The sequence below is a fragment of the Geodermatophilus pulveris genome, assembly GCF_900188375.1.
GTDB lineage: Bacteria > Actinomycetota > Actinomycetes > Mycobacteriales > Geodermatophilaceae > Geodermatophilus > Geodermatophilus pulveris.
Window position 1 is genome coordinate 1 of record NZ_FZOO01000014.1, and the last position, 57,088, is coordinate 57,088.

Consider the following 57,088-nt stretch of genomic DNA (forward strand, 5'->3'; position numbering starts at 1 on the left):
CCCACCGGCCGACCACCCGGCCCCACCCGGAAGTGACGGACGCCCGAACCCACGGAACGTGGGTCCGGGCGTCCAGGATGTCTTGCGACATCACACTGGTGGGCCCCGTGGGGATCGAACCCACAACCCGCGGATTAAAAGTCCGCTGCTCTGCCAGTTGAGCTAGAGGCCCGGTGGGTGCCGAGAACTCTCCAGACAACCCACGAGACGACGCGGAGGCCATCCGGAGGGCCGCTCGCTGCGCCCCGCAGCGAGGCTACCGCCCGTTCCCCGTGCCGGTCGGCGCCGGATGTCACGATGCGCGCGGGTGACATCACTGATCATGCGGTCCTCACCGACCGGCGAGTCGACGCAGCGCATCGACCGGGCGGCATCGGCGGTGCGTCGTCCGGTGCCACGACGGCCTTGATCAATCGAGCCAGGCGGTCAGCAGCGTTGGCGCAGCTGCCCTCGGCGTCGAGCGCACCAGGCAACGGGCTCCGGCTGTGCGAAGCCCAGCGGGTCCGGACCGGTCATCGCGTGGTGGCTGGCCTCCGACAGGAGGGCGCCGGTGCCGACCTGCACCGCGGTCGTGGCCATGTCCCCGATGGTCGCCGTCTGGTTCGCGCCGATCGGCGTGCCCGTGCTCGGAGCCGAGGGTGTGGAGGACCGGTCTGCGACAGAGGTGGTCGCAGCATCACCGGAACCGGCATGGGGGGACCCGTGCGCGATCGGGGTGCGCCAGGAGTCCCCGCCCACGGGTGAGGGAGCGGCTGCTGGTGGGAGTCCGGGCGCCGCCGGTCGCAGCGACCGCGAGCACTTCCCGGGGCGGGGCGGCCGCTGCCGCCGGGCGGCTGCGCGCCGGCCGGTTCGCCAGTGCGCACGCGGTGGTCGGCGATGTCGCGGACCCTGCGGATGATCCGCCTGGGTGCCGGCGCCCTGCGCCCGTGTCACGAGCTCGGGGGCTAGCTGACCGCGTGCAGGGTGGGCCGGGTGGCCGTACCCCGGGTGGCCAGCCAGCCGGCGAACTCGGCGACCGGCATCGCGCGGCCCAGGTGCCAGCCCTGCACCACGTCGCAGCCCATCGTCGACAGCAGCTCCCAGACGGCGGCATCCTCCACGCCCTCGGCGACGACCTCGAGTCCGAGGTGTCCGCCGAGGTCGATGATGGCGCGCACGATGGCGGCGTCCTCGCCCCCGGCCTGGAGGCTGGTCACGAAGCTCCGGTCGATCTTGACCTCCTGCACCGGCAGCCGCTTGAGGTAGGACAGCGACGAGTACCCGGTCCCGAAGTCGTCGACGCTCAGGCGCACCCCGAGGTCGCGCAGCTGGTGCAGCAGCGCGGTGGCGCGGGCCGGGTCGGCCATGACCGAGCTCTCGGTGACCTCCAGGGTGAGCGCGGAGGCGGGCACGTCGTGCCGGCGCAGCAACCGGGACACCTCCTCGACCAGGTCGGCGTCGTGCAGGCTGCGGGTCGAGAGGTTGACCGAGATCCCCAGTGGGTGGCCGGCGGCGCGCCAGGCCGCGACCGCGGCCAGCGAGGCGTCGAGCACCCGGGTGGTCAGCGGGCCGATCAGGCCGCTGCGCTCGGCGACGGGGATGAACTCGTCGGGCGGCACGACCCCCAGCTCGGGGTGGTGCCAGCGGACCAGCGCCTCGGCGCCGACGACGGCGCCGCTGTCCAGCCGGGCCTGCGGCTGGACGTGGACGGAGATCTCGTCGCGGGCCAGCGCGCCCCGCAGCTCGGCGACCAGGGTGAGCCGGCGCGGGTTCTTGCTGTCCAGGTCCGACTCGTACACCCGCAGCCCCTTGCCGCCCCCCTTCGCGTCGTACATGGCCATGTCGGCGCGCTTGAGCAGCACGGCCGCGTCGGTCGCGTGCGCCGGCGCCAGGGCGACGCCGAGCGAGCCGCCGACCTCGACCTCCATGTCGTCGAGGGCGATCGGGTGCTCCAGGGAGCGCAGCACGCGGCGGGCGACGTGCACGGCCCGCTCCTCGTCGCCGGTCCCGCTGAGCAGGACGGCGAACTCGTCACCGCCGAGGCGGGCGACCATGCCGGCGGTGCCGACCGCGGTGGTGAGCCGGGCGGCGACCTCCACCAGCAGCTTGTCCCCCTGCTGGTGGCCCAGGGTGTCGTTGACCTCCTTGAACCCGTCGAGGTCGAGGATCATCGCCACCGCGCCCGCGCTGCGACCGTCGGCGACCTCCTCCAGAGCAGTGGTCATCCTGCGCTGCAGCAGCGCCCGGTTGGGCAGGCCGGTGAGCGCGTCGTGCATCGCCTCGTGGCGCAGCTTGTCGATGAGCTCGCCGTTCTGCAGCGCGACGCTCGCGTGGTTGGCCACGGTCTCCAGCAGCAGGACGTCGTCCTTGTCGTAGGTGCGCACGTCGCCGAGCCGGTCGAGCACGAAGAGAACGCCGAGGACGCCGGCGCCGCCGCGCAGGGGGACGACGACCGCCTCGCGGGCGGCCTGGGCGTCGAGCCAGCGGCGCTGTACGGCGTCCTTGGTGGTGCGGGGCAGGAGGAGGGCGGTGGCGTCCTCGACGACCTGGTCGAGCAGCCACCGGTCCTCGGCCGACTTCGGTTCCTCGGACCGCGTGAGCCGCCCGCTGACCCCGAGCCGGACGTGGGCGACCTGGCTCTGCGGCGACGCGACGAAGGCGATCTCCGCCCGCTCGGAGCGCAGCAGCTCCTTGGCCTCGGCGAGCACGCTCCCCAGCACCTCGTCCACCTCGGGGGAGGTGCTGACCGCCTGGGTGAAGCGGTAGATCCGCTCGAGGTTCAGGTGCCGGTCGGACAGCGACGCGTAGGCGCGGTAGCCGAGCAGCAGCCCGACGCCGGTCAGGACGAGCAGCCAGACGCTGTGGGGGGAGACCGTGAGGCTCGTGACGGCGACCAGCGCCAGGGTGATGACGACCGGGGCGGCCGGCTCTCCGTTGACCACGTCCCGCAGCAGCTCACCAGGCCGCATGCTGCCCTCGTAGACCGCGATCACGAGGGCCAGCGCAACGGCGCCGACGCAGTTGGCCGCCATCGGGCCGGCGTACGCGCCGATCCAGGACAGCGGGCTGGTGCTGTCCGCCAGGTCGCTCAGCGCGTGGAAGACGGCGACGGCCACGGCCGTCTGCACGCTGACCATGGCGAGGTTCCACGAGGTCTTGAGCAGCGACGACCGCCGGTGGAACACGAAGATGGCGCCCGATCCGACCAGCCGGCCCGCGAGCAGCTCGAGAGGGGCGGCGAAGAAGAGGCCGAGGACGAGCGGCAGCTCGCTGACCGACACGGTCCGCGCCTCGCGCCTGGTCTGCACGTGGAAGACGCACGCCTCCGTGGCCGCGAACCCCATGCTCAGCACCCACCAGGGCAGGTGCAGCTCGGGCTGGGAGGCCGGGACGCCGACGAACGGAGCGCCCACCAGCACAGCGAGGACGCCGAGCGCGATGGTCTGCAGCACGACGAGCGCGCTGCGCCGGTCGAAGCGGGACCTGCGCCGGGGGGCCGACGCCTCGTCGCCGCCCACGGGTCCGGTGTCGTCCGGTCCCGCATCCGTCTGCTGGGTGTCCATGCGCCACCTCCTCACCCTCGTGTACGACCGCCTGCGCCCGTCGGTTGAGGCCGGACGCCCCTGCTCTCACCCGACGGGGCGGGAGCCCGGCTCCGGACGCGACGGAGCGGGGTGGGCGGACCCACCCCGCTCCGCGGTGTGCACCGGCCGGTCAGGCCCAGCTCGAGGCGGCCCAGGTGCGGGTCGCCCAGGTGGAGGCCGCCCAGGTGCGAGCGGACCACTCCTCGCCGGCCCAGGTGCGGGCCGCCCAGGTGCGGGCGGACCACTCGTCGCCGGCCCAGGTGCGGGCCGCCCAGGTGCGGGCGGACCACTCCTCGCCGGCCCAGGTGCGGGCCGAGAAGCGACCGTCGGCGTCGGGCAGCCATGGCACGGCGACCCACGCGGTGCCGTCCCAGGTCTGTCCGGCGAAGTGGTCGGCGTTCCAGCCGTGGCCGAACCAGGGCCGCTTGAGCCACGAACCGCCCGTGAACCGGTCGCCCGACCACGAGCCGTCCGTGAACGCGGTGCCGGCCGCGGAGGACGTGGCCCACACGTGGCCACTCCAGGCCGTGCCGAACACGTCCCTCTCCCCGGTCAGCTCGGCACCGCCGACCGAGACGTGCGCGGTGCCCCGCGAGGCCTCGAGCGAGCCGCTGCCGGTGGACCGCGGCCACGTCTGGGCTGCCTGCTTCGGGGGCTGCTTCCTCATCGCGGCCGCCAGGCCGATCAGGCCGCGGCCCTGCCCCTGCGCGTCAGCGGAGGGGATCCGCCGCGCCGTGTCCAGGAGGAGGGCCTTGACCTGGTCGGGCGTGAGCGTCGGCCGCTGCTGGAGCATCAGCGCGACGCCACCCGAGACGACCGCGGCCGCCTGGGAGGTCCCGCTGCCTCGGAAGAACCGGGTGCCGACGCGGCCCTCCGGGAAGCCGGTGTCCAGCAGCGAGCCGGGGCTGCGCAGGCCGACCACCCGCGAGCCCGGCGCGACCACGTCCGGGTTGCGGATCCCGTCGCCCTTGCTCGACCACTCCGGGATGACGTCGTCGGACATCGCGAAGGTGCCCCGGTCGTCGACGGCCCCGACGGCCAGCACGTACGGGTCGTACGCCGGGTTGGTCAGCTTCTCGTCCGCCGAGCCGCGGTTGCCCGCGGAGACGACGACCACGATGCCGGCCCGCCAGGCGGCCTCGGCGGCGTGGGCGAGCGGGTCGAGCGTGTAGTCCTGCACGCCGTCGGTGCCGAAGGCCAGGTTGAGCACCCGGATGTCCAGCCCGTTGGCGCGCCTGTTGGCCACGACCCAGTCGATGCCGGCGATGACCTGCGAGACGTCGGACTGCCCGGCGGAGTCGGCGACCTTGACACTGACGACGCGGGCGTCGGGTGCCATCCCGAGGAAGTCCACGTCCCCGCTGGCCGCGTTGACCGTGCCCGGAGCGGCGGTGTCCCGGCCGGCGATGATGCCGGCCATGGCGGTGCCGTGCCCGTAGCCGTCCAGGGCGTACGCCGGGCCGGAGACGCAGTTCTGCCCCGAGCTGTCGCACTGCTGGGCCTCGAGGGACAGGTCCGGCCCATACACCAACTTGCCGGCCGTGTCCAGGCCCTCGACCGGGACGACGCCCGAGTCGATGACCGCCACGTCGACGCCCTTGCCGGTGTACCCCTTCTGCCACATCGCGGTGGCGCCGGTGGACTCGGTGATCCAGTCCAGCGACCCGCTCTGCGAGATCTGGTCGGTCACCTCGGCGCTGGTCAACCGCACCGTGGCGTCCTCGGTGACCTCCCGGACGCCGGGCACGGCACGCAGGGCGGCCAGCCGGTCCTCGGGCACCGAGGCGCTGAAGGCGTCGATGATGCCGAGCTGGCGGACCACCGTGCCGCCGGCGGCGGCGACGGCCCGCTCCGGGGCGTCACCGGCACCGGGCAGCTGCTGCACGATCACCCCGACGCGCTCGGCGTCGGACGGCGGCGCGGCCGCCGCCGGGGCGGCGGTGCCGGCCGCCAGAGCGGCGGCCAGCGCGGTCACGGTGATGCCGCGCGCGCTCCTCCGAGTGGGCGACATGGCTCTACACCCAGCCCGTGCCGGCGAAGTCGGCGGTCCGCCAGGTGCGGGCCGACCACGCCTCGTCGCGCCAGGTGCGGGCCGACCAGTCGCCCTCACGCCACGTGCGGGCCACCCACGCGCCCTCACGCCACGTGCGGGCGGTCCACTCGTCGGTCCGCCAGGTCCGCGCGGTCCAGGTGCCCTGCCCCCAGTCGACGGTCGGCCAGGCGCCGGACTCCCACGCCGCCCCGGTCAGCTGCACGCCGCGCCAGGTGCCGCCGTCCCAGATGGTGCCGGCGGCGACGGCCGCCGCGTAGGCCTGCGGGTCCCACGCGTTGCCGAAGATGTCGACCTCGCCCTGCAGCGGGGCCGCACCGTCGTGCACGTGCGAGGTCCCGCGGGCGGCCTCGATCGAGCCGGTGCCGGAGCCCCAGAACTGGCCCGACTGGCCCGACTTGTTGACGGGCTTGGTCTGGGCGGTGCGGACGTTGATCGTGCCGTTGCCGCGGTACTTGCTGTCCGTCGAGCTGAAGGCCATGGCCGTGGACATGAGCTGGCGCTTGACCTGGTCGGGTGTCAGCGTCGGGTTCTGCTGCAGCAGCAGGGCGACCGCGCCGCTGGCCACGGCGGCGGCCTGTGAGGTGCCCGACGCCTTGGCGAACCGGTCGCCGACACGGGCGGTCGGGTTGCGCTCGTCGGCGTAGCCGTTCGGCACCCGCGTGCCGAGGACGCTGACGCCCGGAGCGACGACGTCGACGTGGCGGGTGTTGCTCCCGCGGGTCGACCACTCGGGGACGGTGTCGTCGACGGCGCTGGTGGTCCCCTTGGTGTCCACGGCGCCGACGGCGAGCACGTAGGGGTCGCTGGCCGGGTTGGCGAGGGTCAGCTGCGACTGACCGTCGTTGCCGCCGGCGACCACGACGACGACGCCGTTCCTCCAGGCGTTCTCGACCGCGAAGGCCAGCGGGTCGACCGAGCTCGGCTGGGTCGAGTCCGTGCCGTAGGAGAGGTTGATGACCCGGATGTTGTGGTCGTTCCTGTGCTCGACGACCCAGTTGATCGCGGCGATCACCTGGGTGACGTCCACCGCGCCGTCGGAGGCGCCGACCTTGACGTCCACGAGCGTGGCGTCGGGGGCGATGCCGGTGAAGCGCTTGGGGTCCTGGTAGTTCTGCGTCGTCCCGGCGGCCTCCCGACCGGCGATGATGGACGCCAGGTGGGTGCCGTGCCCGTAGGCGTCCAGGTGGGCCAGCTCGGGGTCCTGGCTGTCGAACGACAGGTCCGCCCCGTCGACGACGTTGCCCGAGTGCAGCCCCGGGACGTTGGTCACGCCGGTGTCGATGAGCGCGATGCCGATGCCCTTGCCGGTGTAGCCGGCCCGGTAGGAGGCGTGCGCGCCGATCACCTCGGCGATGTTGTGCAGCGAGCCCTTGTCGGCGACGGGGTCGTAGCCGAGCCCGGCGTCGGGGGCGGCCTGCGCGGTTCCGGTGCCGGCCGTGAGGACGGCGGCCGCGAGGGCCGAGGTGGCGATCGCGGCTGCGGTGCCGCGGACGCCGAACCGCCGCCGGGTGCGGGGCTGCTGCCCCGGCGTCCCGACGGACGTCCTGATGTGGTCCAAAGTGCTACTCGCTCTCTGCTCGCAGGAGGCACAGCTGCGACCCGGGGGACCGGGTCTGCACCGGTAGTAACGCAGCGACTTCGCAGAGTTGTTAGCGGTCCACCAGGTGCGTCACCCGTACTAGGGGCATCCCCACGCCCCCGCGGGTGAGTGCGGCCGGCACGCCGATGACGCGGGGCCGACCCGTGCCGGACCGCGGGTGCTCCCAGAGCCCGCCGCCGCGGTGGAGTGCGGGGTCGGTCCCCCGCAGCCACCGGGGCCCGACCCCGGCTGTGCGGCACCCGCGCGGGCGTCCTGGCTCACGCCGGGGAGCAGGAGGAGCAGCGGCTCGGGCTCAGATCACGTCGAGGACCAGCAGGAGCAGCAGGGTGAGCAGCGCGGAGACGGCCAGCGAGCCCAGGCAGCCGAGCCGGCTGGAGAAGAGGAAGAACACGGGCGCCGGGTGCCCGTGCGGGACCCGGGTGAACCGCGACGTCACGTTCCGTGGCCCGCCACCGGGACATGTCCCCTGGTCAGGTGATCGATGGGGATCCCGGAGTCACCTACGGTGACTCCTGCCCGGACAGCGGTCCCGGGCCTCCGGACCCCGGCCCGGTCGTCCCGTTCCCCCCGTGGCGGCCGGGCCGGACCGCGTCCCGGCTCAGCAGACCCGGTCCAGCAGGTCCCACAGCAGGTCCTGCTGCGCGGCGTCGACCGGCAGGGGCACCGCCACCGGCTCGGCGTCGCCCACGGCCACGGCGAGCGGGAACGCGAACGGCTGCTTGGTCTCGGCCAGCACGTGCGGCTCGCAGGACGCCGGGGTGAACGCCACCTCCCCGCCCACCCGGCCCTCCCCGGGGTCCAGCTCCAGCGGCAGCCCGGTGACCGCGACGTCCAGCACGACGCTGCCCCGCGCGTCGACCACCGTCACGGCGCGGTCGTCGCCCCCGGTCCGGGTGAGGACGACGCTGCCGGTGACCGACTCCCCCGCCGCCCGCAGCCCCTCCAGGCCCACCCCGGCGACGGCCAGCACCCCGGCGACCGCACACGCCTCCCGGTGGACGACGTCCAGGTCGTCCCCGGCCAGCGGCACCCGCAGCTCCTCCACCGCGCCGCCCGGCCGGACGACGGTCAACCGCGCGGCCACCGGCGACGGCCGGGCCGCGCAGTCCGGCTCGCCGTACGCGGTGCGCAGCGCGATCGTCCGCCCGGGCTGGAAGGCCGCGGTCAGCGCGGTCGGCGGCAGCGGGGCGAATCCTGGCGAGTCCAGCGCGACCGCGGTGACCGTGAACGGGGAGTCCCCGGTGTCGGTCACGCGGACGTGCACCTGCCCCGGGACGGGCACGTCGGTGCGCAGCCGCACCACCTCGGCCTCGACGCCCGGCACGGCCGGCAGCGCAGGCGCCGCGGCCGACGGCGGGGACGACGAGGACGACGGGGCGGGGCTGCCGGCGCCGGTGGCCGGAGAACAGCCGGCGCACAGCAGCGCCAGGGCCAGCACCGCCGTCCGCCGCATGCCCGGAGGGTAGGGACGGCGGCGCCGCCCCGGGAGCCCTACCGGTCGCGCCCGGGCACCCGGGCCATCACCCGGCCGGCCTGCATGCGGACCTCCAGCTTGTCCTGCGGATTGGCGGCCGGGCCGCGGCGGGGCTGGCCGTCGGCCAGGTCGAACGCCGACTGGTGCCACGGGCAGACCAGGCAGTCGCTGCCGCGCACCTGCTCGACCCGCCCTTCGTACATGGGCCCGGCCAGGTGCGAGCAGGTGCCGATGAAGACGTCGACCCGCGTCCCCCGGCGGACGACGGCCAGCGGGACGTCCACGCCGCTGCCCCCGCCGGTGCGCAGCGCCGGCCGCCCGTCGGGCAGGTCGTCGAGCGGGCCGAGGTCGATCCAGTCCGAGGTCAGCGCGCGGGCCGCCGTCGCGGCGTGCGAGGCACCCGAGGACTGGGCGTAGGACATGTGCCCGCCCACGGCCGCCGACCCGGTGGCCACGCCCAGGCCGGCGTAGGACAGCACCCGCCCCAGCCCGCCGCGGCCGCGCGCCCGGGCGACCAGCGACCCGACGTACAGACCCAGCGCGACGGTGTTGCCGACGGCGTGCAGCGCCCCGAGCCGCTGGACGCCGACCCCCTGCTCGGACCAGTCGGCCGCGCCGGACATCGCGGCGGGGATGGCGGCGGCGACGCCAGTGCCGATGAGGACCGTGGCGGCCGGCCGCATCGACGGGATCGCGTCCAGCAGGCCGGCCGACGTCCAGCTCCCCACGGGGACCTGCACCAGGACCGGGTGCACCGGGTGGCCCAACCACGTCCCGTGCAGCAGGTCCTTGAACGCCTGCGGCTTCAGCGCGGCCAGCACGGCGCGCCGGGCCGGCTCGATCGCCCTGTCGAAGGTCGCGGAGTCCGCGATCCGGTCGAGGATCCCCATGAGGCTCATGCGCGGCGTCCTACCCCCGCCGGCCGGCCTCGATACCGTCGGTGCGATCCCGTGACGGACGGTGACCTCCCGGTGACGGGAGCGCCGTGACTGGCCGGGTGACGGTCCACCGACCAGGTGTCCGACCCCTTCCCAGGGGAATAAGCACTGGCGCACAGCCGATGCCCAGGTGGACCGTGCAGAAAGAACCCGTGGCCAGCAGAGGAGTCCTCGTGACCTGCCCGTCGCTGCTCGTCCGCCGCCCCGCGGCCGGCGAGACCGCGGGCAGCGTGGCGGGCCGGCTGCGCGGCGAGGACACGCTGGCCCAGTTCACCCGCTTCGTCCTGGTCGGCGGCTCGACGACGCTGGTCTACGCCGCGCTCTTCGTCGCCCTGGAGGGCTTCGGCTACCTGCCCGCGCACGTCGTCGCCACCGCCACCTCCACCGTGCTGGCCAACGAGATGCACCGCCGGCTCACCTTCCACGCCGGCGAGCGGGTCACCTGGCTGACCGCCCAGCTGGAGGCCGGCGGGGTCACGGTCGTCGGCCTGCTGCTCAGCAGCACGGCCCTCGGCGTCCTCGACTCCCTCGCCCCCGACGCCTCCGTGGTCACCCAGGTCGCGCTCGTCGTCACGGTCACCGGCCTGGTCGGCCTGATGCGGTTCATCGCGCTGCGCTGGCTGTTCCGGCCGCGCACGGCCACCACGGCCTGACCCACCGCGACACCCCGCCGGGGGGTTTGGCCACCGGCGTGGTTGAGCACACAACCAGCTGTATGGTTGAACGCACAACCACGACCTGAACGGAGGCCACCATGGCGAAGATCGCCGTCATCTACTACTCATCGACCGGGAACGTGCACCAGCTCGCGGCCGCACTGGCCGACGGCGCCCGCGAGGCCGGCGCCGAGGTCCGCCTGCGGCGGGTCGCGGAGCTGGCCCCCGAGGAGGCCATCGACTCCAACCCGATGTGGCGGGCGCACGTCGACGCCACCGCCGGCGAGGTCGAGGAGGCCAGCCCCGCGGACATGGAGTGGGCCGACGGGTACGCCCTCGGGACTCCGACCCGCTTCGGCACGCCGGCCGCGCAGATGAAGCAGTTCATCGACACCCTCGGCGGGCTGTGGTTCACCGGCAAGCTGGCCGACAAGGGCGCGACCGCCTTCACCAGCGCGCAGAACGTCCACGGCGGCAACGAGACCACGATCCTCACGCTGTTCAACGTCTTCTCCCACTTCGGTGCGGTGATCGTGCCGCCGGGGTACACCGACCCGCTGCTGTTCGAGGCCGGCGGCAACCCCTACGGGGCCTCCGTCGCCTCGGGTGGCAAGTCCGCCACCGCGAACGAGGCCGAGCTGGCCGCCGCCCGCTACCAGGGCCGCCGGCTGGCCGAGGTGACCGCCAAGCTGGTCGCGTGACGGTCGCGTGACGGCGGTGTGCCGGCCCGCGGGCCGGGTCGGCACACCGGCCGCGGCTAGCGTGGCGCGGTGAGCGAGCCGACCCCCGCGGCCGTCCCGGGCCGCTCCCCCGTCGCGCCCGCCATCCTGCGCCTGGTCGGCCGCTGGGCCGCCCGGCTGGCCGTCGTGCTCGGCGGGGCGTGGCTGGGCATCCTGCTGCTCGGCCGGGTCGACGCGCCGATCGGCCCGTTCGACGCCACGGTGGCGCTGCGGCCCCTGGGCGGTGGCGCCAGCCTCGACGTGCCCCCGCTGGGCGCGCTGGAGGTGGACGCCTACGACGGGCCGCTGCGGCTGGAGATCGCGCTCAGCCGGGTCGACGAGATCCGGGCGACGCAGCTGGCCACCGACCCGGTGGCGCTGGACGGCCTCGTGGACGACGTGAGCGCCGACCTGCGGGACGCCGTCGAGCGGGTCGCCCTGCTGACCGCCCTGGCCGCCGTGGCCGGTGCGACGACGACCTCCCTGCTCGTGCTCCGCGGCGGCCGCGAGCCGTTGGTCGCCCTGGGCCTGTCCGCCGCGCTGGTCGCGGGCACGGCCGGCGTGAGCGCCGCGACGTGGCGCCCCGAGGCGCTGTCCCAGCCGACCTACACCGGGCTGCTGGTCAACGCCACCAGCCTGATCGGCGGCGCCCAGGACATCGTGGCCCGCTTCGACGCCTACCGGGCCTCCCTGGAGGACCTGGTCGCCAACGTCAGCACGCTGTACGCCACGGTGTCGGCCCTGCCCCCGCCCGGCGGCTCCGGCGACACCGTGGCGCTGCTGCACGTCTCCGACATCCACCTCAACCCCGCCGGCCTGGACCTGGTCGCGCAGGTCGTCGACCAGTTCGACGTGGACGCCGTGCTCGACACCGGGGACCTCACCGACTGGGGCACGCTGCCGGAGGGCTCCCTGGTCGCCCGGGTCGGCGCCCTCGGCGTGCCCTACGTCTTCACCAAGGGCAACCACGACTCCACGGTCACCGTCGAGCTCGTGGCCGCCCAGCCGAACGCGACCGTGCTCGACGACTCCGCCGTCACGGTCGCCGGCATCGACGTCGTGGGGACGCCGGACCCGCGCTTCACCCCCGACCCGGACGCCGACGACGGCGCGCAGACCCTCGAGGAGACCGGCGAGGGCCTGGCCGCGTACGTCGCGACGCTGCCCCGGCCACCGGCGGTCGCCCTGGTGCACGACCCCGAGCAGGCGCCGCCGCTGGACGGCGTCGTGCCGCTCGTGCTGGCCGGGCACACCCACGAGCGGGCAGTGACCCGGCTCGACGGCGGCACGCTGCTCATGGTGCAGGGCTCCACCGGCGGGGCCGGGCTGCGCGCGCTGCAGGGCGAGTACCCCGAGCCGCTCACCTGCACGGTGCTCTACCTCGATCCGGGCACCGGCGCGCTGACCGCCTACGACGAGATCACCCTGGGCGGGCTGGGGCAGACCGAGGTCACCATCGAGCGGGAGGTCGTCGGCCTCCCGGCGGCCGGCGCCCGGCCGGCCCCCGCGCCCGCCTCCCCGACCGGGTGAGCCGGCCGCCCTAGGCTCGGCCCATGCCCACGACCCCCGCGCGCGCCGCCCGGACGGCGGCCGGCGTCCTCGCCGCGAGCCTCGCGGTGCTGCCGCTGACCGCCTGCTCGTTCAGCACGGACACCCTCTCCTGCAGCGGCAGCGAGTGCACCGTGCGGCTGTCCGGCGACCAGGCGCAGGTGGACGTCCTCGGGACGTCGCTGTCCTTCGGCGGCGTCCAGGACGGCCGGGCCTCGCTGAGCGTGGGTGGCGCCAGCGTCTCCTGCGCCGAGGGGGAGACCGTCAGCGTCGCCTCGCTGAGCCTGACCTGCACCACCGTGCAGACCGACTCCGTGGAGCTGACCGCCTCCCTCGGCTAGGGCTCAGCCGGCGATCTCGACGACGATGCGGGTGGGGTCCTCGAGCGCGTACACCCGGAACGGCGCCTCGGCGGTCGTCCCGATGACGGCGACCGAGGTGCCCTCGTAGGTCGCGTCCCAGGCCACCTCGGTGACCGTGCTGGTGCCCTCGCCGGGCAGCGGGTCGGGCCCGGCCCACTCCTCCACGCCGGTGTCGAAGGGGTAGCCGGCGCCGGTGACGGTCACCTGCAGCACGGCGTCGCCGGCGACCTCGATGGCGCCGCCCATGCCCTGCGCGTACGCCTCCTCGACGTACCGGACGTCCCAGCCGGGGGTGCCCGTCCCGGCGACCTCCAGGACGACGCGGTCGTACCCGTCCTGCCGGCCGGTCCGGATCGCGGTGACGGTGACCAGCGCGTCGGCGGAGGCCTCGCGGGTGGCCGGCGCGGTGTCCCCCTCGAAGGGCGGCGCGGCGGTGGCACCGCCGTCCGGGGTCCCGCCGTCCGCGGGCGTGCCCGGCGCGGCCGACCCGGACGGCGCGGGCGCGTCCCCCGTGCTGGCCGAGGGCACCGTGGCGGTGTCCCCGCCGCCGCAGCCGGCGAGCAGCGCGGTGCCGACCAGCGCGGTGCCGACCAGCGCGGTGCCGACCAGCGTGGTGGCGAGCAGGAGCGACGGGCGGGGGGCGGCGCGGCGGGTCACCCGCTGAGCGTGACACCCACGGACCCCTGGGTGAGCGACCGGTCACGACGTGTCGCCGGAGCGGGGAGCCCCTGGCGCACCCCTGCGCCGGGGCGGTGCGCCGGGCATGTAGAGTCTCTGCTGCCCCCGGCGAACACGAGCCCCCATCGTCTAGCGGTCCAGGACGTCGCCCTTTCAAGGCGGTAGCACGGGTTCGAACCCCGTTGGGGGCACGCACCACAGCAGTACACGCAAGGCCCTGTAGCGCAGTTGGTTAGCGCGCCGCCCTGTCACGGCGGAGGTCGCGGGTTCGAGTCCCGTCAGGGTCGCTCCCCGGTGGGGACACCGGGAGGGGCAGGTAGCTCAGTCGGTACGAGCGCTCGCCTGAAAAGCGAGAGGTCGGCGGTTCGACCCCGCCCCTGCCCACCTACGGCCCCGTCCCGGGTCCCGACCTGAGCGTGCGGAGGTCGGGGAGGACGGGGTCCTTCAACTGCGCGTACACCTGGCCGTGCACGGCGCGCACGGCGGCGCGCTGCTCGGCGCGCCAGGCGCGGTCGGCCGGCCGGGGAGCCGGCCGGGTGAGCGCCGCGGCGACCGCGGCGTCGAGTGACACCGGGTCCAGGCCGTGCTCCTCGTCGTTGTCGTACGGGACGACGTCGGCCCACTGGTCGGTGAACCAGCCGCAGCTGGGCGCGACCACCCGGGTGCCGACGTCCCGGCAGACCTCCAGGTCCCGCGAGTGCGTGCCGCAGCTCTCCGGCAGGACGGCGGCGTGCAGCTCCTGCAGCTGCCCGGCCCACGAGTCCGCCGTGCGCGGCAGGTACTCCAGGCTGTCCCCTGCGGCGAAGACCGGCGGCGGTGCCACGTCGTCGTCGAGGAACACCCGCAGCCGGCCCCCGCCGTTCACCGCGCCGGACAGCGCGGCGCGGACCACGCCCGCGGGGTCGGGCAGGGCGGCGGACGGCGCGCGCAGCGCCATGCCGACCAGGCCGCGCTCGCTGCCGAGGTCGGGCACGGGCTCGGCGATCGACGGGTGCGCCACCACGATGGCCGTCCGGCCGAACCGCGCGGCGATCTCCTCGGCCGCCCCGGGGGTCAGCGTGAGCACCACCTCCGCCGTCGCCAGCAGGGCGGCGAGGTGGGCGTCGTGCCGGCGCGGGGTCGGCTGCCCGGGGTCGCGCAGTTGGTGCACGGTCAGCACGAGGGGGACGCCGGAGCGCCGGACGGTCTCCGTCCAGCTGACCACCTCGTCCTCGGGCAGGTGGCCGTAGCCGGAGTGCAGGTGCACCACGTCGATCCCGCCGGCGTGCGCGGCCAGGTGGCCGGGGTCCAGCCAGGGCCCGGGGCCGACGTGCACCACGCCGTCGGGCAGAACGGTGTCCACGTAGGCGTCGCTGTGCGGGACGGTGACCACGCGGATCACCGGGCCAGCCGGGGGCTCGGCGGTGCTCACGGCTGCTGCTCCTCCTGCGTGCCGCGCGCTGCGACCGGCAGGGGCGGGACTCGGGTCGGGGTCGTCGGTGTCGGGGTCGGGGTCATCGGGCGTCGAGGCCCCTACCCGAGGTCGCGGCGCCCAACCCGCGCGGTGACGCATCGTGCCCAGGGAGACCTGGTCGGGTGACGCACGCGGTCAGCCGCGGTCGCGGGCCCGCTGCGCGGCCGCGTAGGCCGGCGCCCGGAAGCGCGCCATCGGCCCGTCGGGCACCAGGCCCGGCGGCGGGTGCCGGACGGCGTCGAAGCGGACGTCGGGGTCGCCGCCGGGCACCGGGGCGAGCAGCCGCAGCCGGGCGAAGGGCCGCCACGGGCCCGCCCCGCGGGCGGCGGCCAGGGTGAGGACGAGCCGGCCGGCGGCGGCCGCCGCGCCGACGGGTCCCGGTTCCGGGGTGACCGGCCCGGCGCCCGGTGCGGGCAGCGCGGCCAGGCGCACGGTGCCGGCGACCGACCGGTAGCCCATGACCGAGGTGTAGACCGCCGCGGCGTCGCGCCGCGGCACCGGGAGCAGGCGGGTGAGCCGGCCGCGTCCGGTGGTGGACAGCAGCAGGTCCACCGGCCCCTCCGGCCCGGGCACGCGCACGGCCAGGCCCAGCAGGTCCGGCAGCGGCGCGGGCAGCCCCCCGCCGCGGGACAGCCGGGCCAGGACCGGCTGCTCGCCGCGGCCGGCCAGCCAGGGCACGCCCCACCAGGCCGGCCCGCCGGTGCGCTCCAGGACGGCGTCGAGCACCGCACCGCGCGGGTGCATCGGCTTGGTGCGGCGCCGGCGGGCCAGGGCGCCGAGCGGGACGGCGACGGCGCGTCCGGCCGTCCGGGGCAGGTCGCTCACCCCGGCCCCCTACCCCGCCCGGCGGGCGCCGTCCACCCGTCCCGGTGCGCCCGGGACGCGTGGGGCGGGTGCGCCCGACCCGTCGGGACCCCGCCAACACCGGCGTGATCATCCGGTGGGGTCCCGCCAGGTGACACCGTGCGAGCGGTTGCCTACGGTCGGACGGTGCTCGAGTCGCTGCTGGTCCTCGCCGGTGTCCTCGTCGGGCTGGTCGCCCTGCTCGCCCTCATCGTGGCCCTGAGCGCCCGCCCGGACCCCCGCCCGGCGGCCGGCCGGTCGCCGGGCGCGCCGGCGCGCACCCCGGCGTCCCGGCCCGCCTCCCCGGCCCGCTGAGCGGCGGGCCGCCGACCGCGCGCCGGAGTCGCGGTCGGCGCGTCGCCGGGACGCGCCGACCGCCGCGCCGTCCACCGTGCCGCGCGGCGCCACGGTGGGCGATGATCCGGGCACGGCGGCGCGGTTCCCCGCACGCCGGAGCACGAGCGCGGTGAGGACGACATGGCACGGTCCCGGAGCGGTTCCCCCGACCCCCGGAGGCGCGCGGTCGTCGGCCTGCTGCTGGCGCTCCCCGCCACCGGCGCGCTGGTGGCCGCGCTGCTGGTGCCCTGGGTCGTCGGGCCCGGCCTGGCGGCCAGTTCGTCGGCCTCGCTGCTCGCGCCGCTGCCCGTCGAGCTGACCGACGCCACCAAGCCGGGCAACACCGTCGTCCTCGCCGCTGACGGGTCGGTGATCACCTACTTCTACCGGGACAACCGGACGCCGGTGACCGCCGACCGGATCGCCGACGTCATGGAGCAGGCGCTGGTCGACATCGAGGACGAGCGCTTCTACGAGCACAACGGGCTGGACGTGCAGGGGACGGCGCGGGCGCTGGTGCGCAACGTGAGCTCCGGCGGCGTGCAGGAGGGCGGCTCGACGATCACCCAGCAGCTGGTCAAGCAGACGCTGCTGCAGACCGCCGTCACCGCCGAGGAGCGGGCGGCGGCCACCGAGCAGACGGTGGGCCGCAAGCTGCGCGAGGCCCGGCTCGCCCTGGCGTTGGAGGAGACCTACGCCAAGGAGGAGATCCTCACCCGCTACCTGAACACGGTGTACTTCGGCGAGGGCGCCTACGGCGTCCAGGCCGCGGCGCAGGCCTACTTCGGCGTGGACGCCGCCGACCTGGACCTGCCGCAGGCCGCGATGCTCGCCGGCCTGGTGCAGACCCCCGCGGCCGACAGCCCGCTGGTCGACCCCGACCGGGCCCGGGAGCGGCGCAACGTGGTGCTGGGGCGGATGCACGCCCGGGGGCACATCACCGACGCCCAGCTGGCCGAGATCTCCGCCCAGCCGGTGCAGACCGCCCCGGCGCCGGCGCCGCCCAACGGCTGCGCCGGCGCGGTCATCGGCGGGTTCTTCTGCGACTTCCTGCAGCAGCACCTCGTCGGCACCCTCGGGGTGACCCAGGAGCAGCTGGAGACCGGCGGGCTCACCATCCGCACGACGATGCGGGCGGACCTGCAGCGCTCCGCGGACGCCGCCGTGCTGGCCACCCAGCCGATGGGTGACCCGGTGGCCGCCATGTTCACCGCGGTCGAGCCGGGCACCGGGGCGGTGCTGGCGATGAGCGCCAACCGGGTCTTCGGCTACGACGTCGACGACCCGGCGCAGGAGTCGCTGAACCTCAACGTGGCCGCCAGCAAGGGCTCCGGCTCCACGTACAAGGTCTTCGTGGCCACCGCGGCACTGGAGCGGGGCCTGCCGCCCACGCACACGCTCACCGCGCCGGAGCCGTACACCTCGCGGGTGTACCGCAACGGCCTGGAGCCGTACACGGTGGGCAACGTCGGCGACTCGATCCCGGCCCGGCTGAGCATGCACGAGGCGCTGGTCCGCTCGTCCAACACCTACTTCGTGGCCCTGGAGGACGAGCTGGGCAGCGTGGAGGGGCCGGTGCGGGTGGCGCAGCGGCTGGGCCTGACCTCCCTGGACTCGGTCGCCGACCAGGTGGTCGCCGAGAACCGCGGCTCGTTCACCCTCGGCCCGGAGGCGACCAGCCCGCTGGCTCTGGCCAGCGCCTACTCCACGCTGGCCGCCAACGGCACCCGGTGCACCCCGGTCCCCGTCGTGGAGGTGCTGGACCGCGACGGGCGGCCGCTGACCCGCGCCGACGGCAGCCCGCTGGGCACCGGGGCGTCCTGCACCCCGGAGGTGGTCTCGCCGCAGATCGCCACCACGGTCAACCAGATGCTGGTCAGCGGGTCCACGGCGCCGTACGGCACCGGCCGGCGGGCCGCCATCCCCGGGCACCAGGTCGCCACCAAGACCGGCACCGCCCAGGACCGCGCCTCGGTCTCCTTCGTCGGCTCCACCCCGCGGTACACCGCCAGCGTCATGCTGTTCAACCCCACGGCCAACGAGGACGTCGGCGGGTACGGCGGCAGCCGCGGCGGGCAGATCTGGCACGACGCGTTCCTGCCGATCCTGTCCGCGGAGGAGCCGGTCCCGTTCCCGCCGCCGGGCATCCCCCTCCCGCCGCTACCGGGCGCCGGGTGACCCTCGGCGGGTCATGAGCTCCGCGGCGCGCTCGCCGATCGCGACCGCGGTCGCCGCCGGGCCGCGCGAGGTCACCGTGGGCATCACCGAGGTGTCGACCACCCGCAGCCCCACGACGCCACGCACCCGCAGGTGCTGGTCGACGACGGCGCCCGGGTCGCCGTCGGGCCCCATCCGCGCCGTCCCGGCCAGGTGGACGGCGGTGGCGATGGACCGGCGGATCCAGCGGTCCAGCTCCCGGTCGTCGCGCAGCACGTCGTCGGGCAGCCCGCTCCGCCCGGCGACCAGCGGGGCCATCGCGCGCGTCCGCAGCAGCTCGGCGGCCAGCCGCACCCCCTGGCGCATCCGCCGCCGGTCGGAGTCGGTGGTCAGGTACCGGTACTCCAGCCGGGGCTGCACGCGCGGGTCGGTGCCGGTCAGGGTGAGCCGGCCGCGGCTGTCCTCCCGCTGCAGTCCCACGCCGAGGAACAGGTCGTCGCGGCGGCGGGCGGTGTCCAGCAGCCGGTGCGGCGACGTCCCGCGCAGCGCGCGCAGCGTGGCCCCCGGCCGGCGCAGCACCCGGGCCACCGCCGTCGAGGTGCGCGGCGCCACCACCCGGCTGAACGGCTTGAGCCAGGGCAGCACCTCGAGGTCGCCGGGGACGGCGGAGCCGTCGGCGGTGGCGTTGAGGACGCCGGACAGCGGGTGCAGGTCCCGCGGCATGGGCAGCCGACGGGCCGGGCGCCAGGTGACGTAGACGTCGGGGTGGTCGGTGCAGTCCGCCCCCACCCCGGGCACGTCAGCCACCACCTCGACGCCGAGCGCGCGCAGGTGGTCGGCCGGGCCGATGCCCGACAGCAGCAGCAGGTGCGGCGAGCCGACCGCGCCGGCGGCGAGCACGACCTCCGCAGCGCGCACCACGCCGTCGTCGGTCTGCACGCCGACCGCCCGGCCGCCCTCGACCACCACCCGGCGCACCGGCACGCCGCCGCGCACGGTCAGCCCCGGGTGCCCGCGGCGCGGGGACAGGTAGGCCATCGCGGTGTTCACCCGCACCCCGCCGGCCACGTTGAGCGGCACCGGCCCCCAGCCGGGCGGCCCGTCGGCGTTCTTGTCCGGCTCCTCCGGGAAGCCCAGCTCGGCGGCCGCGGCACCGAGCGCGTCGGCCAGCGGGTGCCCGGGGCGCGGTCGCTGCACCGGCACCGGGCCGCCGGTGCCGTGGCCGGGGCGGTCGCCGAGGTCCCGGTCGTCCTCCAGCCGGACGAAGGAGCGCAGCAGCGCGTCGTGGGACCACAGGTCGTTGCCCGCTGCGGCCCAGCCGTCCAGGTCCGACCGGGTGCCACGGATGAAGTAGCCGCCGTTGAGCGCGCTCGACCCGCCGGCCACCCGGCCGCGCGGCACCGGGGAGGTCACCTCGTCGGTGAGGACGCCGGTGAGGTCCCAGTTGGCCGGGTGGCCGGGGACGGCGGCGGCCATGCGGGCGGCGTCGCGCAGGTCGGGCGGGAACTCGGCGTGGTCGGCGCCGGCCTCCAGCACCAGCACCCGCCGTCCGGCGTCGGCCAGCCGCGCGGCCAGCGGGGCGCCGGACGTGCCGGCGCCCACCACGACGACGTCCCACTCGGTGCTCACAGCCCGAGCACCGCGGGCAGGTCCAGCCGCACCACCGCAACGGTCACGGCAGGGACACCCGGTCGCCGTCCAGCACCACGTGCCCCTCCGCGGCGAGCTTGGCCAGCGTCGCCCGGGTCGACTGGGCCGCCGCCGGCCACAGCTCCCGCGGCACGTCGGCGTAGACGTCGGCCACCAGCGCGTCGACGGTGCCGGCGCCGCGCACCATCGCGGCGAGCAGCTGCTGCTCCCGGAACGCCCGGTGGTCCAGGTAGAAGTCCAGCACCGCTCCGGGGTCCTGCGTCAGCTCCGGCCCGTGCCCGCAGTACAGCGCGCTCGGGCCGAGGTCGTGCACCCGCCGCAGCGAGGCCAGGTAGGCCAGCACGTCGCCCTCGGGGTGGCTCACCACCGACGTCCCGCGGCCCAGCACGTGGTCGCCGACCAGGACCGCGCCGGACTCCAGCCGGAAGGCCAGGTGGTCGCCCGTGTGCCCGGGCGTGGGGACGACGCCGATCTGCGTCCCGGCCAGCGCCAGCCGCTCCCCCGCCGCCAGGACCCGCCCGGCCGGACCGGCCACCCGGGCGTCGGCGGCGCCGACCTGCGCGCCGAACCGCTCGCCCCACGGCAGCGCCGCCTCGGCGTGGTCGCCGTGGTGGTGGGTGACCAGGACCGCGACGCAGCGGGCGCCCCGCGCGGCCAGCGCCGCCTCGACCGCGGCCAGGTGCGCCGGGTCGTCCGGGCCCGGGTCGACCAGCACGGCCTGCCCGCTGCCCGGGGCGCCGACCAGGTAGCTGTTGGTGCCGTCCAGCGTCATCGGCGACGGGTTGGGCGCCAGCACGCGGGTGACCAGTGGTTCCAGCTCCGCCGTCCGCGGCATCGCCCCCGGTGCGTGGAGCTCCCAGGTGCTGCGCGGGTCGGCCGGGGTGCTCACGTCCGGCACGGTAGCCGCCGGCGGCCGCGGCTACCGTCGGGCGCATGCGCTCCCCCGCGGCCCTGCTCCGCCCGGCGCTCGCCGCCGCCGCCGTCGTCCTGCTCACCGCGTGCGGCGGGTCGGGCGAGAGCGACCCGGACGCGGCACCGGGCACGCCGGCCCCGGCGGCGTCGTCGTCCGCGCCGGCCGGCAGCGCCGCGCCGGACCCGGCCGCCCAGGCCTTCTGCGGGGAGCTCACCAGCGCCTTCACCGAGCTGCAGGGCGCGCTCGGCCTGGCCGCCCCGGAGGACGTCGCCGGCCGGCTGCCGGAGGTGCTCACCCGGCTGGAGCGGGTCGAGGCGCCGGCCGGCATCGCCGCCGACTGGGCCGCGCTGCTCGACGGGCTGGGCCGGCTCGCCGACACCGCCGGCACCCTCGACCTCGGCACCCCGGAGGGACGGCAGGCCTACGCGCAGGCGGAGGCGGAGATCGGCCAGGAGCTCGTCCCGGCGCAGTCCGCGCTGACCGACTACGTGGGCGCCAACTGCGGGCTCACCTCGGCGTCCCCGACCTGACCCGCCTCCCGACGATCATGGACGTCGGGAGGCGACACCCCGCTGTCGACGGGTGTGTCGCGTCCCGGGCGCCATGATCGTCGCGCCGGGCACCTCCGCGGCGGTCCCGAGGCCGGGTCAGCAGCCGCTGATGGAGGCGCCGCGGGCGCGCAGCCACGGCACCGGGTCGACCTGCCCGCCGTGCAGCGCCCCGCCCGGGTGCACCTCGAAGTGCAGGTGCGGGCCGGTGGACTGGCCGCGGTTGCCGACCGTGGCGATCCGCTCCCCGGCGACGACCCGCTCACCGGCGCCGACGAAGTACTCGTTGACGTGCCCGTAGACGGTGACCGCGCCGTCGTCCCCGCGCAGGTAGACCGCGTAGCCGAAGCCGGTGGCCGTGCCGGCCCGCGCCACGACGCCGGAGTGCGCGGCGTAGATGGGCGTGCCGATCGGGGCGGCGATGTCCACGCCGCCGTGCAGCGTGCCCCAGCGCATCCCGTAGCAGCTGGAGGTGCGGCCGGAGGTCGGCGTGACGTAGGGGCCCGACCCGCCGGACCCGGCCGACGAGCCGGACGACGAGGACGACGAGCTGCTGGCGCCGGAGCTCTGGCTGCGGGCGGCGGCGCGGGCGGCGGCGGCGTTCGCGGCGGCCTCCTCCTCGGCGCGGCGGGCGGCCGCGGCGGCGGCGGCCTCCTCGGCGGCCTTCTGGGCCTGCCACTGCTGGAAGGCGTCGCGGGCACCCTGCAGGCGCAGCAGCTCGATCTCGGCGGCCTGCAGCTGCGTCTCGTAGTCGGCCTTCTGCGCGGCGACCTGGTCGTAGGCGGCGCGCTGGGCGGCCAGCTGCCGGTCGGCCTCGGCCTTGGCGGCGGACGCGGCGGCCTCGGCCTGCGCGGTCTTGTCGCGGGCGGCGCGGGCCGCGGAGTCGGCGTTGGCCTGCTGCACGCGGGCGACCTCGAGCTGGCCGAGCACGTCGAGGTGGTTGGCCGAGACGTAGTCGAGCATGGCGGCGGTCTGGACCAGCTCGGCCGGCCCGTCGGCGTCCAGCAGCGCGGCGGCCGTGGAGAGGGTGTTGCCGTTCATGTAGCTGTCGCGGGAGAAGCCGGCGATCCGCGCCATGGCCGCGTCGACGGCGGCGACCGCGGCCTCCAGCTCCAGCGCCGTCCGCGCGGCCTCGGCCTGCGCCTGGGCGAGGGCCTCCTCGGCGGCGAGGTAGGCGGTGCCCGCGGCCTCGGCCTGGTAGGCGTAGCGCTCCAGCTCGGACTCCGCCTGGGCCAGCAGCGCGCCGATCCGGCCGACCTCCGCGGCGGCGGCGTCCTGCGCCGACTGCGCCTGCCCGAGCTGCTCGTCGCTGGGGTTGGGCGGCGGCTCGGGGGCGGCGCTCACGGGGGCGGCGCCGGTGAGCACCACCGTCGCGGTGAGGACGCCGGCGAGCAGGCCCTGCACCACGCGGGCGCCCGGGCGGCGGTGCGCGACCGGTGCGGTCCCGCGCGTACGCCGGCGAGGACGGCTGTGCAGCATGTCGCTCCCAGGGGAAGGGGTGCATCGGGGCCGACCGAGCGTGACGATGTCACACCGCTCCCGCACGTCGCCACGCGGCCCGGCGGGCACACGGGGCACTCGGCCCACTCCTGTCCCTCTTCTTCTCGTCACCCACACGGGTGACCTTGAGGCCTGCGCGCGACCAATTCCCGCAGCGCTCCGCGGGCGGGCTCAGCGGCCGACGAGCGTCGTCTCGAAGTCGTACCGCGAGGCCCGGTAGAGGTGGTGCCCGTACTCGACGGCCGTCCCCTGGTCGTCGAAGGCGGTGCGCTGCATCGTGAGCAGCGCCGAGCGCGGGGGCTCGTCGAGCAGCCGGGCCTCCTCGGCCCGGGCCAGCCGCGCGCCGATGCGCTGGTGGGCGACCCGCAGGTGCACGCCGTTCGTCCGCAGGTACTGGTAGAGGCCCCGCTCGGAGAGCTCCTCCGCGGTCGGGTGGAACCGGCCCGGGAGGTGGTTGGTCATGAGCGCCAGCGGCTCGCCGTGCGAGCGCCGCAGCCGGCGGACGACGACGACCTCCTCGCCCTCCGGCAGGTCGAGCTCCCCGGCCACGTCGGCGGGGGCCGGCACCCGTTCCAGCGAGAGGACCTCCGTGGTCGGCGCCTCGCCGGCCCGGGCGAGGTCGTCGTAGAGGCTGGTGAGCTCCACCGACCGGCGCACGTGCGGCTGGATCACCTGGGTGCCCACGCCGCGCTTGCGGACCAGCAGCCCCTTGTCGACCAGCTCCTGCACCGCCCGCCGGACGGTCGGCCGGGACAGGCCGTAGCGCTGCGCCAGCAGCACCTCGTTCTCCAGCTTGGACCCCGACGGCAGCGCACCCCCGGCGATGGCACCCTCGATCGCCTGGGCGAGCTGGAAGTACAGCGGGGTGGGGCTCGATCGGTCGATCTCGAAGGTCAGCACGCGGGCCTCCTGGGGAGCGGGCGCCGCGCGGGGGCCCGGCCGGGGTCCCGGCCATGGTCGCACCTCCACGGGCCCTGCCGTCCTCCCCCGTCGAGGCATCCCGTCATCATCAGGTGCGTATGCACTTATGTCTTTACAAAGTATTGACAGGGCAGTGTGTCCCGGAGCACAGTCGTCGGCGGGCCGGAACGACGACGCAGGGGGGACCGGAGAGCCGTGACAGACGCCCGGGACGTGCTGGTGATGGGACGCAGCGGGGTGGACGTCTACCCCCTGCAGGTCGGCGTCGGGCTGGAGGACGTCGAGACGTTCGGGAAGTTCCTCGGCGGCAGCGCGGCCAACGTGGCGGTCGCCGCGGCCCGGCTCGGCCACGCCACCGCCCTCGTGACCGGCGTCGGCGACGACCCGTTCGGCCGCTTCGTGCGGCGCGCGCTGCGCGACCTCGGCGTCGACGACGCACTCGTGGTGGTCGACCCGGCCCACCCCACGCCGGTCACCTTCTGCGAGATCTTCCCGCCCGACGACTTCCCGCTGTACTTCTACCGCCGCCCCAAGGCGCCGGACCTCCAGCTGACACCCGCGGACCTGGACCCGGCCGCGGTCCGGGACGCCGGGCTGTTCTGGGCCACGGTCACCGGCCTGTCGGAGGAGCCCAGCCGGTCGGCCCACCACGCGGCCTGGGAGGCCCGGGGGCGCCGTCGGCACACCGTGCTCGACCTGGACTACCGGCCGGCGTTCTGGTCCTCCCGCGAGGAGGCGACCGCGCAGGTGCAGGCCGCCCTCGCCCACGTGACCGTCGCCGTCGGCAACCGGGAGGAGTGCGAGGTGGCGGTGGGCGAGACCGACCCCGAGCGCGCCGCGGACGCCCTGCTGGACGCCGGGATCGAGCTCGCCGTCGTCAAGCAGGGGCCCCGCGGGGTGCTCGGCAAGACGCGCACCGAACGGGTCGTCGTCCCCCCCACGCCGGTCGAGGTGGTCAACGGGCTCGGGGCGGGCGACGCCTTCGGCGGCTCGCTGGCCCACGGCCTGCTCACCGGGCTGCCGCTGGAGCGGCTGCTGCGCAACGCCAACGCCGCCGGAGCCATCGTCGCCTCGCGACTGGAGTGCTCCACCGCCATGCCGACCGCCGCCGAGATCGAGCAGCACGTCGCCGCGTCCCTGGAGAGCACCCGTGTCTGACACCGCCCTGTCCCCCGCCGACACCCGCACCGCCCGGCCGGTCTGCACCACGTACGCCGAGGTCACCGAGGTGCGCGCCGGGGACCCGCAGGCCATCCGGCGGGCCCTGGCCGCGCGCCGCCGGCGGCCGCAGCTCCTCCCCCGGGACGGGCGGCTGATGCTCGTCGCCGCCGACCACCCCGCCCGGGGTGCGCTGGCCGCCCAGGGCCGGCCGACGGCGATGAACAGCCGCACCGACATGCTCGACCGGCTGCGCACCGCGCTGGCCCGCCCCGGCGTGGACGGCCTGCTGGCCACCGCGGACATCGCCGAGGACCTGCTGCTGCTCGGTGCCCTCGAGGACAAGGTCGTGGTGGCCTCGATGAACCGGGGCGGCCTCGTCGGCGCCAGCTTCGAGCTCGACGACAGGATGACCGCCTATGACGTCGCCGGGGTGGTGGAGGCCCGCTTCGACGCGGCCAAGATGCTCAACCGGATCGACCTGGACGACCCCGGCACGGTGCGGATGCTGGAGACCTGCGGCCGGGCGGTCACCGAGCTGGCGCGGGCCGGCGTCGTGGCCATGCTGGAGCCGTTCCTGTCCCGGCGGGTCGACGGCCGGGTCAGCAACGACCTGACCCCCGACGCGGTCATCAAGTCGGTGCACGTCGCCCAGGGGCTCGGGGCCACGTCGGCCTACACCTGGCTGAAGCTGCCGGTGGTCGCCGAGATGGCGCGCGTCATGGACGCCACCACCCTGCCCACCCTGCTGCTCGGCGGGGACCCCTCCCGCCGGCCCGAGGAGACCTACGCCAGCTGGCGCGACGCCCTGGCGCTGCCGGCCGTCCGCGGGCTGGTCGTCGGGCGCACCCTGCTCTACCCCCCGGACGACGACGTCGAGGCCGCCGTGGACACCGCCGTGTCCCTGGTGCACTGAGGGCCCCGCGATGACGGCACCGGACCGCGACCTGCACCTGCCGGCCGGCACCGCCGCGGCCGGGCCCTACGCCCTGGAGGTGACGCCGGAGTCCGCCGGCTGGGGGCACACCAGCCTGCGCGTGCTCGAGCTGGCCGCCGGGGGCACGCACACCCTGGACACCGGCCCGGACGAGGTCCTCGTGGTCCCGCTGGAGGGTGGCCTGACCGTCACCTGCGAGGGCACCGAGCTGACCCTCGCCGGCCGCAGCGGCGTCTTCGCCGGCCCGACCGACTTCGCCTACCTGCCCCTCGGGGCGACCGCGACGCTGACCAGCCGGGGCGGCGGGCGGTTCGCGCTGTGCGGCGCCCGGGCCCGCCGGCGGCTGCCGGTGCGCCACGGCCCGGCCGCCGACGTCCCGGTCGAGCTCCGGGGTGCCGGGCGGTGCAGCCGCCAGGTGAACAACTTCGCCACCGCGGGCGTCTTCGAGGCCGACGCCGTCATCGCCTGCGAGGTCCTCACCCCCGGCGGGAACTGGTCGTCCTACCCGCCGCACAAGCACGACGAGACCTCCGAGGTGGAGAGCGAGCTCGAGGAGGTCTACTACTTCGAGGTTTCCCCCGGGCCGCAGGGCCGGCCGGGCCTGGCCTACCACCGCGTCTACGGCACCGCCGACCGCCCGGTCGACGTGCTCGCCGAGGTCCGCGACCGGGACGTCGTCCTGGTCCCCCACGGCTGGCACGGCCCGTCGATCGCCGCCCCCGGGCACGACCTCTACTACCTCAACGTCATGGCCGGCCCCGGCCCGGAACGGGACTGGCGGATCGTCGACGACCCCGACCACGCCTGGATCCGCGGCACGTGGGCCGACGAGCCGGTCGACCCCCGGTTGCCCCTGCACGCCCCCGCCGGCACCGCCCAGAACGGAGAGTCCCGACCGTGAGCCAGCACCTCCCGCCGCCGGCCGCTCCCGAGACGGTGCGGCTGACCGTCGCCCAGGCCGTCGTCCGCTTCCTGGCCCAGCAGCACACCGAGCGCGACGGGCAGCGGCAGCGGCTGTTCGCCGGCTGCTTCGGCATCTTCGGGCACGGCAACGTGGCCGGCCTCGGCCAGGCGCTGCTGCAGGCCGATATCGACACCCCCGGCGCGCTGCCCTACGTGCTGGGCCGCAACGAGCAGGCCGTCGTGCACACCGCCGTGGCCTACGCCCGGGCCCGGGACCGGCTGCAGACCTGGGCGGTCTCCACCAGCGTCGGCCCCGGCTCCACCAACACCCTCACCGGTGCCGCGCTGGCGACCATCAACCGGCTGCCGGTGCTGCTGCTCCCGGCCGACACCTTCGCCACCCGCTCGGCCGGCCCGCTGCTGCAGGAGCTGGAGCGCCCGCACAGCGGTGACGTGACCGTCAACGACGCCTTCCGGCCGCTGTCGCGGTACTTCGACCGCATCTGGCGACCCGAGCAGCTGCCCGGCGCCCTGCTCTCGGCGATGCGGGTGCTCACCGACCCGGCCGAGACCGGCGCGGTCACCCTGTGCTTCCCGCAGGACGTGCAGGCGGAGGCGTTCGACTGGCCGGTGGAGCTGTTCGCCGAGCGCACCTGGCACGTGGGCCGGCCGCTCCCGGAGCCGGCCGCGCTGGCCCGCGCGGTCGAGCTGATCCGCTCGGCCCGCCGGCCGCTGCTCGTGGCCGGCGGCGGGGTCGTCTACTCCCAGGCCACCGGGGCGCTGGCCGCCTTCGCCGAGGCGACCGGCATCCCGGTCGGGCAGACCCAGGCCGGCAAGGGCGCGCTGCCCTTCGACCACCCGCAGTCGGTGGGCGCGATCGGCTCCACCGGGACGACGGCGGCCAACGCCCTGGCCCGCGAGGCCGACGTCGTCGTCGGGGTCGGCACCCGCTGGCAGGACTTCACCACCGCCAGCCACACCGCCTTCAACCACCCCGGCGTGCGCTTCGTGAACGTCAACGTGGCCGCGATGGACGCCGCCAAGCACGCCGGCGTGACGGTGCAGGCCGACGCCCGGGAGACCCTCACCGCCCTGTCCGGGGCGCTGGCCGGCTGGTCGGTCGACGACGGGTACCGGCAGCGCACCGCCGAGCTCGCCGCGCAGTGGGAGGCCACCGTGCAGGCCGCCTACCACCCGCCGACGCCGAGCGCCGGCGAGGGCGGCCGGCTCACCCAGAACGAGGTCATCGGGCTGGTCAACGAGGTGTCCGGCCCGCGGGACGTGGTGGTCTGCGCGGCCGGGTCCATGCCCGGCGACCTGCACAAGATGTGGCGGGTGCGCGACCCCAAGGGCTACCACGTCGAGTACGGCTACTCGACCATGGGCTACGAGATCCCCGGCGGCATCGGCGTCCGGATGGCCAGCCCCGACCGCGACGTCTTCGTCATGGTCGGCGACGGCTCCTACCTGATGATGCCCACCGAGCTGGTCACCGCCGTGCAGGAGGGCGTCAAGATCGTCGTCGTCCTGGTGCAGAACCACGGCTTCGCCTCGATCGGTGCCCTGTCGGAGTCCCTCGGCTCCCAGCGGTTCGGCACCCGCTACCGGTACCGCTCGTCCTCCGGCCGGCTGGACGGCGACGTGCTGCCGGTGGACCTCGCCGCCAACGCCGCGAGCCTCGGCGTCGACGTCCTGGTCGCCCAGGACGGGCCGAGCCTCGAGGCGGCGCTGCGCAAGGCCAAGGCGAGCGACCGCGCCACCGTCGTGCACGTCGAGACCGACCCGCTCGTCGACGCGCCGTCCAGCGAGTCATGGTGGGACGTCCCGGTCAGCGAGGTCTCCACCCTGCAGAGCACCCAGGAGGCGCGCGCGGTCTACGACCGCTGGAAGGCCGTCCAGCGCGACCACCTCGCCCCGCCCCAGCCCTGAGCCAGCCCGACCGACCCGCCCGTCGAAGGAGGAGGACCGCATGACCGCGGAGGACCAGGTGGCACCCGCACCGCACGAGGAGGCCGGCCGGGGCCGCAGCCGGATCCGGGTGGGGTCCGCGCCCGACTCGTGGGGCGTCTGGTTCCCCGACGACCCGGAGCAGGTGCCCTACCAGCAGTTCCTCGACGAGGTGAGCGCCTGCGGCTACGAGTGGATCGAGCTGGGCCCCTACGGCTACCTGCCCACCGACCCGGCGCGGCTGTCCGACGAGCTCGCCGCGCGCGGGCTCCGGGTGTCCGCCGGCACCGTGTTCGAGCACCTGCACCGCCCGGACTCGTGGGACGCGGTGTGGGACCAGGTGCGGGACGTCGCATCGCTGACCGCGGCGATGGGCGGCACCCACGTCGTCGTCATCCCCGGGATGTTCCGCGACGAGAAGACGGGGGCCGACATCGAGCCCCGGCGGCTGACCCCCGAGGCCTGGGCGGCCAAGACCACGGGCGTCGAGCGGCTGGGCCGCGCGGTGCAGGAGGAGTACGGCCTGTCCATCGCCTACCACCCGCACGCGGAGAGCCACGTCGGGTACCAGGAGGACATCGAGCGCTTCCTCGCCGACACCGACCCGCGGTACGTGCCGCTGTGCCTGGACACCGGGCACGTCAGCTACTACCGCGGCGACAACCTCGAGCTGATCGACAAGTACCCGGAGCGGATCGGCTACCTGCACCTCAAGCAGGTCGACCCGGCGGTCATCGACGAGGTGCTCGAGAAGGACGTCGTCTGGCCGGAGGCGGTGCGGATGGGTGCGATGGCCGAGCCGCCGAACGGCGTGCCGGCCTACCCGCCGCTGTTCGAGGCGATCGAGGAGCACGGCCTGGACGTGTTCGCGATCGTCGAGCACGACCTCTACCCGTGCCCGCCGGACGTCCCGTTCCCCATCGCCCGGCGCACCCACCGCTACATCGGCAGCTGCGGGTACCCGTCGCTGCAGATCGGCGCCCCCCGGACCCCCGCCAGCGCCGAGGAGGGCCGGGCGTGACCACCGCCGAGACCCGCGCCGGGGCGCTCCCCGACCTCGCCGACGTCCCCGCCCGCGACCTGCGGGTCGCCGTCCTCGGCGTCGGGATGATGGGCGCCGACCACGTCGCCCGCCTCTACAGCCGCATCTCCGGGGCCTCCGTGGTCGCGGTCAGCGACGCCTTCGCCGACAAGGCCGGGCAGGTGGCCGCCACCGTGCCCGGCTGCCGGGTGGTCGGCGACCCGCTGGCCGCGATCGCCGACGACGACGTCGACGCCGTCCTGGTGGCCACGCCCGGCCGGTTCCACGAGGAGCAGGTGCTCGCCTGCATCGAGCGGGGCAAGCCGGTGCTGTGCGAGAAGCCGCTGACCATGGACGCGACCAGCTCCCTGGGCATCGTGCGGGCCGAGGAGGAGTACACCGCCCGCACCGGCCGCCGGCTGGTGACGGTGGGCTTCATGCGCCGCTTCGACCCCGAGTACGCCGAGCTCAAGGCGCTGATCGACGCCGGAGGGCTGGGCGAGCCGCTGGTCGTGCACTGCGCGCACCGCAACGCCGCCGTCCCGCCGCACTTCACCAGCGAGATGATGGTCAACGACTCGGTGGTGCACGAGGTCGACGTGACCCGGTTCCTCCTCGGCGAGGAGATCGCCGCGGTGACCGTGCTGCGGCCGCGGGCGACCCGGCACGCGGTCGCCGGCCAGTCCGACCCGCTCCTGGTGCTGTTCGAGACCACGGGCGGCCGGATGGTCGACGTCGAGTGCTTCGTGAGCACCGGGGTCGGCTACGAGGTGCGCACCGAGGTGGTCGGCGAGGACGGCAGCGCGATGATCGGCCTGGACCCCGGCCTGGTGCGCACCTCCGGCGGGCCGTCGGGAGCGGCCCGGTCGAGCGGCATCGCGCCGGACTTCCGGCAGCGGTTCGGCCGCGCCTACGACATCGAGCTGCAGCGCTGGGTCGACGCCGCCCGCCGCGGGGAGGTCGACGGGCCGGGCGCGTGGGACGGGTACGCGGCGCAGGCCGTGTGCGCGGCCGGCGTCGAGGCGCTGCGCACCGGACAGCGCACCGAGATCCGGCTGGAGCCGCGGTGAGGATCGCCCTCGACCCGCAGATGCTGCGCGGCGTCCCGCTGCTGGAGCTGCCCGACGTGGTGGCCGGCATGGGCTACGAGTGGATCGAGCTCTCGCCCCGGGAGGACTTCGTCCCCTTCTTCAAGCACCCCCGGGTGGACACCGCCACGGTGCGCGCGCTCCGGACCCGGCTCGCCGACGCCGGCGTGGGCGTCACCTCCGTGCTGCCGGTGATGCGCTGGTCGGGCCCCGGGGAGGTGGAGCGGCAGGCGGCGGTGCGGTACTGGAGGCGGGCCCTCGAGATCTGCGTCGAGCTCGGCGTGGACACGATGAACTCCGAGTTCAACGGCCGGCCCGAGGCCCCGGAGCTGGCCGAGGCCATGTTCTGGCGGTCCATGGAGGAGCTGCTGCCGCTGTTCGAGCGCGAGGGCGTGAAGCTCGCGCTCGAACCGCACCCGGACGACTTCATCGAGCTCGGGCACCCCGCGGTCGACATGGTCCGCGGGATCGACAGCCCGTGCGTGTCCTTCCTGTACTGCCTGCCGCACACCTTCCACCAGGGCGACGACGCGCCCGGGATCATCGCGCACGCCGGCGACCTGCTCACCCACGTGCACGTCGCCGACTCGATGGACCACACCGCCTCCGACGGGCTGCGGTACATCACCAACCCGCCCGGCAACACCGTCCGCGTGCACCAGCACGCGGAGATCGGCCGGGGGGACGTCGACTTCGACGAGGCCTTCGCCGCCCTGGCCGGGATCGGCTTCGACGGCGTCCTGACCACCTGCGTCTTCGGGTGGGACGAGCAGGCCCGCGAGTCGGGCACGCGGATGCTGTCCGCCATCCGCGACCTGGTCACCAAGCACTTCCCGTCCACCCCCTGAGGAGCTCCACCCATGGCCACCCACATCCCGCACTGGATCGGCGGCGCCCGCCGCGACGGCACCAGCGGTCGCACCGGGGAGGTGACCGACTCCGCGACCGGTGAGGTCGTCGGCGAGGTCGCCCTGGCCTCGGTCGAGGAGGTCGACGCCGCCGTCGCCGCGGCCGCCGCGGCGTTCCCCGCGTGGCGGGACACCTCGCTGGCCCGGCGCACCGCGGTGCTGTTCCGGTTCCGGGAGCTGCTCAACGCCCGCAAGCCCGAGCTGGCCGCGATCATCACCGCCGAGCACGGCAAGGTCCTCGACGACGCCCTGGGCGAGGTCTCCCGCGGCCAGGAGGTCGTCGAGTACGCCTGCGGGGTGCCCTCCCTGGTCCGCGGCGGGTTCACCGAGAACGCCTCCACCGACGTCGACGTGTTCTCCATCCGCCAGCCGCTCGGCCCGGTCGCGGTCATCAGCCCGTTCAACTTCCCCGCGATGGTCCCGATGTGGTTCTTCCCCATCGCGATCGCCACCGGCAACACCGTCGTCCTCAAGCCCAGCGAGCAGGACCCCTCCGCGGCGATCTGGCTGGCCGAGCTGTGGAAGGAGGCCGGGCTGCCCGACGGCGTCTTCAACGTCGCGCAGGGCGACAAGGTCGCCGTCGACCGGCTGCTCGAGCACCCGGACGTCAAGAGCGTCTCCTTCGTCGGGTCCACCGCGATCGCCCGCCACGTCTACGAGACCGGCACCCGGCACGGCAAGCGGGTGCAGGCCCTCGGCGGGGCGAAGAACCACATGGTCGTGCTCCCCGACGCCGACCTGGACCTGGCCGCCGACCAGGCGGTCAACTCCGGCTTCGGCTCGGCCGGCGAGCGGTGCATGGCCATCAGCGCGGTGCTCGCCGTCGGCGGCATCGGCGACGACCTGGTGGCCCGGATCGCCGAGCGCACGCGGACGCTGCGCACCGGGGACGGGCGCAAGGGCTGCGACATGGGCCCGCTGATCAGCAAGCGGCACCGCGACCGGGTCGAGTCCTACGTCCAGGCCGGAGAGGCCGACGGCGCCAAGGTCGTCGTCGACGGCCGCCAGGTGACGCCCGACGGCGCCGAGGAGGGCTTCTGGCTGGGCCCGACGCTGGTCGACCACGTCGAGCCGCACATGAGCGTCTACACCGACGAGATCTTCGGCCCGGTGCTGTCGGTGCTGCGGGTGGACACCTACGAGCACGCGGTCGAGCTGGTCAACCGCAACGAGTACGGCAACGGCACCGCGATCTTCACCAACGACGGCGGCGCCGCCCGGCGGTTCCAGCACGAGGTGGAGGTCGGGATGATCGGCATCAACGTGCCCATCCCGGTGCCGATGGCCTACTACTCCTTCGGCGGGTGGAAGAGCAGCCTGTTCGGCGACTCGCACGCCCACGGCGCCGAGGGCGTGCACTTCTTCACCCGCGGCAAGGTCGTCACCAGCCGCTGGCTGGACCCCAGCCACGGCGGCCTCAACCTGGGCTTCCCGCAGAACGCCTGACCGGGCCGGCGCCGGTGGGACCCACCTCCGGCCGCGGCGGGGACGCCCCGGCCGGGGTCGCCGGGCGGATGGCGGACGCGGCCGCTGCCTGGCTGGCCGCGCTGGACCCGGCGCAGCGGAGCCTGGCCCAGCGGCCCGGACCGCCGGGTGGCCCGGCGGCGGAGGACGGACGGCTGCGCTGGCACTACGTGCCGACCGACCACGGCGGGTTGCCCCTGGGGGAACAGCGGCCGGTGCAGCAGTCCCTGGCCATGCGCCTGGTGTCCACCGGGCTGTCGGTCGCCGGCTACGTGACCGTCTGCGGCGTCATGGGCCTGGAGGACGTGCTCGACCGGGCGGAGGGCTTCCCCCGCGGCGGGGCGGGGCGGGAGCGCTACCGCGACCGGGGGCTGTACTACCTGCGGGTGTTCGGCGAGCCGGGGGGCGCGGCCCCGTGGGGGTGGCGGTTCGGCGGCCACCACGTCTCGCTCAACAACCTCGTGGTCGACGGCCGGGTCCGGGGCGTGACGCCGTGCTTCCTCGGCGCCAACCCGGCGGCGGCGCCGCTGCTCGGGGCCGGCACGCTGCGGCTGCTGGGCGCGACCGAGGACCTGGCGCGGGACCTGGTCCGCTCGCTGCCGCCCGCGCTGCGGGCCCGGGCGGTGGTGCCCGGCCGGGCGCCCGCGGACATCGTCAGCCGCAACCGCCCGCTGCTGCCCCGCGCCGGCGAGGCGGAGCCGGGGCCGGACGGCGGGGTGCTGCCGCTGACCCCCGGTCCGCGGGGACTCCCGGGCAGCGAGCTGGACGGCGACCGGCGCCGGCAGCTGGAGGCGCTCCTGTCGGCCCACGTGGGCCGGGTGCCGGACGGGCTGGCCGCACCGGTCGACGTCGACTCCGTGCACCTGCTGTGGGCCGGCTCCACCGACCCGGGCCGGCCGCACTACTACCGGCTGCAGGGGCCGCGGCTGCTCGTCGAGTGGGACAACACCCAGCAGGACGGCAACCACGCGCACTCGGTCTGGCGCGACCCGGAGGCCGACTTCGGCCTGGACGCCCTCGCCGCCCACCGGGCGGCGCACCACACCGGCTGACCCCGGGGGCCGGCCGGTCCCTCAGCCGGCGAAGGCGGTGCGGAAGCTCGCGAGCGCCTGCTCCGGGTCACCGGAGGCCCAGCCCTCCAGCGCGACGACGCCGTCGTAGCCGAGCCGGTCGAGCGTGGCCGCGATCGCCGGGTGGTGGATCTCCCCGGTGCCCGGCTCGCACCGGCCCGGGACGTCGGCGACCTGGATCTCGCCGACCAGCGGCAGCGCCCGCTCCACCAGCGCGACCAGGTCCCCCTCGCCGATCTGGGCGTGGTACAGGTCGAGGTTGAGCCGCAGGTGGGGGCTGCCCACGGCCTCGACCAGCGCAATCGTGTCGGCGGCGCGGGCGAACGGCGTCCCCGGGTGGTCGACGGCGGTGTTGAGGTTCTCCAGGGTGAACACCCGCCCGGCCCGCTCCCCCAACGCCGCCAGCCGCTCGAGCGTCCGGGCCGCGGTGAGCCACATCGCCGGGGTGACGACCTCGGTGGGCACCACCGGCAGCCCGCGGCCGTCCAGCCCGGTCCCGTGCACGTTGAGCCGCGGGCAGTCGAGCCGCTCGGCGACGGCCAGGGACTGCGCGGCCGTGCGCAGCAGCTCCGCGGCGCCGTCGGGGTCGGCGAGGGTGCCGGTGACGTACCCGGTCATGGAGGAGAAGGTCGCGCCGGTCTCCACGAGCGCGTCGACGTCCTTGGCCGTCCAGTCCCAGATCTCCACCTCGAACCCGAGGCCGGCGATGCGCCGCACCCGCTCGGCGAACGGCAGGTCGAGGAAGAGCATCTCGGCCGAGGCGGCCAGCCGATGGAGGACCCCGTCCTCCCCATCTCTCGCAGGCTCGGGGCGGTGCCCTGGACGGGGCCTCACCGCTGGACCGGCACCGGTCGGCCGGTGCGCACCGACTCCGCCGCGGCCAGCGCGATGGCCAGGGCCGCGCGGGCGTCCTCGCCGGTCACCGGGGCCGGGTGCCCCGCCCGGACCGCCTCGACGAAGGCGGCCAGCTCGGCGGTGTACGCCTCGGGGAACAGCTCCTGGTCCCCGCGGACGGTCTCCACCAGCCGCCCGGCCGGGCCGGAGAAGGCCATCCCGCTGCGCCGGCCGTCGCCCGTGGTGGCCATCCCGCCGGAGCCGAGCACCTCGCCGCGGACGTCGTAGCCGTAGGCGGCCTCGAAGCACGCCTCGGCCACCGCGATCGCGCCGTTGTCGAAGCGCACGGTGACCACGGCGGTGTCCAGCAGGCCGCGGTCCCGCCACGCAGGCTCGACCAGCGCGTCGCCGACGGCGGAGACCTCGACGGCCTCGGCGCCGGGGTTGAGGAAGCGCAGCGTGTCGAAGTCGTGGATCAGCGTCTCGAGGAAGATCGTGTCCGGCAGCACGCGCGACGGGTCGAACCCGCCGGGGTCGCGGGTCACCGAGCGCAGCAGCCGCGGGGTGCCCAGCGTCCCGGCGTCGAGCAGGGCGCGGGCGGCCCGCCAGTCCGCGGCGAAGCGCCGGTTGAAGCCGACCTGCAGGACGACGCCCGCGGCGCGGGCCGCGTCGATCGCACGGTCGGCCTCGGCCAGCGTGACCGCCATGGGCTTCTCGCAGAACACGTGCCGGCCCGCACCGGCGGCAGCGACGACCAGGTCGGCGTGCGACCGGGCCGGCGCCGCGACGACGACCGCCTCGACGGCGGGGTCCGCCCAGGCCTGGTCGACGCCGGTGTACGCCCGGTCCGCGCCGAGCGCCCCGGCCAGCCGCTCGGCGGCCCCCGGCGCGGGGTCGACGACGGCGGCCAGCCGCGCGTGCGGGAGGCGCCGGGCCAGCGTCTCGGCGTGGAACGCGCCCATCCGACCCGACCCGACGACGGCCACCCCGAGCCGGCCGCCCGCAGGGATGTCCTCCCTCACAGGTCCAGCACCAGTCGGTCCGTGCGGGCACGGGACACACAGATCATCATGCAGTCGTTCGCCTGCCTCTCGTCGTCGGTCAGGACCGAGTCCCGGTGGTCGGGCACGCCCCCGAGGACGGCGGTCTCGCAGGTGCCGCAGGTCCCCTCGGCGCACGAGGAGAGGACGCCGACGCCCGCCTCCTCGACGACCGACAGGATCGAGCGGTCCGGTGGCACGGTCAGCGTGAGCTCGCTGCGTCCCAGGTCGACCTCGAACGCCTCGGTCCGCGCCGGCTCGCCCTGGGGGCGGGGCGCGAACCGCTCCACGTGCAGCGCTGCGTGCGGCCAGCCGGCGCAGCGCTGCTCGACGGCCGCCAGCAGCGGCTCGGGGCCGCAGCAGTAGACGAGCGTGTCCGGCTGCGGCGTGCCGAGCAGGGCGTCGAGGTCGAGCAGCCCGGTCTCGTCCTGGGGGCGGACCGACACCCGGTCGCCGTACGCCGCGAGCTCGTCGAGGAAGGCCATGGACGCCCGACGGCGGCCGCCGTAGACCAGCCGCCAGTCGGCGCCCGCGGCCTCCGCGGCCCGGATCATCGGCAGGACCGGCGTGATGCCGATGCCACCGGCGATGAACAGGTACCGCGGCGAGGCGACCAGCGGGAAGTTGTTGCGCGGTCCGCGCACCCGCACCCGGTCGCCGACGGCCAGCCGGTCGTGCACGTACCGCGAGCCGCCGCGGCCGTCCGGGTCGCGCAGGACGCCCAGCCGGTACCCGTGGTGGTCGGCGGGGTCGCCGCACAGCGAGTACTGCCGGGTGGGCGCCCCGTCGAGGACCAGGTCGACGTGCGACCCGGGTCCCCAGGCCGGCAGCGGGCGGTCACCGGCCTCACGCAGGCTCAGGGAGACGACCCCGTCGGCCTCCTCCCGCTTGGCGACCACCAGCGCCTCGGCCTCGAACTCCGTGGTGGCGAGGGTGACGGTCGTCGTCCGGTGGGAGACCGCCTCCACGTGCGGACGGCGGCCGTCCCGGCCGAAGGTGATCGGCAGGTTCTTCCAGACGTACATGTTGGGCGAGCTCGGGTAGAACGTCGGCGGGCCGGCCGGCTGGTAGTCGCCCAGCACGGGCAGCGCCTCCTCCAGGGCGATCCGCGCCTCCAGGCGGGCCAGCGGCGCGCCCAGGCACCCGTGCACACCCTCGCCGAAGCCCAGGTGCCGCCCCCGCGGCCGGGTGATGTCGAAGGCGTCCGGGTCGGGGAACTGGCGTTCGTCGCGGTTGGCGGCCCCAGGGATCAGCACGACCCTGCCCCCGGCGGGGATGGTGACCCCGTGCAGGGTGACCTCGCGCGACGTCGTCCGGGCGGTGAGCTGCAGCGGCGTGATGAGGCGCATGGCCTCCTCGACGGCGGCCGGGACCAGCGACGGGTCGGCCTGCAGCAGCGCCCGCTGATCGGGGTTCTCGGCGAGCAGCTCGAACAGCGTCCCGGTCAGCCCGGCGGTCGACTCCACCCCGCCGAGGAAGAGGATCATCATCAGGCCGCTGACCTCGGACTCCGTCGTGACCCGCTCCCCCACGAACGGCACCCCGTCGATGTCGGCGTTCACGAACGCCGTGACCAGGTCGTCCCGTGCGGCCCGACGGCGGTCCTCCAGCAGGTCGATGAAGAACTGCTGGACGCCCGCCGTCGCCGCCCGCGCCACCGGGGTCAGGTGCGGGGTGCCGGGCACCCGGTCCTTGAGCTCGTGCGTCCAGTGCTCCAGCTGGTCGCGCCGCGCCCGCTCCAGGGGGTCGTCGTCGTGGCGGCTCGGCAGGCCCATCAGGTGGAAGAACACGTCGAAGGGCATCGGCCAGGCCAGCTCCTGGGCCAGGTCCACCGTCCCGCGGCCCCCCGCGCCGCGGTCCCGCCACGAGTCGACCAGCTCGCGCACGACGGCGCGGATGCCGTCCTCGAGCTGGGCGATCCGGCGCGGCAGGAAGTACGGCTGCACCACCGAGCGGACCTCGTCGTGCCGGGGGTTGTCCATGCTCCCGATCGACCCCGGGGGCACCTGCTCGAGGCGGCTGTCGTCGATGTCCATGCCCTCGAAGCTGCGGAAGGTGTCCGCGTCGAGCGCTGCCGCCCGCACGTCCTCGAAGCGGGTCAGGGCGTACCAGCCCCAGCGCTCGCTCCAGTACACCGGTGCCTCGTCGCGCATCCGGCGGTAGGTCCCGAACGGGTCGGACGTGTAGAAGTCCGGCCGGAACGGGTCGTAGTCCAGCGCGGTGGCGAGCGGGGCGGTGGCGGTCTCGGCCATGTGGGTCTCCGCGGTCGGGAGCGGCTCTGTTTCAAGCGCTTCAAGACTCACTGGTGAGCCACGCCACTGTCAACCACTTGTCAGGACAAACCCCGACTGGCCACGCCCGGCAGTGGCACCCGCACGGGATCGCCGATGCAGGACTCAGCCCCCTCCCGGCGGCGGACCGGTCGTCCCCCGCACGACCAGCCGCGGGCGGACGACGACCTCGCGGTGCTCGGTGCGGCCGCCGTCCAGCCGCTCGACCACCGCGGCGACCGCGTGCCTCATCAGCTGCCGGGACTCCTGGCTGACCGTGGTCAGATCGACGTGCGCCAGCCGCGAGAGGGGGCTGTCGTCGTAGCCCACCACCGAGACCCGGCCCGGGACGTCCACCCCGCTGCGCAGCAACGCGTCGAGCAGGCCCACGGCGGAGGCGTCGTTGTAGGTCACGACCGCGGTCGGGGGCGCGTCCGACGCGAACAGCGTCCGCGCCGCCCGCGCGCCGGACGCCTCGCCGGAGTCCCCCTCCACGACCTGCACCTGCCGCCCGAGCCGGTGCCGGCGCATGGCCCGCTGGTAGCCGCGCCGCCGGCCGGCGGCGATGACCCCGGGCCCCCCGTCGACGTGGGCGATGCGGCAGTGCCCCAGGTCGATGAGGTGGTCGACGGCCTGCGCGACGCCCTCGTCGTCGGCGACCCGGACGACGTCGACACCGGCCGAGGGCACGGGGCGGCCGACGGCCACCACCGGGAGCTGCCGGTCCAGCGCGCTCAGCCGCGAGGCCGGGGCCTCCGGGCCGAGCAGGACCAGGGCCTCGCAGCGCGAGTCGAGCAGCGTCTCGACCGCCCGCCCCTCGTCCCGGCTCCGGGTCACGGTGCTCAGCACCAGGTCGTACCCGTACTCCTCGGCCGCCTCGTGGACGTCTTCGACGAGCTGGGCGTGGAAGGTGCTGCGGACGTCCATCAGGACGCCGATGAGCCGGCTGCGCCGGCGGGCCAGCAGGCTGGCCGCGCGGTCGGGCCGGTACCCCAGCCGGCCCGCCGCGTCGAGCACGCGCTCGCGGGTGGCGCTGCTCGGCCCCGGGGCGCCGCGCAGCACGAGCGACACCGTGGCCGGGGAGACCCCCGCCTCGGCCGCGACGTCCGCCAGCCGGGGACGACGCGCCGACTCCTCCGCACCCAGGACGACCGCCTCCTCCCTTGACACGACCGCCGCACCCTGCTGTGATCGGCGTCATCATTAAAGCGCTTTAAGAGTGCGGAGGCCACCCGCCGAGGCGCGGCGAGCGTGCCACGTCGGCAGGGACGATCCCGCCCCCCGAGGCCGACCACCCCGTCGAGAGGGGACAGCGATGTCGCAGCAGCCACTGTCGGTGGCGGTGATCGGCGCGGGGATGGCCGGCCGCAGCCACGCCGCCGCCTATCGCCAGGTGAACACCGTCTTCGGGGCAGGGCTCCCGCCCGTCCGGCTGGCCGCGGTCGCCGACGCCAACGAGCACCTGGCCCGGGACGGCGCCCGCCGCTACGGCTTCGAGAAGGCGGTGTCCAGCTGGGAGGAGGTCGTCGAGGACCCCTCGATCGACGCGATCAGCATCGTCGTCGGCAACTCCCTACACCGGCCGATCGCCGAGGCGGCCATCGCCGCCGGCAAGCACGTGCTCTGCGAGAAGCCGCTGGCCGGCTCGGTGGAGGACGCGCAGGCGATGGTCGCCGCCGAGGAGTCCGCGGACGTGGTGACCGCCGTCGGCTACACCTACCGCCGATCCCCGGCGATCGCCGCCATCCGCGACCACGTGCAGAACCGCGAGCTGGGCGAGCTGACCCTGTTCGACGGCCGCTACTGGTGCGACTACGCCTGCGACCCGCGCGGTCCGCTCACCTGGCGGTACAGGGGCGGACCCGGCAGTGGTGCCCTCGGCGACATCGGGGCCCACGTCATCGACGTCGGCCAGTTCCTCTGCGGGCCGGTCGTCTCGGTGTCCGGTGCGGTGCTGTCCACCCAGATCGCCGAGCGGCCGCTGCCGCTCGGCGCCGTGGTCGGCCACGACGCGGCACCGGTGCGCGAGGAGACGGGCGAGGTGGAGAACGAGGACACGGCCGTGTTCACGGCTCGCTTCGAGTCGGGCCTGTCCGCGTCGTTCTCGGTGTCCCGCACCGCCTTCGGCATGCCCAACGGGCTGGCCTTCGACGTGTACGGGCTGGACGGACGCGCCTCCTTCGACTGGCACCGGCCCTCGGAGTACCTCGTCGACGACCGTCAGCCCGAGGCCCGCACCCGCGGCGTCCGGCGGGTCATCGTCGGCCCGCAGATGCCCTACGTCGCCGGCGGCTACCCCATGGAGGCGCCGGGCGTGGGCGGCGGCAACGCCGAGATGTTCGTCTACCAGTGCCGCGCGTTCCTGGACCAGATCGTCGGCACTCCCGACCCGCTGCCACGCAACGCCACCTTCGCCGACGCCCTCCACACCATGCAGATCGTCCAGGCCGTCGTGGAGTCCGCGCAGTCCGGCGGCGCCGCCCTCGAGGTCCCCACCGCCGTCCCCACCCACTGACCGGAAGGCCGATCCCCGATGTCCCTGAAGCTGGGCGCCTACACCGCCTGCCTGCACGACCGACCGCTGGAGCAGGCCCTCGACGTGCTGCAGGCCGACGGCCTGACCTCCGTCGAGGTCAACACCGGCGGGTTCATCCCCTCCCCGCACTGCCACGTCGACCTGCTGCTCGCCTCGGAGCAGGCCCGCCGCGACTACCTGGAGACGTTCTCCTCCCGCGGGATGGAGCTGACCGGCCTGAACTGCAACGGCAACCCGCTCAACCCGCTGCCCGGCGTCGGCCCCAAGCACGCCGACGACCTGCGCCGCACCATCGAGCTGGCCGGGCTGCTCGGCGTCCGGAACGTCGTGACGATGTCGGGCACGCCCGGGTCGGACCCCGACGCCCGCTACCCCTCCTGGGTGGTCAACCCCTGGGACGGCGTCTACCTGGACGTCCTGGACTACCAGTGGGGCGTCGCCGCCGGGTTCTGGACCGAGATCGACGCCCTCGCCCGGGCCAACGACGTCCGGGTGGCCATCGAGATGCACCCGCACAACCTGGTGTTCTCCCCGGTCACGCTGCGCCGGCTGGTCGACACCATCGGCGCCACCAACGTCGGCGCCGAGATGGACCCCTCGCACCTGATGTGGCAGGGCATGGACGTCGTCGCCTGCATCCGCGACCTCGGCCCGCTGGTGTTCCACGCCGCCGCCAAGGACGCGGCGATCACCCCGGGAGTCGACATCCGCGGGGTGTTGGACACCTCCTTCACCCGGGTGCCCGCCGACGCCCCGGACAAGGTCCCGACCGGCTACGGCTACTGGTGCAACGCCTGGCCGGAGAACCCGGCCTGGCGGTTCGTGGCCGTCGGGGTCGGCCACGACGTCGACTGGTGGACCGAGTTCCTCCGGGCGCTCGCCGAGGTCGACCCGGACATGGCGGTCAACATCGAGCACGAGGACGCCGCCTACGACCGCCTCGAGGGCCTCGCCCTCGCCGCCGGGAACCTGCGCGCCGCTGCCGAGAAGCTGTAGCGCCGGGTCAGGCCCCGGCCCGGTGCGGCTCGATCCGCAGCCGCGGCCGGGGCGGCAGCCCGGCGAGCCGGTAGCACTGGTCGACCAGCGCCATGGTCGCGACCGCGTCCGCTGCGTCGGTGGGGACCGACGGGCCGCCCCGGAGGGCGGCGGTCAGCGCCTCCAACTGGTACGTGTACGAGGTCCGGGTGCCGAGGTGCTCGGTCCTCGTGCCGGCGGCGGTGCGCACGAGCACGCGGTCGTCCCGGTCCGGCTCGACGAAGCCCGGCGCCGTCACCTCCCCCTCCGAGCCCACGATCCGCAGGGACATGTCCCGGGCGGGGTGCACCATGCTGCAGCGGACCGTGGCGGTGGCGCCGGACGGGAACCGCAGCTCGGCGTCGAGCCACTCGTCCACACCCGCGCGCTCCCCGGCCCGGACGGTGACCGGCTCCGGCTCCCCGCCCGTCCACGGCGCCAGGGTGCGCGCGACGTGCAGCCCGTAGCAGCCGAGGTCCATGAGGGCGCCGCCGGCCAGTTCGAGCGACCATCGCGGGTCGCCGTCGTCCGGCGGGAGCATGGCGATCGTCGCCTCGGCGTGGACGACGTCGCCGAGCTCGCCCGAGTCCACGAGGTCCAGCACCCGGCGCACGACCGGGTGGTAGAGGTGGTGGAAGCCCTCCGTCACGGTGACGCCCGCGCGCCGTGCGGCGTCGCGGACCTCGGCGGCCTCGGCGGCGTTCGAGGCGAACGGCTTCTCCGACAGCACGTGCTTGCCGGCCGCGACGGCGGCCAGGTTCCACGGGCCGTGCAGGGCGTTGGGCAGCGGGTTGTAGACGACCTCCACCTCCGGGTCGGCGAGGACGTCCGCGTAGGAGGGCAGCACGCGCTCGACGCCGTGTGCGCGGCCGAAGTCCTCCGCCCGGGCGCGGTCCCGGGCGGCGATCGCGACCAGCCGGCTGCCGGTCGCGCGCGCGGGCACGGCCATGGCCCGCTCGGCGATGCGCGCGGCGCCCAGCACGCCGATCCGCAGGGGCTCGAGCCGGTCCGTCCTCACCGGTACAACCCCGGCCGCTCGGGGAGCTCGACCGCCACCCGGCCTCCGGCGTGCAACGACTGCAGCGCCGCGTCCGAGACGACCTGCGCGGCGTAGCCGTCCCAGGCACTGGGCCCCCCGGGCGGCCGCGCGGCGACGACCGTGTCGACCCACTCGCGCAGCTCGACGTCGTAGGACAGCGTGAACCGCTCGCGCCAGTCGGCCGGGACGAGACCGGCGACGGTGCCCTCGCGGCGGACGCGCACCGGGGCCGGTTCGGCCAGCTCGACGGTGCCGCTCTCCCCGGACACCTCGCAGCGGATCTCGTAGCCGTAGTGGACGTTGACCGACACCTCGACGTCGGCGAGGACGCCGTCGGCCATCTCGAAGAGCACGAGCAGCGGGTCCTGCAGCTCGCCGCCGCGGCTGCTCCTGCGGGGCGTGAACACCTGGGCGGCGGTGATCTCCTGGCCGAACAGCCAGCGCAGCTGGTCCATCTCGTGGATCGCGGTGTCGGCGATGGACATGTCGCGGGTGTAGTGCTGCGGCACCGAGGCGTTGCGGTGGGCGCAGTGCACGAGCAGCGGGGCGCCGATGGTCCCGTCGTCCACCGCCTGCTTGAGGGCCCGGTGCGCGGGGTCGAAGCGCCGGTTGAAGCCGACCTGCACCAGCCGCCGGCCGGCGGCGACCTCGGCGTCGACGATCCGCCGGCAGGCCTGCTGCGTGGTGGCCAGCGGCTTCTCGCAGAACACCGGCTTGCCGGCGGCGATGCACGCCAGCACGTAGGGCTCGTGCGTCGGCCCCCACGAGGTGACGACGACGGCGTCGACCGCGTCCGACGCGATGACGTCCTCGCCGCTGGGCAGCGCCTTCGCGGCGGGGAGCCGCCCGGCCACGGTCGCGGCACGCCCGGCGTCCGCGTCGGCCACCGCGACCACCCGGCTGCCCCCGGGGCCGCCGTCCAGCCGGCGGACGTGCTCCTGCCCGATCATGCCGACCCCGATGACCCCGACGTCCAGCGCCACGACCCCTCCTCGGTCCCGTCCGGCCCGGCGCAGCGCAGGGCCGTGTCGAGGCTGTGCGCCGGACCACGGCCAGGTCAACGGCGCGGGTCCATCAAGAACCCCTCAACGGGTCACCTCGCCGAGAGCAGCTCTGCCGGGATGTTGTGCGGCGTCACCACCTGGACGCCGGAGTGCCAGGACCGCGGGGTGCCGGGCAGCGCGCCGTGGGCCTGCATGACGACGTGGCAGGCGCGGCGCAGGTCGAGTGCCAGGTCGTGGTGCAGCACCGCGGACAGCCGGCCCTCCCGCAGCAGGGCGAGGTTCTCGGCATCCAGGTCGTGGGCGACGAAGGCCCGGCAGCTGCGCCCGGCGTCGGCGAAGGCCGCGACGGTCGCGGCGTTGCCGCCGGCGGCGTACATCGAGTACACGGCGGCGATGTCCGGGTCGGCGGCGAGCGCGTCGCGGACGAGCCCGCGCAGCACGTCGTCGTCCCCCGTCGCGTCCACCAGGTCGACCTGCCGCCGCCCCGGGCGCAGCGCGCGGGTGGTGGCCCGGAAACCCATCTCCCGGTCGTCCTCGCCCCGGAAGGACCCGGTGCCCCGGGTGACGAGGACGGCGGTGTCGTCGGGCAGCCACCTGTCGAGCAGGTACGCGGCGGTCGCCCCGGCCGCCCGGTTGTCCAGGCCGACGTAGGCGACCCGGCGGCTGGTCGGCAGGTCCGTCACCAGCGTGGTGACGGGGATCCCGGCCTCGGCCAGCCGCTCGATCGCGGCGACGACCAGCGGGTGGCCGGGGGCCTTGAGGACGACGCCCTGCGACCCGCGCCGGGCGATCCGGTCGAGCGTGGCCGCCAACTCGGCCGCCGGTGGGGCCTCGGTGAGGTGGAACCGCGCCCGGAACGTCGCCGGGCGCACCAGCGGCAGCTGGGACTCCAGGGCCGCCCGCACCGCGGCGGAGAACCGGGCCGGCGCGTCGACGACCAGGTCGAGGAAGAACGTCCGCCCGGTCAGCCGCACCTGCGAGCGCTGCCGGTGCAGGTCGGCGATGGCGCGGTGCACCTCCTGGACCGTGCTCGCGCGGACCCCGCCCCGCGCGTTCAGGACGCGGTCGACGGTCGCCTCGGACAGGCCGGCCTGGCGGGCGATCTCGCGGATCGGGTAGGGGTGCGGCACCGCACCAGTCTGAGGGGTCTCTGAGGGTTGACCGCGTGCCCGCGGGCTCACGAGGCTGGCGGGATGACCACGGTCCCCTCCGTCTCCCTGCACGACGGCGTCACGATCCCCCAGCTCGGGCTGGGCACCGCCCGGCTCCCCGACGAGGAGACGCGGCGGATCGTCCGCGAGGCGCTCGCGGTCGGCTACCGGTTCGTCGACACCGCGGCCAGCTACGGGAACGAGCGCGGCGTCGGCCAGGGCATCGCCGACTCCGGACTGCCGCGCGAGGAGGTCTTCGTCTCCACCAAGCTGCGCGGCCGTGACCAGGGGTACGAGACGGCCAAGGCCGCACTGCGGGCCAGCCTGGACCGACTGGGCACCGACCACGTGGACCTCTACCTGATCCACTGGCCGCTCCCCCGCCTGGACCGCTACGTCGAGTCGTGGCGGGCGATGGAGGAGCTGCTCGACGAGGGGCTCACCCGCACGATCGGCGTCTCCAACTTCCTGCCCGAGCACCTCGACCGGCTCGCCGCCGCCTCCTCGACGGTGCCGGCGGTCAACCAGATCGAGTGCCACCCCCGGGAGCCGCAGCTCGAGCAGCGGGCCGACGACGCCCGCCGCGGCATCGTCACCGAGTCGTGGTCACCGCTGGCCAACGGCGGGGAGCTGCTGCAGCAGCCGGTGCTCACCGGGATCGCTGCCCGGCACCGCCGGACACCCGCGCAGGTGGTGCTGCGGTGGCACGTGCAGCAGGGCCTGGTCACCTTCCCCAAGGCGTCGTCCCGCGGCCGGCTGGTCGAGAACCTCGACGTCTTCGACTTCGAGCTCGACGACGAGGACATGGCGGGCATCGCCACGCTCGCCGACGGCACCCGCGTCAACGGGCAGTACCCGGACGTGTGGGAGGAGTTCTGAGGCCAGCGGGTGACGGTTTCTTGAGGGATCTGGCGCCTTGTAGGCCTCGCAGCGGACCGTCAGGCTCGACGGCACCCCACCCCGCACAGGAAGGACGACGCCATGAGCGCACCCGCCACCCCCCGGACCACCCCCGGCTGGTTCACCGCGGAGGACTGCCGCCTGGAGGACTTCCGCGCGCTCGTGGAGACGACCACCGACCTGGCCGACTACCCCCATGCCGACGAGGTCCGGGGGAGCGTCCTGGTCTACGGCGCGCGGCTGCGCGAGTCCGTCGCCACCCCCGAGGGCCGCCGGGACGTGCAGGCCGAGCTGGCCCGCGCCCTGGCCGACGGCCCGGGGATCGTCGTCTTCGCCGGCGCCTTCCCCGACACGGAGGTGGTCGACCGGGCGACGGCGGCGTTCCGGGCGATGATCGACGAGCAGGAGGCAGCCGGCGTCGTCGGCGGCGACCACTTCGCCAAGCCGGGCGCCAACGACCGCATCTGGGGCGCGCTGGACAAGTTAGCCGTCCGGGACCCGGAGGCCTTCGCCGCCTACTACGGCAACGACGTCATCGCGCTGGCCTCCGAGGCGTGGCTCGGCCGCGGCTACCAGCTCACCAGCCAGGTCAACGTGGTGAACCCCGGGGGGCAGGCGCAGGTCGCCCACCGCGACTACCACCTGGGCTTCATGTCCGAGGAGCAGGCCCTGGCCTACCCGGCGCACGTGCACCGGCTCTCCCCCGTCATGACCCTGCAGGGGGCGGTCGCGCACTGCGACATGCCGGTGGAGACCGGGCCGACGATGTACCTGCCGCACTCGCAGAAGTACGCCCCCGGCTACGTCGCCTTCCACCGGCCGGAGTTCACCGCCTACTTCGGCGACCACTTCGTCCAGCCACCGCTGCAGAAGGGCGACGCCGCCTTCTTCAACCCGGCGCTGTTCCACGGCGCCGGGACCAACCGGTCGGCCGACGTCCGCCGCATGGCCAACCTGCTCCAGGTCTCCTCGGCCTTCGGCCGGGCGATGGAGACCGTCGACCGGGCGGCGATGTGCCGGGCGCTCCACCCGGTGCTGCTCGCGCAGCAGGCCGCCGGCGCCGACGACCGCACGCTGCGCAACGTGGTCGCCGCCTCGGCGGAGGGCTACGCCTTCCCGACCGACCTCGACCGCGACCAGCCGATCGGCGGCCTGGCGCCGGAGACCCAGGCCGAGCTGGTCTGGCGCGCCGTGCAGGAGGACTGGTCGCCCGAGACGCTGGACGCCGGGTTGACCGCGCAGGCGGAGCGGCGGGCGGGCGGCCGCTGACCCCCGCTCGACGGCACGACGCCGCCGTCCCGGACCCGCCGGGGCCCGGGACGGCGGCGACGGGAGTCAGCGCTTGAGCTCGTGGGAGAGCTCGGCGAGCTCCTGACCCCCGGCCATCTCGGCGGTGAGCTCCTCGAGGGTGACCTCGGAGCGCTTCTTGTCCAGCACCCGGCGGCCGAGCTTCAGGATCACGAAGTGGTCGCCCACCATGTAGGCGTGGTGCGGGTTGTGGGTGATGAAGACGACCCCGAGGCCGGCGTCGCGGGCGGCGGCCGTGTACTTGAGCACCACGCCCGACTGCTTGACCCCCAGCGCCGCGGTGGGCTCGTCGAGGATCAGCACCCGGGCGCCGAAGTAGACCGCCCGGGCGATCGCGACGCACTGCCGCTGGCCGCCGGAGAGCGTGCCGATCGGCTGGTTGATGTCCTTGACGTGGATCCCCATCTTCTGCAGCTCGGTGTCGGCGATCTCCCGCATGGCCTTGATGTCCAGCGGCGCGAGGGGGTACCTGCCCTTGCGGATCTCCGAGCCGAGGAAGAAGTTGCGCCAGACCTCCATCAGGCCCACCACGGCCAGGTCCTGGTAGACGGTGGCGATCCCGGTGTCGAGGGCCTCGCGCGGCGAGCCGAAGTGCCGCTCCGTGCCGTCGACGCGCAGCGTCCCCTCGCTGTGCGGGTGCAGCCCGGAGATGATCTTGATGAGGGTCGACTTGCCGGCCCCGTTGTCCCCGAGGACGCAGGTCACCTCCCCGGCGTTGACGGTCAGGTTGACGTCCTCCAGCGCCCGGATGGCGCCGTAGGCCTTCCCGACCCCGTCCATCTCGACCAGGGGCTCGCCCCGGTGCAGGTCCCGCGCGGCGCGCTCGGCGATCGTGTCGGTCATGGTCACTTCCTCCGGGCGGCGTAGTTCTTGACGTACAGGTTGACCATGACGGCGAGCAGCAGCATCACGCCGAGGAAGGTCCGGAACCAGTTGGGGTCCCAGCCGGCGAAGACGATGCCCTGGGTGGTCATGCCGAAGATGAGGGCACCGAGCGCCGAGCCGACCGCCGAGCCGTAGCCGCCGGTCAGCAGGGCGCCGCCGACGACGGCGGCGATGATGTAGACGAACTCGTTGCCGACGCCGATGCCGGCCTGCACCGTGCTGAAGTTCATCAGCAGGTGCATCCCGAGGAACCAGGCCAGGAAGCCGACGGCCATGAACAGCCCGATCTTGACCTTGCGGACGGGCACCCCGACCGCCCGCGCGCTGGCCTCGTTGCCGCCGGAGGCGAAGATCCAGTTGCCGACCCGGGTGCGCAGCAGGACCCAGGTGCCGACCGCCACGAACAGCGCCCACCACAGGATGGTGACGTTCAGGGTGATCACGCCGAGGTCCACGTCGGAGGCGAACACGGCCCGCGCGGAGTCGAAGCCGTCCAGCTGGTTGATGTTCGGGGTCGCGACGGCACCGGTGACCAGCCGCGTGACGCCGAGGTTCAGCCCCTGCAGCACGAAGAACGTCGACAGTGTCACCAGGAAGCTCGGGATGCCGGTGCGCACCACCAGCCAACCGTTGAGGAAGCCGATGGCCAGGGCGACGACCAGGCTGACCACGACGCCGACCCACACGTTGAGGCTCAGCTGGTAGCAGAGCATCGCCGCGGTCAGCGCCGCCGTGGTCACCGCGACACCCGCGGACAGGTCGAACTCGCCGCCGATCATCAGCAGCGCGACGCCGACCGCCACGATGCCGATCGTCGCGCTGGCGTACAGGTAGGTCGACGCGGCGGGCAGGGAGCGGAACGTGGGGGCGGCCGCGTAGAAGAACAGGAAGACCGCGACGGCGGCGGCGAGGGCACCGACCTCCGGGCGGGCGAGCACCCGGGACAGCAGCGAGCGCTGCTGGCGGGGCGGCGCGGCGGGCGCACCGGTGGCGGGCGGGGACGGTTGGGACGAGGACTGCGTCGCCACGGACGAGCTCATGGCCTGACTCCCGGGGGGTGTGGGAGGGGGAGCCGGGCCGGCCGCCCGGCTCCCCCGACGGGACTAGCGGGTGTTGTTCTCCGTGAACGGCAGGATCGCGTCGATGTTGCTCGAGTCGACGATCGACGGGCCGGTGAGGACCGGACCACCGCCGCCGATGTCGTTGCCGTTGGTGATGTTCAGCCACAGCGAGGTCACGGCCATGTAGCCCTGCACGAACGGCTGCTGGTCGACCGAGAACGCGATGCCGCCGTCCTGGATCTGCTGGGCGACGTCCTGGTTGAGGTCGAAGGTGGCGATGGCGGCCTCGTTGCCGGCGTCCTCCTTGGACTGCTGGGCCGCCAGCGCGATGTCCGCGCCCAGCGCCACGATCGCGGTGACCGAGGGGTCCTGCTGCAGCTTGGCGCCGATCGTCTGCTGGACCGACGGGAGGTCGCGCCCGTTGACGTAGAGGATCTCGGTGTCGGGGTAGGTCTTGGCGACCCCGGCGCAGCGGGTCTCCAGCTGCACCTGACCCTGCTCCTGGATGACGCAGATGGTCTTGCCGGTGGACCCCGTCTCGGCGAGCTGGGCGCCCACGGCCTGACCGGCGAGGTCCTCGTTCGACCCGAAGTACATGGAGATGCCGTAGTCCGCGTACTGGTCGCCGCCGGCGTTGAACGCCACGACCGGGATGCCGGCATCGACCGCGGACTGCGCGGCCGGCCCGATGGCGTCGGGCGTGGGCAGGGTGACCGCCAGGCCGTCGACCTCGCTGTCGATGGCGTTCTGGACCAGCGTGGCCTGCCGGCCGGCGTCGGGGTCCGCCGAGTAGTTCAGCGTGATGTTGTGGTTGGCGGCCGCGGCCTCCGCCCCGTTGCGGATCTTGTCCCAGAACGTGTCGCCCGGGGCCTCGTGGGTGACCATCGCGATGGTGTACTCCTCGGTCGCGGCGGGGGCGCCCTCGTCCTGCGCACCGCCCTGGCTGCTGCACCCGGCCACCACCAGGCCGAGGACGCTCACGGCGGCCAGCGCCCGCAGCGGCTTCCTGACAGTTCTCATCGAGTGCGTTCCTCTCGTGCGATCCACCGGGGAGGCTGCCCCTGAGGCGCTATGTTCGGACAAACTGACATATAGAATGTGACACGCCTAACATGGGTCGTCAATAGCCTCCCCGCCCGGACCCCGCGCCGACAGGGCCATCGACCCGGGAACCGGCCGGGTCACGTGATCGGGCGCCCGGCGGAGGGGGCGGGGCCCCGCGGCAGGGGGCGGGACGGGCCTCAGGAGGTCGGGACGTCGACCCAGCCGCGAGCGGCCGCGGACTCGGCCATCGCCTCCAGTGCGACCGCGGCGTGGACGGCGTCGTCGATGCTCGTGCCGTGCGGGCGGCCGTCGACGACGGACCGCAGGAACTCGGCGCACTCGACCACCTTGAGGTCGTCGTAGCCCATGGCGATGCCCGCGCCGGGCTGGAACGCGGCGTACGCGCCCGCGCCGGGGCCGACGTGCACGGTGCTCACGGGCTGGTCCTGGTAGGCGTCCCCCTGGCTGACGCCGAGCTCGCCCATCCGGCGGAAGTCCCAGAACAGCGCGCCGGCGGTGCCGTGGACCTCGAAGCCGTAGCTGTTCTGCTCGCCCACGGCGACGCGGCTGGCCTCCAGCACGACCCGCGCACCGGACGTCGTGCGCAGCAGGGCGGAGACGTAGTCGTCGTTCTCCACGGGTCCCTGCTCGCCGCCCGCGGCACGGGCGTGCCCCGACGTCGCGCCGGAGGGCCGGACCCGCCGGCCGATGAACACCGCCGTGTCCGCGGCCACCGAGGCGATGTCACCCAGCAGGTGGCGGACCATGTCGACGGCGTGCGACGCCAGGTCGCCCAGGACGCCGCTGCCCCCGCGGGCGGTCTCGTACCGCCAGGTGAGCGCCCCGTCGGGGTGCGCCGCGTAGTCGCTGAAGAAGCGGACCCGGGCGTGCGTGACCGCGCCGATCGCCCCGTCCGCGATCAGCCGGCGGGCGGCAGCGACGGCCGGCGCGTGCCGGTAGTTGAAGCCGACCGCGCTCTGCACACCGGACTCCCGGACGGCCGCGGCGACCGCGCGGGCGTCGTCCGCGGTGAGCCCCACCGGCTTCTCGATCCAGACGTGCTTGCCGGCCCGCGCCGTCGCCACGCCGATCTCACGGTGCAGGAAGTTGGGCGCGGTGATGCTGACCGCCGCCACGCGGGGGTCGGCGAGCACCGCCCGCCAGTCCCGGGCCGGCGAGGCGAAGCCGAACTGCGCCGCCGCCGCCTCCGCCCGGCCGGGGACGTCGTCGGCGACGGCCACGAGCTCGGGGACCGGCAGGTCGGGGTAGTGGTGCCGGACGCGCGCGTAGGCCTGGGCGTGGGCGCGGCCCATCCACCCGAAACCCACGACCGCCACCCCGACAGGACCGGCACCAGGAGTCACGGGCCAGGACGATAGTGGGACGACGCCGGTCATCCCCGGCGAGGCGGCGCGCCTGGCGGCGCGGGACACGGGAGGACGCGATGGCACGCAGGCCGCTGTTCCGCCCGGGGCTGCAGGAGGGGCTGCTGGACCTGCTGCGCCCGGCATCGGCGCGGCTGGCCGCGCAGCCGGGTGAGCGCGCGCGCCCGGGGTTGGCCGAGGTGGCGCGCGAGTGGGCCGGCCGGCCGGCCGCGGAGGTGCGCCCGGTCCTCGAGGAGGTCGTCCGCTCGGTCGGGGCGACCCCCGACCTCGCGGCGCTCACCGAGTTCGCGGAGCGGATCGAGGCCGGGGAGGACCCCTTCGCCTGAGCGGGTCAGCGGGTCCGGAACAGCCGCCGGTGCGCCTGCTGACGGAGGAGGGTGGCGACCTCGCCGCGGTCGTCCGCCTGGCCGGCCTCGACGATCACCTCGAGGTCGTTCAGCTCGGCGGCCGACGTGTAACCGGCCAGCTCGTGCGCGAGCCCGTGACGGGTGCGGCGGGCGGCGCGCGGCTGCGAGGAGGGGCGGGGACGGGACGAGCGGAACACGGCTTCTTCTCCGAACATGCTGACAAGGGGTGCGCTCCATACAAGCGCGCCGCCGCCCCCGGTATTCGGTACGACGCTGTGAGTGTGCGCACGTCCACGATCTAGGCTCCCCCCGTGGACGTACTCCGCTCCGGTCACGAACAGGTCGTCTTCTGCTCCGACGGGGCCTCCGGCCTGCGGGCGGTCATCGCGATCCACTCCACGGCGCTCGGGCCGGCGCTGGGCGGCACCCGCTTCCACCCCTACGCCGACGAGGACGCCGCCGTCGCCGACGCGCTGGCCCTGTCCCGGGCCATGACCTACAAGAACAGCCTGGCCGGCCTGGACCTCGGCGGCGGCAAGGCGGTCATCATCGGCGACCCGCACACCGACAAGACCGAGGCGCTGCTGCGGGCCTACGGGCGGTTCGTGGAGTCCCTGGGCGGGCGCTACCTGACCGCCTGCGACGTCGGCACCTACAACGCCGACCTCGACGTGGTCGCCCGCGAGACCCGCTTCGCGCACGGCCGGTCGACCGCCCACGGCGGCTGCGGGGACTCCTCGGTGCTCACCGCCTACGGCGTCTTCCAGGGCATGCGGGCGGCCGCCCAGCACCGCTGGGGCAAGCCGTCGCTGGCCGGGCGCACCGTCGGGGTCGCCGGGGTGGGCAAGGTGGGCAGCTGGCTGGTCGACCGGCTGGTCGAGGACGGCGCCGACGTGGTGGTCACCGACGTCGACGCCGGCGCCGTGGAGCGGGTGCTGGCCCGCCACCCCGCGGTGGACGCCGTGTCCGACACCGCGACCCTGGTCCGCACGCCCACCGACGTCTACGCGCCGTGCGCCCTCGGCCGCGCCCTGGACGACGAGACGGTCGCCGCGCTGGAGGCCGAGATCGTCTGCGGCGGGGCCAACAACCAGCTCGCGCACGCCGGCACCGCCGACGAGCTGCTGCGTCGCGGGGTGCTGTACGCCCCCGACTACCTGGTCAACGCCGGCGGCGTCATCCAGGTGGAGGACGAGCGGCACGGGTTCTCCTTCGCGCGCGCCGAGGCCCGGGCCGCCGGCATCTTCGACGTCGCGCTGCAGGTGTTCCGGGCCGCGGACGAGGCGGACGTCTCCCCCGCCGTGGCCGCCGACCGGCTGGCCGAGGAGCGGATCGCCTCGGTCGGCCGGCTGGCCACCATCCGGCTGCCGCGCTGAGCGGACCCCGGTCGGGCGACAGCAGGGGGAGACCCGTGCCGGTCGTCGGTACGTGTCGTAAGCTCGCTCGGGACAGAGTCACTCAGTCGGGGTCGCCACGCGGGCCGTCCAGCCCGGAGCCGGGCTCCCGCACTCCGTAACGAGGGGGTCGAGCCGATGGGGCGCGGCCGAGCGAAGGCCAAGCAGACACGCGTGGCCCGTGAGCTCAAGTACAGCTCACCCAACACCGACCTCTCCGCCTTGCAGCGCGAGCTGGCCGGGTCGCCGTCGACCTACACCGCCCCCTCCCGGGCGAGCACGGACGACGACGACGAGGACGACGAGTACACCGATCGCTGGGCGGCGGACGACGACGCCGACGACGACTGGGCGGCCAGTCGATGACCGCCTGACCGGCACGGGCCGAACGGACGACACCGCGACTCCCCCGGGGGTCGCGGTGTCGTCTGTCAGCGGTGGGCGCCGACCAGCCGGGCGGCGTCCCCGCCGGTCCGGGGGCCCACGGTGCCGGCGACCCACGCGGGCACGCCGCGCCCGGTGAGCCCGGCCACGACGTCGTCGGCGACGTCCGGCGCGACGACGGCGACCATGCCGACGCCACAGTTGAACGCGCGCTCGGTCTCCGCCCGCGGCACGCCGTGCTCCTCCAGCAGCGCGACGGCGGCCGGGAGCGCCCAGGTGCCGCGGTCGAGCACGGCCGCCAGCCCGTCGGGGACCACCCGCGCGGTGTTGCCGGCCAGGCCGCCGCCGGTGATGTGCGCGAGGGCGTGCACGCCCTCGACGCCGAAGCGGTCCACCAGCGCCAGGCAGTCCAACGCGTAGATCCGGGTGGGCTCCAGCAGCACCTCGCCCAGCGGGCGGTCCAGCCCGGCCGGCGTCGCGGCGAGGTCCAGGCCGGCCGCGGCGACCACCCGGCGCACCAGCGAGTAGCCGTTGGAGTGGAAGCCCGACGACGCCATCGCCACGACGGCGTCGCCGTCCCGGACGCGCTCGGGGCCCAGCACCGCGTCGGCCTCCACGACGCCCACGGCGGTCGCGGCCAGGTCGTAGTCGTCGGGGGCCATGAGGTCGCCGTGCTCGGCGGTCTCCCCGCCGACCAGCGCCGCGCCGGCCAGCCGGCAGCCGGTCGCGATGCCGGTGACGACGGCGGCGACCCGCTCCGGGACCACGCGGCCGCAGGCGACGTAGTCCTGGAGGAACAGCGGCTCGGCGCCGCAGGCCACCAGGTCGTCGACGACCATCGCCACCAGGTCGATGCCGACGGTGTCGTGCCGGTCCAGCTGCCGGGCCAGCGCGATCTTGGTGCCGACGCCGTCGGTCGAGGAGGCCAGCAGCGGCCGGCGATACCGGGCGGTGTCGAGTGCGAAGAGCCCGGCGAAGCCGCCCAGGCCGCCGACCACCTCGGGCCGGCGGGTCGCCTCGACGGCGCTGCGCATCAGCGTGACGGCGCGCTCGCCGGCGTCGATGTCGACGCCGGAGGCGGCGTAGGTGAACGGCCGGCTCACGGGCGGCTGAGCGCGTCGTCCGCACCACCCGGCACGGTCGCGCTGCCCGCCTGCTGCCCGGTCCAGCCGGTGACGGCGCGGCGCTCGATGCCGTCGAGCACGTGCTTGCCCAGCACCGTCGGCTCGGCCAGCGGGATCGGGTAGGAGCCGGTGAAGCAGGCCGTGCACAGCCGGTTGACCGGCTGCTCGGTGGCCGCGATCAGCCCCTGCTCGGAGACGTAGGCCAGCGAGTCGGCGTTGATCGACGCGCGCACGCCGTCGACGTCCAGGCCGTTGGCGATCAGCTCGGCGCGGCTGGCGAAGTCGATGCCGTAGAAGCACGGCCACTTCACCGGCGGGGAGGAGATCCGCACGTGCACCTCGACCGCCCCGGCCTCGCGCAGCATGCGGATCAGCGCGCGCTGGGTGTTGCCGCGCACGATCGAGTCGTCGACGACGACCAGCCGCCGGCCGCGGATGACGTCGCGCAGCGGGTTGAGCTTGAGCCGGATGCCCAGCTGCCGGATGGTCTGGCTGGGCTGGATGAAGGTCCGCCCGACGTAGGAGTTCTTGACCAGCCCGATGCCGTAGGGGATGCCGGAGGCCTCGGCGTAGCCGACGGCGGCCGGGGTGCCGGACTCCGGCACGGAGATGACCAGGTCGGCGTCGGCCGGGTGCTCCCGCGCCAGCCGCCGGCCGATCTCCACCCGCGCGGCGTGCACGCCGCGGCCGCTGATCGTGGTGTCCGGCCGGGCCAGGTACACGTACTCGAACACGCAGCCCTTCGGCTGCGCCGCGGCGAAGTGCTGGCTGCGCAGGCCGTCCTCGTCGATGGCGATCAGCTCGCCGGGCTCCACCTCGCGCACCACGGAGGCGCCGACGATGTCGAGGGCCGCCGTCTCGCTGGCGACCACCCAGCCGCGCTCCAGCCGGCCCAGCACCAGCGGCCGCACGCCCTGCGGGTCGCGGGCGGCGTAGAGGGTGGTCTCGTCCATGAAGGTGAAGCTGAAGGCGCCGCGCAGCTGCGGCAGCACCTCCATCGCGGCGGCCTCGACCGGCAGGTCCGGCCGGGCGGCGATCAGCGCGGTCACCAGGTCGGAGTCGGTGGTGGAGGTGAACGCGCCGGGCACGCCCGCGTCGGCGGCCCGGGAGGCCAGCTCGGCGGTGTTCACCAGGTTGCCGTTGTGGCACAGCGCCAGCCCGGTGCCGGCGTCCGTCGTCCGGAAGGTGGGCTGGGCGTTCTCCCACGTGGAGGCCCCGGTCGTGGAGTACCGGGTGTGCCCGACGGCGAGGTGGCCGCGCAGGCTGCCGAGCGTGGCCTCGTCGAACACCTGGCTGACCAGCCCGAGGTCCTTGTAGACCACCACCGAGGCGCCGTCGGAGACGGCGATCCCCGCCGCCTCCTGGCCGCGGTGCTGCAGGGCGTAGAGACCGAAGTAGGTCAGCTTGGCGACCTCCTCCCCCGGCGCCCAGACCCCGAAGACGCCGCAGGCGTCCTGGGGTCCGGGGAACTGGGGGTCGAGGTCGTGCGTCAGCCGTCCGTCACCGCGAGGCACCCCACGAGCCTACCGGCGGCCGGCGCCCGGCCCGCGTGGCGCGTGCCACCGGCGCTCAGCGGACGTTGCCCAGCTCGGCGGAGATGCGGGTGTCCGGCCCGTGCCCGGTGTGCACGACGGTGTCGCCGTGCAGGGTGAGCAGCCGGTCGCGGATCGACCGGACGATGGTCGGGTGGTCGCTGAACGAGCGGCCGGTGGCGCCTGGCCCGCCGTGGAAGAGCGTGTCGCCGGTGAAGACGGCCCGCAGGTCCGGGGCGTGCAGGCAGGTGCTGCCCGGGGAGTGCCCGGGGGTGTGCAGGGCGGTCAGCGTGGTGCCGGCGACGGTGAACCTGGTGCCCTCGGCGAGGTCGGCGTCCGGGGCGGTGCCGGGGTGCACGACGTCCCAGAGCATCCGGTCGGCCGGGTGCGCCCAGACCCGCGCCCCGGTGGCCTCGCGCAGGTCGACG

51 protein-coding genes and 4 tRNA genes (1 of these 55 cut by a window edge) are annotated in these 57,088 nt (G+C 75.2%); 26 read left to right on the plus strand and 29 right to left on the minus strand.

Going from position 1 to position 57,088, the window contains the following annotated elements; all coding sequences use genetic code 11:
• Window positions 1-96 precede the first annotated feature (96 nt).
• From CHB98_RS20210 to CHB98_RS20240, 7 genes are all read right to left on the minus strand, one after another.
• Window positions 97-172: transfer RNA gene (locus tag CHB98_RS20210), tRNA-Lys, on the minus strand.
• A gap of 772 nt (window positions 173-944) precedes the next feature.
• Window positions 945-3,542 (minus strand): putative bifunctional diguanylate cyclase/phosphodiesterase, encoded by a 2,598-nt coding sequence (locus CHB98_RS20220; RefSeq protein ID WP_089307414.1) that lies wholly within the window; start codon window positions 3,540-3,542, stop codon window positions 945-947.
• Between the two features lie 151 nt (window positions 3,543-3,693).
• Window positions 3,694-5,574: a S8 family serine peptidase gene (locus CHB98_RS20225; protein WP_089307415.1), complete on the minus strand. Its 1,881-nt coding sequence runs from the start codon at window positions 5,572-5,574 to the stop codon at window positions 3,694-3,696.
• A 4-nt stretch (window positions 5,575-5,578) separates the two neighbouring features.
• Window positions 5,579-7,174, minus strand: coding sequence for a S8 family serine peptidase (locus CHB98_RS20230; RefSeq protein ID WP_218822454.1), 1,596 nt, complete (start codon window positions 7,172-7,174; stop codon window positions 5,579-5,581).
• Window positions 7,175-7,508: 334 nt separating this feature from the next.
• Window positions 7,509-7,652, minus strand: a complete 144-nt coding sequence (locus CHB98_RS21890) for a hypothetical protein (protein ID WP_179224756.1) — start codon at window positions 7,650-7,652, stop codon at window positions 7,509-7,511.
• Between the two features lie 162 nt (window positions 7,653-7,814).
• Window positions 7,815-8,669: a hypothetical protein gene (locus tag CHB98_RS20235; protein ID WP_143425150.1), complete on the minus strand. Its 855-nt coding sequence runs from the start codon at window positions 8,667-8,669 to the stop codon at window positions 7,815-7,817.
• Window positions 8,670-8,707: 38 nt separating this feature from the next.
• Entirely contained in the window at window positions 8,708-9,589 is an 882-nt protein-coding gene (locus CHB98_RS20240) for a Rieske (2Fe-2S) protein (RefSeq protein WP_089307417.1), read from the minus strand.
• A 212-nt stretch (window positions 9,590-9,801) separates the two neighbouring features.
• Here CHB98_RS20240 and CHB98_RS20245 point away from each other — a divergent pair, with 212 nt between their 5' ends.
• The 4 genes from CHB98_RS20245 to CHB98_RS20260 all read left to right on the plus strand — a co-directional run bounded on the left by CHB98_RS20245 (window position 9,802) and on the right by CHB98_RS20260 (window position 12,892).
• Window positions 9,802-10,281, plus strand: a complete 480-nt coding sequence (locus tag CHB98_RS20245; RefSeq protein WP_245821471.1) for a GtrA family protein — start codon at window positions 9,802-9,804, stop codon at window positions 10,279-10,281.
• A gap of 101 nt (window positions 10,282-10,382) precedes the next feature.
• Window positions 10,383-10,985, plus strand: coding sequence for an NAD(P)H:quinone oxidoreductase (gene wrbA / locus CHB98_RS20250; protein ID WP_089307419.1), 603 nt, complete (start codon window positions 10,383-10,385; stop codon window positions 10,983-10,985).
• Between the two features lie 69 nt (window positions 10,986-11,054).
• A complete protein-coding gene (locus tag CHB98_RS20255) occupies window positions 11,055-12,533 on the plus strand; it encodes a metallophosphoesterase (protein WP_245821473.1) in 1,479 nt (492 codons plus the stop codon).
• Between the two features lie 23 nt (window positions 12,534-12,556).
• Window positions 12,557-12,892, plus strand: a complete 336-nt coding sequence (locus tag CHB98_RS20260; protein WP_089307420.1) for a hypothetical protein — start codon at window positions 12,557-12,559, stop codon at window positions 12,890-12,892.
• 3 nt (window positions 12,893-12,895) lie between these two features.
• Here CHB98_RS20260 and CHB98_RS20265 read toward each other — a convergent pair whose 3' ends face one another.
• Window positions 12,896-13,570, minus strand: a complete 675-nt coding sequence (locus CHB98_RS20265) for an AMIN-like domain-containing (lipo)protein (RefSeq protein WP_089307421.1) — start codon at window positions 13,568-13,570, stop codon at window positions 12,896-12,898.
• Window positions 13,571-13,709: 139 nt separating this feature from the next.
• Between CHB98_RS20265 and CHB98_RS20270 the strand changes: the two genes are divergently transcribed.
• From CHB98_RS20270 to CHB98_RS20280, 3 genes are all read left to right on the plus strand, one after another.
• Window positions 13,710-13,782: transfer RNA gene (locus CHB98_RS20270), tRNA-Glu, on the plus strand.
• Window positions 13,783-13,804: 22 nt separating this feature from the next.
• Window positions 13,805-13,878: transfer RNA gene (locus CHB98_RS20275), tRNA-Asp, on the plus strand.
• 23 nt (window positions 13,879-13,901) lie between these two features.
• A tRNA-Phe gene (locus tag CHB98_RS20280) sits at window positions 13,902-13,975 on the plus strand.
• 1 nt (window position 13,976) lies between these two features.
• Here the strand turns inward: CHB98_RS20280 and CHB98_RS20285 are convergent.
• A complete protein-coding gene (locus CHB98_RS20285; protein ID WP_089307422.1) occupies window positions 13,977-15,002 on the minus strand; it encodes a glycosyltransferase in 1,026 nt (341 codons plus the stop codon).
• A gap of 177 nt (window positions 15,003-15,179) precedes the next feature.
• A complete protein-coding gene (locus CHB98_RS20290) occupies window positions 15,180-15,869 on the minus strand; it encodes a phosphodiesterase (protein WP_089307423.1) in 690 nt (229 codons plus the stop codon).
• A 165-nt stretch (window positions 15,870-16,034) separates the two neighbouring features.
• Here CHB98_RS20290 and CHB98_RS21895 point away from each other — a divergent pair, with 165 nt between their 5' ends.
• A complete protein-coding gene (locus CHB98_RS21895; protein WP_179224758.1) occupies window positions 16,035-16,202 on the plus strand; it encodes a hypothetical protein in 168 nt (55 codons plus the stop codon).
• 162 nt (window positions 16,203-16,364) lie between these two features.
• Window positions 16,365-18,401 (plus strand): transglycosylase domain-containing protein, encoded by a 2,037-nt coding sequence (locus tag CHB98_RS20295; protein ID WP_089307424.1) that lies wholly within the window; start codon window positions 16,365-16,367, stop codon window positions 18,399-18,401.
• Here CHB98_RS20295 and CHB98_RS20300 read toward each other — a convergent pair.
• The gene (locus CHB98_RS20300) at window positions 18,384-20,009 is read right to left on the minus strand and encodes a GMC oxidoreductase (protein ID WP_089307425.1); all 1,626 of its coding nucleotides are present in this window, start codon (window positions 20,007-20,009) and stop codon (window positions 18,384-18,386) included. The two genes, CHB98_RS20295 and CHB98_RS20300, sit on opposite strands and share 18 nt — an antisense overlap.
• Window positions 20,010-20,052: 43 nt before the next feature.
• The gene (locus tag CHB98_RS20305) at window positions 20,053-20,919 is read right to left on the minus strand and encodes an MBL fold metallo-hydrolase (RefSeq protein ID WP_089307457.1); all 867 of its coding nucleotides are present in this window, start codon (window positions 20,917-20,919) and stop codon (window positions 20,053-20,055) included.
• Window positions 20,920-20,963: 44 nt separating this feature from the next.
• Between CHB98_RS20305 and CHB98_RS20310 the strand changes: the two genes are divergently transcribed.
• The gene (locus tag CHB98_RS20310; protein WP_089307426.1) at window positions 20,964-21,473 is read left to right on the plus strand and encodes a hypothetical protein; all 510 of its coding nucleotides are present in this window, start codon (window positions 20,964-20,966) and stop codon (window positions 21,471-21,473) included.
• Between the two features lie 117 nt (window positions 21,474-21,590).
• On the opposite strand, the gene CHB98_RS20315 is transcribed toward CHB98_RS20310, so the two are convergent.
• Window positions 21,591-22,898 (minus strand): M23 family metallopeptidase, encoded by a 1,308-nt coding sequence (locus tag CHB98_RS20315; protein WP_245821476.1) that lies wholly within the window; start codon window positions 22,896-22,898, stop codon window positions 21,591-21,593.
• 264 nt (window positions 22,899-23,162) lie between these two features.
• Window positions 23,163-23,891, minus strand: a complete 729-nt coding sequence (locus CHB98_RS20320; RefSeq protein ID WP_245821478.1) for a GntR family transcriptional regulator — start codon at window positions 23,889-23,891, stop codon at window positions 23,163-23,165.
• 216 nt (window positions 23,892-24,107) lie between these two features.
• On the opposite strand from CHB98_RS20320, the gene iolC reads away from it, so the two are divergent.
• From iolC to CHB98_RS20365, 9 genes are read left to right on the plus strand one after another with little or no spacing between them, the layout of a single operon-like run.
• Complete coding sequence (iolC, locus tag CHB98_RS20325) at window positions 24,108-25,070, plus strand: 5-dehydro-2-deoxygluconokinase (RefSeq protein WP_218822455.1); 963 nt, start codon at window positions 24,108-24,110, stop codon at window positions 25,068-25,070.
• Window positions 25,063-25,986, plus strand: coding sequence for a class I fructose-bisphosphate aldolase (locus CHB98_RS20330; RefSeq protein ID WP_089307429.1), 924 nt, complete (start codon window positions 25,063-25,065; stop codon window positions 25,984-25,986). Before iolC ends, CHB98_RS20330 begins: the two co-directional genes overlap by 8 nt.
• Window positions 25,987-25,996: 10 nt before the next feature.
• Window positions 25,997-26,908, plus strand: a complete 912-nt coding sequence (gene iolB / locus CHB98_RS20335) for a 5-deoxy-glucuronate isomerase (protein ID WP_089307430.1) — start codon at window positions 25,997-25,999, stop codon at window positions 26,906-26,908.
• Window positions 26,905-28,839: a 3D-(3,5/4)-trihydroxycyclohexane-1,2-dione acylhydrolase (decyclizing) gene (gene iolD / locus CHB98_RS20340; RefSeq protein WP_089307431.1), complete on the plus strand. Its 1,935-nt coding sequence runs from the start codon at window positions 26,905-26,907 to the stop codon at window positions 28,837-28,839. Before iolB ends, iolD begins: the two co-directional genes overlap by 4 nt.
• A 40-nt stretch (window positions 28,840-28,879) precedes the next feature.
• A complete protein-coding gene (locus tag CHB98_RS20345) occupies window positions 28,880-29,878 on the plus strand; it encodes a TIM barrel protein (protein WP_089307432.1) in 999 nt (332 codons plus the stop codon).
• Window positions 29,875-30,948, plus strand: a complete 1,074-nt coding sequence (locus CHB98_RS20350) for a Gfo/Idh/MocA family protein (RefSeq protein WP_089307433.1) — start codon at window positions 29,875-29,877, stop codon at window positions 30,946-30,948. The genes CHB98_RS20345 and CHB98_RS20350 overlap by 4 nt, the downstream gene beginning before the upstream one ends.
• Window positions 30,945-31,814: a sugar phosphate isomerase/epimerase family protein gene (locus tag CHB98_RS20355; protein WP_245821480.1), complete on the plus strand. Its 870-nt coding sequence runs from the start codon at window positions 30,945-30,947 to the stop codon at window positions 31,812-31,814. The genes CHB98_RS20350 and CHB98_RS20355 overlap by 4 nt, the downstream gene beginning before the upstream one ends.
• 12 nt (window positions 31,815-31,826) lie before the next feature.
• Window positions 31,827-33,320, plus strand: coding sequence for a CoA-acylating methylmalonate-semialdehyde dehydrogenase (locus CHB98_RS20360; protein ID WP_089307434.1), 1,494 nt, complete (start codon window positions 31,827-31,829; stop codon window positions 33,318-33,320).
• Between the two features lie 14 nt (window positions 33,321-33,334).
• Window positions 33,335-34,390, plus strand: a complete 1,056-nt coding sequence (locus tag CHB98_RS20365) for a DUF3500 domain-containing protein (RefSeq protein WP_245821482.1) — start codon at window positions 33,335-33,337, stop codon at window positions 34,388-34,390.
• 21 nt (window positions 34,391-34,411) lie between these two features.
• Here the strand turns inward: CHB98_RS20365 and CHB98_RS20370 are convergent, their stop codons facing one another.
• From CHB98_RS20370 to CHB98_RS20385, 4 genes are all read right to left on the minus strand, one after another.
• Window positions 34,412-35,158, minus strand: coding sequence for a TIM barrel protein (locus tag CHB98_RS20370; protein WP_089307435.1), 747 nt, complete (start codon window positions 35,156-35,158; stop codon window positions 34,412-34,414).
• An 80-nt stretch (window positions 35,159-35,238) separates the two neighbouring features.
• On the minus strand, window positions 35,239-36,264 hold the full coding sequence (locus CHB98_RS20375; protein WP_089307436.1) for a Gfo/Idh/MocA family oxidoreductase: 1,026 nt from the start codon (window positions 36,262-36,264) through the stop codon (window positions 35,239-35,241).
• Window positions 36,261-38,534: a cytochrome P450/oxidoreductase gene (locus tag CHB98_RS20380; RefSeq protein WP_089307437.1), complete on the minus strand. Its 2,274-nt coding sequence runs from the start codon at window positions 38,532-38,534 to the stop codon at window positions 36,261-36,263. Before CHB98_RS20380 ends, CHB98_RS20375 begins: the two co-directional genes overlap by 4 nt.
• Window positions 38,535-38,678: 144 nt before the next feature.
• The gene (locus tag CHB98_RS20385) at window positions 38,679-39,722 is read right to left on the minus strand and encodes a LacI family DNA-binding transcriptional regulator (protein ID WP_245821484.1); all 1,044 of its coding nucleotides are present in this window, start codon (window positions 39,720-39,722) and stop codon (window positions 38,679-38,681) included.
• Window positions 39,723-39,867: 145 nt separating this feature from the next.
• On the opposite strand from CHB98_RS20385, the gene CHB98_RS20390 reads away from it, so the two are divergent.
• The gene (locus CHB98_RS20390) at window positions 39,868-41,067 is read left to right on the plus strand and encodes a Gfo/Idh/MocA family protein (RefSeq protein WP_089307438.1); all 1,200 of its coding nucleotides are present in this window, start codon (window positions 39,868-39,870) and stop codon (window positions 41,065-41,067) included.
• 18 nt (window positions 41,068-41,085) lie between these two features.
• The gene (locus CHB98_RS20395) at window positions 41,086-42,084 is read left to right on the plus strand and encodes a sugar phosphate isomerase/epimerase family protein (protein ID WP_089307439.1); all 999 of its coding nucleotides are present in this window, start codon (window positions 41,086-41,088) and stop codon (window positions 42,082-42,084) included.
• Between the two features lie 7 nt (window positions 42,085-42,091).
• Here CHB98_RS20395 and CHB98_RS20400 read toward each other — a convergent pair whose 3' ends face one another.
• From CHB98_RS20400 to CHB98_RS20410, 3 genes are all read right to left on the minus strand, one after another.
• Window positions 42,092-43,120, minus strand: coding sequence for a Gfo/Idh/MocA family protein (locus tag CHB98_RS20400; protein ID WP_089307440.1), 1,029 nt, complete (start codon window positions 43,118-43,120; stop codon window positions 42,092-42,094).
• Window positions 43,117-44,124: a Gfo/Idh/MocA family protein gene (locus CHB98_RS20405; RefSeq protein ID WP_089307441.1), complete on the minus strand. Its 1,008-nt coding sequence runs from the start codon at window positions 44,122-44,124 to the stop codon at window positions 43,117-43,119. The genes CHB98_RS20400 and CHB98_RS20405 overlap by 4 nt, the downstream gene beginning before the upstream one ends.
• A gap of 110 nt (window positions 44,125-44,234) precedes the next feature.
• Complete coding sequence (locus tag CHB98_RS20410; RefSeq protein ID WP_089307442.1) at window positions 44,235-45,275, minus strand: LacI family DNA-binding transcriptional regulator; 1,041 nt, start codon at window positions 45,273-45,275, stop codon at window positions 44,235-44,237.
• A gap of 63 nt (window positions 45,276-45,338) precedes the next feature.
• On the opposite strand from CHB98_RS20410, the gene CHB98_RS20415 reads away from it, so the two are divergent.
• Window positions 45,339-46,175, plus strand: coding sequence for an aldo/keto reductase (locus CHB98_RS20415; protein ID WP_089307443.1), 837 nt, complete (start codon window positions 45,339-45,341; stop codon window positions 46,173-46,175).
• Between the two features lie 102 nt (window positions 46,176-46,277).
• Window positions 46,278-47,465, plus strand: a complete 1,188-nt coding sequence (locus CHB98_RS20420) for a phytanoyl-CoA dioxygenase family protein (RefSeq protein WP_089307444.1) — start codon at window positions 46,278-46,280, stop codon at window positions 47,463-47,465.
• Window positions 47,466-47,531: 66 nt separating this feature from the next.
• Here the strand turns inward: CHB98_RS20420 and CHB98_RS20425 are convergent, their stop codons facing one another.
• The 4 genes from CHB98_RS20425 to CHB98_RS20440 all read right to left on the minus strand — a co-directional run bounded on the left by CHB98_RS20425 (window position 47,532) and on the right by CHB98_RS20440 (window position 51,822).
• Window positions 47,532-48,347, minus strand: a complete 816-nt coding sequence (locus CHB98_RS20425; protein ID WP_089307445.1) for an ATP-binding cassette domain-containing protein — start codon at window positions 48,345-48,347, stop codon at window positions 47,532-47,534.
• Window positions 48,348-48,349: 2 nt separating this feature from the next.
• Window positions 48,350-49,429, minus strand: a complete 1,080-nt coding sequence (locus CHB98_RS20430) for an ABC transporter permease (protein ID WP_089307446.1) — start codon at window positions 49,427-49,429, stop codon at window positions 48,350-48,352.
• A gap of 63 nt (window positions 49,430-49,492) precedes the next feature.
• The gene (locus tag CHB98_RS20435) at window positions 49,493-50,470 is read right to left on the minus strand and encodes a substrate-binding domain-containing protein (protein ID WP_089307447.1); all 978 of its coding nucleotides are present in this window, start codon (window positions 50,468-50,470) and stop codon (window positions 49,493-49,495) included.
• A 221-nt stretch (window positions 50,471-50,691) separates the two neighbouring features.
• The gene (locus CHB98_RS20440; protein ID WP_245821486.1) at window positions 50,692-51,822 is read right to left on the minus strand and encodes a Gfo/Idh/MocA family protein; all 1,131 of its coding nucleotides are present in this window, start codon (window positions 51,820-51,822) and stop codon (window positions 50,692-50,694) included.
• A gap of 116 nt (window positions 51,823-51,938) precedes the next feature.
• Between CHB98_RS20440 and CHB98_RS20445 the strand changes: the two genes are divergently transcribed.
• On the plus strand, window positions 51,939-52,205 hold the full coding sequence (locus CHB98_RS20445; RefSeq protein ID WP_089307448.1) for a hypothetical protein: 267 nt from the start codon (window positions 51,939-51,941) through the stop codon (window positions 52,203-52,205).
• 5 nt (window positions 52,206-52,210) lie between these two features.
• Here CHB98_RS20445 and CHB98_RS20450 read toward each other — a convergent pair whose 3' ends face one another.
• Window positions 52,211-52,441 (minus strand): hypothetical protein, encoded by a 231-nt coding sequence (locus CHB98_RS20450; RefSeq protein WP_143425151.1) that lies wholly within the window; start codon window positions 52,439-52,441, stop codon window positions 52,211-52,213.
• A 96-nt stretch (window positions 52,442-52,537) separates the two neighbouring features.
• Here CHB98_RS20450 and CHB98_RS20455 point away from each other — a divergent pair, with 96 nt between their 5' ends.
• Both CHB98_RS20455 and CHB98_RS20460 read left to right on the plus strand, forming a co-directional pair.
• A complete protein-coding gene (locus CHB98_RS20455; RefSeq protein ID WP_089307450.1) occupies window positions 52,538-53,602 on the plus strand; it encodes a Glu/Leu/Phe/Val family dehydrogenase in 1,065 nt (354 codons plus the stop codon).
• Between the two features lie 156 nt (window positions 53,603-53,758).
• A complete protein-coding gene (locus CHB98_RS20460; RefSeq protein ID WP_089307451.1) occupies window positions 53,759-53,986 on the plus strand; it encodes a DUF3073 domain-containing protein in 228 nt (75 codons plus the stop codon).
• 65 nt (window positions 53,987-54,051) lie between these two features.
• On the opposite strand, the gene purM is transcribed toward CHB98_RS20460, so the two are convergent.
• The 3 genes in view from purM to CHB98_RS20475 are tightly spaced (at most 55 nt apart) and all read right to left on the minus strand, a layout consistent with a single transcriptional unit that may run on beyond the window.
• Window positions 54,052-55,107 carry a phosphoribosylformylglycinamidine cyclo-ligase gene (purM, locus tag CHB98_RS20465; RefSeq protein ID WP_089307452.1) on the minus strand — a complete coding sequence of 352 codons (1,056 nt, stop codon included), beginning with the start codon at window positions 55,105-55,107 and terminating at the stop codon, window positions 54,052-54,054.
• Window positions 55,104-56,642, minus strand: a complete 1,539-nt coding sequence (gene purF / locus CHB98_RS20470) for an amidophosphoribosyltransferase (RefSeq protein WP_089307453.1) — start codon at window positions 56,640-56,642, stop codon at window positions 55,104-55,106. The genes purM and purF overlap by 4 nt, the downstream gene beginning before the upstream one ends.
• 55 nt (window positions 56,643-56,697) lie before the next feature.
• Window positions 56,698-57,088 carry the 3' portion of an MBL fold metallo-hydrolase gene (locus tag CHB98_RS20475; protein WP_089307454.1) on the minus strand. The gene runs 218 nt beyond the window's last position, so 391 of the gene's 609 nt are visible here — the last part of the coding sequence; its start codon lies beyond the right edge, outside the window; the stop codon is at window positions 56,698-56,700.

Excerpts from the sequence above, each read along its gene's own strand:
- CHB98_RS20220 (WP_089307414.1), bottom strand. The coding sequence starts at position 3,542 with ATGGACACCCAGCAGACGGATGCGGGACCGGACGACACCGGACCCGTG.
- CHB98_RS20225 (WP_089307415.1), bottom strand. The coding sequence starts at position 5,574 with ATGTCGCCCACTCGGAGGAGCGCGCGCGGCATCACCGTGACCGCGCTG.
- CHB98_RS20235 (WP_143425150.1), bottom strand. The coding sequence starts at position 8,669 with ATGCGGCGGACGGCGGTGCTGGCCCTGGCGCTGCTGTGCGCCGGCTGT.
- CHB98_RS20240 (WP_089307417.1), bottom strand. The coding sequence starts at position 9,589 with ATGAGCCTCATGGGGATCCTCGACCGGATCGCGGACTCCGCGACCTTC.
- wrbA (WP_089307419.1), top strand. The coding sequence starts at position 10,383 with ATGGCGAAGATCGCCGTCATCTACTACTCATCGACCGGGAACGTGCAC.
- CHB98_RS20260 (WP_089307420.1), top strand. The coding sequence starts at position 12,557 with ATGCCCACGACCCCCGCGCGCGCCGCCCGGACGGCGGCCGGCGTCCTC.
- CHB98_RS20295 (WP_089307424.1), top strand. The coding sequence starts at position 16,365 with ATGGCACGGTCCCGGAGCGGTTCCCCCGACCCCCGGAGGCGCGCGGTC.
- CHB98_RS20310 (WP_089307426.1), top strand. The coding sequence starts at position 20,964 with ATGCGCTCCCCCGCGGCCCTGCTCCGCCCGGCGCTCGCCGCCGCCGCC.
- iolB (WP_089307430.1), top strand. The coding sequence starts at position 25,997 with ATGACGGCACCGGACCGCGACCTGCACCTGCCGGCCGGCACCGCCGCG.
- CHB98_RS20345 (WP_089307432.1), top strand. The coding sequence starts at position 28,880 with ATGACCGCGGAGGACCAGGTGGCACCCGCACCGCACGAGGAGGCCGGC.
- CHB98_RS20360 (WP_089307434.1), top strand. The coding sequence starts at position 31,827 with ATGGCCACCCACATCCCGCACTGGATCGGCGGCGCCCGCCGCGACGGC.
- CHB98_RS20370 (WP_089307435.1), bottom strand. The coding sequence starts at position 35,158 with ATGCTCTTCCTCGACCTGCCGTTCGCCGAGCGGGTGCGGCGCATCGCC.
- CHB98_RS20380 (WP_089307437.1), bottom strand. The coding sequence starts at position 38,534 with ATGGCCGAGACCGCCACCGCCCCGCTCGCCACCGCGCTGGACTACGAC.
- CHB98_RS20390 (WP_089307438.1), top strand. The coding sequence starts at position 39,868 with ATGTCGCAGCAGCCACTGTCGGTGGCGGTGATCGGCGCGGGGATGGCC.
- CHB98_RS20395 (WP_089307439.1), top strand. The coding sequence starts at position 41,086 with ATGTCCCTGAAGCTGGGCGCCTACACCGCCTGCCTGCACGACCGACCG.
- CHB98_RS20415 (WP_089307443.1), top strand. The coding sequence starts at position 45,339 with ATGACCACGGTCCCCTCCGTCTCCCTGCACGACGGCGTCACGATCCCC.
- CHB98_RS20420 (WP_089307444.1), top strand. The coding sequence starts at position 46,278 with ATGAGCGCACCCGCCACCCCCCGGACCACCCCCGGCTGGTTCACCGCG.
- CHB98_RS20425 (WP_089307445.1), bottom strand. The coding sequence starts at position 48,347 with ATGACCGACACGATCGCCGAGCGCGCCGCGCGGGACCTGCACCGGGGC.
- CHB98_RS20430 (WP_089307446.1), bottom strand. The coding sequence starts at position 49,429 with ATGAGCTCGTCCGTGGCGACGCAGTCCTCGTCCCAACCGTCCCCGCCC.
- CHB98_RS20435 (WP_089307447.1), bottom strand. The coding sequence starts at position 50,470 with ATGAGAACTGTCAGGAAGCCGCTGCGGGCGCTGGCCGCCGTGAGCGTC.
- CHB98_RS20445 (WP_089307448.1), top strand. The coding sequence starts at position 51,939 with ATGGCACGCAGGCCGCTGTTCCGCCCGGGGCTGCAGGAGGGGCTGCTG.
- CHB98_RS20450 (WP_143425151.1), bottom strand. The coding sequence starts at position 52,441 with ATGTTCGGAGAAGAAGCCGTGTTCCGCTCGTCCCGTCCCCGCCCCTCC.
- CHB98_RS20460 (WP_089307451.1), top strand. The coding sequence starts at position 53,759 with ATGGGGCGCGGCCGAGCGAAGGCCAAGCAGACACGCGTGGCCCGTGAG.